Source organism: Microcoleus sp. K4-B3, from assembly GCF_036704615.1.
Taxonomy (GTDB): domain Bacteria; phylum Cyanobacteriota; class Cyanobacteriia; order Cyanobacteriales; family Microcoleaceae; genus Microcoleus.
Genome location: NZ_JAUBSF010000023.1, coordinates 1 through 57,671 on the forward strand (window position 1 = coordinate 1; position 57,671 = coordinate 57,671).

General features: G+C 45.8%; 55 protein-coding genes and 1 tRNA gene (1 of these 56 running past the window's edge). 39 read left to right on the forward strand and 17 right to left on the reverse strand.

Annotated elements, in window-relative coordinates; all coding sequences use genetic code 11:
- Positions 1–726: 726 nt before the first annotated feature.
- From QUA78_RS12840 to QUA78_RS12855, 4 genes are all read left to right on the forward strand, one after another.
- A complete protein-coding gene (locus QUA78_RS12840; protein WP_333303723.1) occupies positions 727–861 on the forward strand; it encodes a hypothetical protein in 135 nt (44 codons plus the stop codon).
- Between the two features lie 30 nt (positions 862–891).
- Complete coding sequence (locus QUA78_RS12845) at positions 892–1,446, forward strand: Uma2 family endonuclease (RefSeq protein WP_333303722.1); 555 nt, start codon at positions 892–894, stop codon at positions 1,444–1,446.
- Positions 1,447–1,878: 432 nt separating this feature from the next.
- Positions 1,879–2,301 carry an element excision factor XisH family protein gene (locus tag QUA78_RS12850; RefSeq protein WP_333303721.1) on the forward strand — a complete coding sequence of 141 codons (423 nt, stop codon included), beginning with the start codon at positions 1,879–1,881 and terminating at the stop codon, positions 2,299–2,301.
- Complete coding sequence (locus tag QUA78_RS12855) at positions 2,289–2,618, forward strand: XisI protein (protein WP_333303720.1); 330 nt, start codon at positions 2,289–2,291, stop codon at positions 2,616–2,618. The genes QUA78_RS12850 and QUA78_RS12855 overlap by 13 nt, the downstream gene beginning before the upstream one ends.
- Positions 2,619–2,762: 144 nt before the next feature.
- Here QUA78_RS12855 and QUA78_RS12860 read toward each other — a convergent pair whose 3' ends face one another.
- Positions 2,763–5,321, reverse strand: a complete 2,559-nt coding sequence (locus QUA78_RS12860) for a PhoD-like phosphatase (RefSeq protein WP_333303719.1) — start codon at positions 5,319–5,321, stop codon at positions 2,763–2,765.
- A gap of 149 nt (positions 5,322–5,470) precedes the next feature.
- Between QUA78_RS12860 and QUA78_RS12865 the strand changes: the two genes are divergently transcribed.
- The 21 genes from QUA78_RS12865 to QUA78_RS12965 all read left to right on the forward strand — a co-directional run bounded on the left by QUA78_RS12865 (position 5,471) and on the right by QUA78_RS12965 (position 27,995).
- Positions 5,471–7,633 (forward strand): CBS domain-containing protein, encoded by a 2,163-nt coding sequence (locus tag QUA78_RS12865; RefSeq protein ID WP_333303718.1) that lies wholly within the window; start codon positions 5,471–5,473, stop codon positions 7,631–7,633.
- Positions 7,634–8,565: 932 nt separating this feature from the next.
- Positions 8,566–9,432 (forward strand): ferredoxin:protochlorophyllide reductase (ATP-dependent) iron-sulfur ATP-binding protein, encoded by an 867-nt coding sequence (gene bchL / locus QUA78_RS12870; protein ID WP_172189973.1) that lies wholly within the window; start codon positions 8,566–8,568, stop codon positions 9,430–9,432.
- A gap of 34 nt (positions 9,433–9,466) precedes the next feature.
- Positions 9,467–10,954, forward strand: a complete 1,488-nt coding sequence (locus QUA78_RS12875) for a DUF5331 domain-containing protein (protein WP_333398840.1) — start codon at positions 9,467–9,469, stop codon at positions 10,952–10,954.
- 480 nt (positions 10,955–11,434) lie between these two features.
- Positions 11,435–12,844 (forward strand): ferredoxin:protochlorophyllide reductase (ATP-dependent) subunit N, encoded by a 1,410-nt coding sequence (locus QUA78_RS12880; protein ID WP_199292772.1) that lies wholly within the window; start codon positions 11,435–11,437, stop codon positions 12,842–12,844.
- Between the two features lie 366 nt (positions 12,845–13,210).
- Positions 13,211–13,840 (forward strand): hypothetical protein, encoded by a 630-nt coding sequence (locus QUA78_RS12885; protein ID WP_333303716.1) that lies wholly within the window; start codon positions 13,211–13,213, stop codon positions 13,838–13,840.
- Positions 13,837–15,288, forward strand: a complete 1,452-nt coding sequence (locus QUA78_RS12890; RefSeq protein ID WP_333303715.1) for a 7-cyano-7-deazaguanine synthase — start codon at positions 13,837–13,839, stop codon at positions 15,286–15,288. Before QUA78_RS12885 ends, QUA78_RS12890 begins: the two co-directional genes overlap by 4 nt.
- A 16-nt stretch (positions 15,289–15,304) precedes the next feature.
- The gene (locus QUA78_RS12895) at positions 15,305–16,504 is read left to right on the forward strand and encodes an XRE family transcriptional regulator (RefSeq protein ID WP_333398843.1); all 1,200 of its coding nucleotides are present in this window, start codon (positions 15,305–15,307) and stop codon (positions 16,502–16,504) included.
- A gap of 15 nt (positions 16,505–16,519) precedes the next feature.
- Complete coding sequence (locus tag QUA78_RS12900; protein WP_333303713.1) at positions 16,520–17,068, forward strand: hypothetical protein; 549 nt, start codon at positions 16,520–16,522, stop codon at positions 17,066–17,068.
- A gap of 220 nt (positions 17,069–17,288) precedes the next feature.
- Positions 17,289–18,344 carry a hypothetical protein gene (locus QUA78_RS12905; protein WP_333303712.1) on the forward strand — a complete coding sequence of 352 codons (1,056 nt, stop codon included), beginning with the start codon at positions 17,289–17,291 and terminating at the stop codon, positions 18,342–18,344.
- 43 nt (positions 18,345–18,387) lie between these two features.
- A complete protein-coding gene (locus tag QUA78_RS12910; RefSeq protein WP_333303710.1) occupies positions 18,388–18,600 on the forward strand; it encodes a hypothetical protein in 213 nt (70 codons plus the stop codon).
- Between the two features lie 617 nt (positions 18,601–19,217).
- Positions 19,218–19,388 (forward strand): hypothetical protein, encoded by a 171-nt coding sequence (locus QUA78_RS12915; protein ID WP_333398845.1) that lies wholly within the window; start codon positions 19,218–19,220, stop codon positions 19,386–19,388.
- 279 nt (positions 19,389–19,667) lie between these two features.
- A complete protein-coding gene (locus QUA78_RS12920) occupies positions 19,668–20,336 on the forward strand; it encodes a DUF3318 domain-containing protein (RefSeq protein WP_333303708.1) in 669 nt (222 codons plus the stop codon).
- Positions 20,337–20,755: 419 nt separating this feature from the next.
- A complete protein-coding gene (locus tag QUA78_RS12925; protein WP_333303707.1) occupies positions 20,756–21,754 on the forward strand; it encodes a sugar transferase in 999 nt (332 codons plus the stop codon).
- A 547-nt stretch (positions 21,755–22,301) separates the two neighbouring features.
- On the forward strand, positions 22,302–22,739 hold the full coding sequence (locus QUA78_RS12930) for an ATP-binding protein (protein ID WP_333303706.1): 438 nt from the start codon (positions 22,302–22,304) through the stop codon (positions 22,737–22,739).
- A 162-nt stretch (positions 22,740–22,901) separates the two neighbouring features.
- Positions 22,902–24,170 (forward strand): WcaI family glycosyltransferase, encoded by a 1,269-nt coding sequence (locus QUA78_RS12935; RefSeq protein ID WP_333398846.1) that lies wholly within the window; start codon positions 22,902–22,904, stop codon positions 24,168–24,170.
- Between the two features lie 548 nt (positions 24,171–24,718).
- Positions 24,719–24,931, forward strand: coding sequence for a hypothetical protein (locus tag QUA78_RS12940; RefSeq protein WP_333398848.1), 213 nt, complete (start codon positions 24,719–24,721; stop codon positions 24,929–24,931).
- Between the two features lie 32 nt (positions 24,932–24,963).
- Positions 24,964–25,596, forward strand: a complete 633-nt coding sequence (gene yqeK, locus QUA78_RS12945) for a bis(5'-nucleosyl)-tetraphosphatase (symmetrical) YqeK (protein ID WP_333398849.1) — start codon at positions 24,964–24,966, stop codon at positions 25,594–25,596.
- 138 nt (positions 25,597–25,734) lie between these two features.
- Positions 25,735–26,154: a ribosome silencing factor gene (gene rsfS / locus QUA78_RS12950; RefSeq protein ID WP_333398850.1), complete on the forward strand. Its 420-nt coding sequence runs from the start codon at positions 25,735–25,737 to the stop codon at positions 26,152–26,154.
- A 2-nt stretch (positions 26,155–26,156) separates the two neighbouring features.
- Complete coding sequence (locus QUA78_RS12955) at positions 26,157–26,666, forward strand: CGLD27 family protein (protein ID WP_333040353.1); 510 nt, start codon at positions 26,157–26,159, stop codon at positions 26,664–26,666.
- Positions 26,667–26,846: 180 nt separating this feature from the next.
- The gene (locus tag QUA78_RS12960; RefSeq protein WP_333398851.1) at positions 26,847–27,800 is read left to right on the forward strand and encodes an asparaginase; all 954 of its coding nucleotides are present in this window, start codon (positions 26,847–26,849) and stop codon (positions 27,798–27,800) included.
- 118 nt (positions 27,801–27,918) lie between these two features.
- Positions 27,919–27,995: transfer RNA gene (locus QUA78_RS12965), tRNA-Met, on the forward strand.
- Positions 27,996–28,262: 267 nt separating this feature from the next.
- Here the strand turns inward: QUA78_RS12965 and QUA78_RS12970 are convergent.
- Positions 28,263–28,451 carry a DUF2949 domain-containing protein gene (locus QUA78_RS12970; RefSeq protein ID WP_333190865.1) on the reverse strand — a complete coding sequence of 63 codons (189 nt, stop codon included), beginning with the start codon at positions 28,449–28,451 and terminating at the stop codon, positions 28,263–28,265.
- 230 nt (positions 28,452–28,681) lie between these two features.
- A complete protein-coding gene (locus tag QUA78_RS12975) occupies positions 28,682–29,065 on the reverse strand; it encodes a hypothetical protein (RefSeq protein ID WP_333398852.1) in 384 nt (127 codons plus the stop codon).
- Between the two features lie 683 nt (positions 29,066–29,748).
- Between QUA78_RS12975 and QUA78_RS12980 the strand changes: the two genes are divergently transcribed.
- Positions 29,749–32,637, forward strand: coding sequence for a PAS domain S-box protein (locus QUA78_RS12980; protein WP_333305506.1), 2,889 nt, complete (start codon positions 29,749–29,751; stop codon positions 32,635–32,637).
- A 123-nt stretch (positions 32,638–32,760) separates the two neighbouring features.
- Here the strand turns inward: QUA78_RS12980 and QUA78_RS12985 are convergent, their stop codons facing one another.
- A complete protein-coding gene (locus QUA78_RS12985; protein ID WP_333305508.1) occupies positions 32,761–33,351 on the reverse strand; it encodes a rhomboid family intramembrane serine protease in 591 nt (196 codons plus the stop codon).
- 470 nt (positions 33,352–33,821) lie between these two features.
- Between QUA78_RS12985 and QUA78_RS12990 the strand changes: the two genes are divergently transcribed.
- Positions 33,822–34,199, forward strand: coding sequence for a Mo-dependent nitrogenase C-terminal domain-containing protein (locus QUA78_RS12990; RefSeq protein ID WP_333305510.1), 378 nt, complete (start codon positions 33,822–33,824; stop codon positions 34,197–34,199).
- A 165-nt stretch (positions 34,200–34,364) separates the two neighbouring features.
- Here QUA78_RS12990 and QUA78_RS12995 read toward each other — a convergent pair whose 3' ends face one another.
- Both QUA78_RS12995 and QUA78_RS13000 read right to left on the reverse strand, forming a co-directional pair.
- Positions 34,365–34,541, reverse strand: coding sequence for a hypothetical protein (locus tag QUA78_RS12995; RefSeq protein WP_333305512.1), 177 nt, complete (start codon positions 34,539–34,541; stop codon positions 34,365–34,367).
- Positions 34,542–34,593: 52 nt separating this feature from the next.
- The gene (locus QUA78_RS13000) at positions 34,594–34,776 is read right to left on the reverse strand and encodes a ribbon-helix-helix domain-containing protein (protein ID WP_333305513.1); all 183 of its coding nucleotides are present in this window, start codon (positions 34,774–34,776) and stop codon (positions 34,594–34,596) included.
- A gap of 182 nt (positions 34,777–34,958) precedes the next feature.
- Here QUA78_RS13000 and QUA78_RS13005 point away from each other — a divergent pair, with 182 nt between their 5' ends.
- Complete coding sequence (locus tag QUA78_RS13005; RefSeq protein ID WP_333305527.1) at positions 34,959–35,165, forward strand: hypothetical protein; 207 nt, start codon at positions 34,959–34,961, stop codon at positions 35,163–35,165.
- Between the two features lie 124 nt (positions 35,166–35,289).
- On the opposite strand, the gene QUA78_RS13010 is transcribed toward QUA78_RS13005, so the two are convergent.
- Positions 35,290–35,511 carry a helix-turn-helix transcriptional regulator gene (locus tag QUA78_RS13010; protein WP_333305515.1) on the reverse strand — a complete coding sequence of 74 codons (222 nt, stop codon included), beginning with the start codon at positions 35,509–35,511 and terminating at the stop codon, positions 35,290–35,292.
- A 503-nt stretch (positions 35,512–36,014) separates the two neighbouring features.
- On the opposite strand from QUA78_RS13010, the gene QUA78_RS13015 reads away from it, so the two are divergent.
- From QUA78_RS13015 to QUA78_RS13035, 5 genes are all read left to right on the forward strand, one after another.
- Entirely contained in the window at positions 36,015–36,644 is a 630-nt protein-coding gene (locus QUA78_RS13015; RefSeq protein WP_333305517.1) for a Uma2 family endonuclease, read from the forward strand.
- 96 nt (positions 36,645–36,740) lie between these two features.
- On the forward strand, positions 36,741–37,358 hold the full coding sequence (locus QUA78_RS13020) for a Uma2 family endonuclease (RefSeq protein ID WP_333305519.1): 618 nt from the start codon (positions 36,741–36,743) through the stop codon (positions 37,356–37,358).
- Positions 37,348–37,782 carry a hypothetical protein gene (locus tag QUA78_RS13025; protein WP_333305521.1) on the forward strand — a complete coding sequence of 145 codons (435 nt, stop codon included), beginning with the start codon at positions 37,348–37,350 and terminating at the stop codon, positions 37,780–37,782. The genes QUA78_RS13020 and QUA78_RS13025 overlap by 11 nt, the downstream gene beginning before the upstream one ends.
- Complete coding sequence (locus QUA78_RS13030) at positions 37,779–38,039, forward strand: DUF433 domain-containing protein (RefSeq protein WP_242723171.1); 261 nt, start codon at positions 37,779–37,781, stop codon at positions 38,037–38,039. The genes QUA78_RS13025 and QUA78_RS13030 overlap by 4 nt, the downstream gene beginning before the upstream one ends.
- Entirely contained in the window at positions 38,036–38,419 is a 384-nt protein-coding gene (locus QUA78_RS13035; RefSeq protein ID WP_333305523.1) for a DUF5615 family PIN-like protein, read from the forward strand. The genes QUA78_RS13030 and QUA78_RS13035 overlap by 4 nt, the downstream gene beginning before the upstream one ends.
- A 75-nt stretch (positions 38,420–38,494) precedes the next feature.
- Here the strand turns inward: QUA78_RS13035 and QUA78_RS13040 are convergent, their stop codons facing one another.
- Together QUA78_RS13040 and bchB are read right to left on the reverse strand one after the other, a co-directional pair.
- A complete protein-coding gene (locus QUA78_RS13040; RefSeq protein ID WP_333398854.1) occupies positions 38,495–39,193 on the reverse strand; it encodes a hypothetical protein in 699 nt (232 codons plus the stop codon).
- A 30-nt stretch (positions 39,194–39,223) separates the two neighbouring features.
- Positions 39,224–40,750: a ferredoxin:protochlorophyllide reductase (ATP-dependent) subunit B gene (gene bchB, locus QUA78_RS13045; protein WP_190659189.1), complete on the reverse strand. Its 1,527-nt coding sequence runs from the start codon at positions 40,748–40,750 to the stop codon at positions 39,224–39,226.
- A 305-nt stretch (positions 40,751–41,055) separates the two neighbouring features.
- Between bchB and QUA78_RS13050 the strand changes: the two genes are divergently transcribed.
- Both QUA78_RS13050 and QUA78_RS13055 read left to right on the forward strand, forming a co-directional pair.
- On the forward strand, positions 41,056–41,328 hold the full coding sequence (locus QUA78_RS13050; protein WP_333303000.1) for a hypothetical protein: 273 nt from the start codon (positions 41,056–41,058) through the stop codon (positions 41,326–41,328).
- 475 nt (positions 41,329–41,803) lie between these two features.
- On the forward strand, positions 41,804–47,314 hold the full coding sequence (locus tag QUA78_RS13055; RefSeq protein WP_333302998.1) for an AAA family ATPase: 5,511 nt from the start codon (positions 41,804–41,806) through the stop codon (positions 47,312–47,314).
- Between the two features lie 62 nt (positions 47,315–47,376).
- On the opposite strand, the gene QUA78_RS13060 is transcribed toward QUA78_RS13055, so the two are convergent.
- On the reverse strand, positions 47,377–47,940 hold the full coding sequence (locus QUA78_RS13060) for a Uma2 family endonuclease (protein ID WP_333302996.1): 564 nt from the start codon (positions 47,938–47,940) through the stop codon (positions 47,377–47,379).
- Between the two features lie 115 nt (positions 47,941–48,055).
- Between QUA78_RS13060 and QUA78_RS13065 the strand changes: the two genes are divergently transcribed.
- Complete coding sequence (locus QUA78_RS13065) at positions 48,056–48,700, forward strand: Uma2 family endonuclease (protein ID WP_333302994.1); 645 nt, start codon at positions 48,056–48,058, stop codon at positions 48,698–48,700.
- Positions 48,701–48,824: 124 nt separating this feature from the next.
- On the opposite strand, the gene QUA78_RS13070 is transcribed toward QUA78_RS13065, so the two are convergent.
- Positions 48,825–49,163 carry a type II toxin-antitoxin system PemK/MazF family toxin gene (locus QUA78_RS13070; protein ID WP_333302993.1) on the reverse strand — a complete coding sequence of 113 codons (339 nt, stop codon included), beginning with the start codon at positions 49,161–49,163 and terminating at the stop codon, positions 48,825–48,827.
- Positions 49,150–49,374 (reverse strand): CopG family transcriptional regulator, encoded by a 225-nt coding sequence (locus QUA78_RS13075; protein ID WP_333302991.1) that lies wholly within the window; start codon positions 49,372–49,374, stop codon positions 49,150–49,152. Before QUA78_RS13075 ends, QUA78_RS13070 begins: the two co-directional genes overlap by 14 nt.
- Before the next feature lie 640 nt (positions 49,375–50,014).
- Between QUA78_RS13075 and QUA78_RS13080 the strand changes: the two genes are divergently transcribed.
- Positions 50,015–50,410, forward strand: a complete 396-nt coding sequence (locus tag QUA78_RS13080) for a hypothetical protein (RefSeq protein ID WP_333302990.1) — start codon at positions 50,015–50,017, stop codon at positions 50,408–50,410.
- Between the two features lie 305 nt (positions 50,411–50,715).
- Here the strand turns inward: QUA78_RS13080 and QUA78_RS13085 are convergent, their stop codons facing one another.
- Positions 50,716–51,174: a hypothetical protein gene (locus QUA78_RS13085; protein ID WP_333264014.1), complete on the reverse strand. Its 459-nt coding sequence runs from the start codon at positions 51,172–51,174 to the stop codon at positions 50,716–50,718.
- A 264-nt stretch (positions 51,175–51,438) separates the two neighbouring features.
- Here QUA78_RS13085 and QUA78_RS13090 point away from each other — a divergent pair, with 264 nt between their 5' ends.
- Positions 51,439–53,838 (forward strand): tetratricopeptide repeat protein, encoded by a 2,400-nt coding sequence (locus tag QUA78_RS13090; protein ID WP_333302989.1) that lies wholly within the window; start codon positions 51,439–51,441, stop codon positions 53,836–53,838.
- A gap of 78 nt (positions 53,839–53,916) precedes the next feature.
- Here the strand turns inward: QUA78_RS13090 and rph are convergent, their stop codons facing one another.
- The gene (gene rph / locus QUA78_RS13095) at positions 53,917–54,633 is read right to left on the reverse strand and encodes a ribonuclease PH (RefSeq protein WP_333302987.1); all 717 of its coding nucleotides are present in this window, start codon (positions 54,631–54,633) and stop codon (positions 53,917–53,919) included.
- 126 nt (positions 54,634–54,759) lie between these two features.
- A complete protein-coding gene (locus QUA78_RS13100; protein WP_333302985.1) occupies positions 54,760–55,317 on the reverse strand; it encodes a nucleoside monophosphate kinase in 558 nt (185 codons plus the stop codon).
- 355 nt (positions 55,318–55,672) lie between these two features.
- Here QUA78_RS13100 and QUA78_RS13105 point away from each other — a divergent pair, with 355 nt between their 5' ends.
- Positions 55,673–56,200 carry a P-loop NTPase family protein gene (locus QUA78_RS13105; protein WP_333302983.1) on the forward strand — a complete coding sequence of 176 codons (528 nt, stop codon included), beginning with the start codon at positions 55,673–55,675 and terminating at the stop codon, positions 56,198–56,200.
- A 112-nt stretch (positions 56,201–56,312) separates the two neighbouring features.
- On the opposite strand, the gene QUA78_RS13110 is transcribed toward QUA78_RS13105, so the two are convergent.
- Both QUA78_RS13110 and QUA78_RS13115 read right to left on the reverse strand, forming a co-directional pair.
- Positions 56,313–56,492, reverse strand: coding sequence for a hypothetical protein (locus QUA78_RS13110; RefSeq protein ID WP_333302982.1), 180 nt, complete (start codon positions 56,490–56,492; stop codon positions 56,313–56,315).
- 306 nt (positions 56,493–56,798) lie between these two features.
- A protein-coding gene (locus QUA78_RS13115; protein ID WP_333302980.1) for a GUN4 domain-containing protein crosses the window boundary here: on the reverse strand, positions 56,799–57,671 show its 3' portion. 627 nt of this gene lie beyond the right edge of the window; the window shows 873 of its 1,500 coding nt (coding positions 628–1,500); its start codon lies beyond the right edge, outside the window; the stop codon is at positions 56,799–56,801.

Here is a 57,671-nt window from a genome sequence, read left to right on the forward strand (position 1 = left end):
TACTTGAACGGGTTAATTGGAAATCAGAGACAAGCTGCCTGAGTATAATTACTCACTACAAAAGTGACATACTCCCATCCCCTATGGACAAACGGCACAATACACACTGACATACTGCGATCCCATAAACGACATAGACAATTTTCTCGTAGAACTTAATACAAGAAGTGGAAAACAAACTAAAATCATTCCCGTTTCCTCTTCCAGTGGCACGATAAGTTTTGGGATACGAAACAAACCAAACGCTTTTGGGGACTGTATTACATCAAGTCAATTTGTGAGTGTTACAGCTAGAAGTGGTAGTCGTCAGGTAAACTCCATTGGAAATTTCACAAATTTTGGTCTTGATGGTGGATTACGTGATGGGCCCATTTCCAGTTACTGTGATGTAGAGTTGGTTTAAGGGCGATCGGGTTTTTTGTGGATGGGCGATCGAATTTGATTTGTTAGTCCGTTAGTTAGTCCGCGCCAGGGGCTAGTTGGTTCGTCGCCGAGTCCGCCAGGGGTTGAAACCCCTGTCTCATAGCGAAAGTCCTCTGAAAGAGGACTGAAGAGTTAGTTGATGTGTATCGGTTTCATGCAAATTTTCAGTCGGTTTCAACCGACTTTAGCTATGAGACGGGGGTTTCAACCCCCGGCGGGCTATGTCACAAAGCAGACAAATTTTCAGTCGGTTTCAGGGCGATCGAATTTGAGAGAAATGTGCGATCTGGTTTTTGAGTTTATGTGCGATCGAGTTTTTGGTGGATGGGCGATCGGGTTTTTGTGTTGATTGGGGCGATCGGATTTTTGGGTTTATGGGTTGATTGGGCGATCGACTTTTCGGGAAACGGGCGATCGCAAACGGCAAAAGCAGTCTAAAATGAGAATAAAATAATAGGAATAATCACCGTGAGCGTCACGACTGTAAAATGGACAGTTGAAGACTACCACCAGATGATTGCCGCCCGTATTTTGGAAGGGCGAAACGTTGAATTAATCGGTGGAGAAATCATCGAAATGGCTCCCGAAGGAGAATCCCATGCTTACTCTAGCGATGAGGGTGGAGAGTACCTGATTTACTTGCTGGGCGATCGGGCAAAAGTCCGCCAAGGTAAGCCAATTACCTTATCGTCGAGCAACTCTGAGCCACAACCCGATATCGCTGTCGTTCAACGTCTGGGACGAGATTACCGAGAACATCACCCCTATCCAGAAAACATTTTTTGGCTGATTGAATACTCAAACTCTACTCTCAGTAAAGACTTGGAAATTAAAACCAAAATTTACGCCCAAGCGGGCATTTCTGAGTATTGGGTCATCAATTTGCGAACAATGGAATTGATAGTATTTCGCTCGCCTACAAATGACGGCTATCAATTCAGAGAAACTCTAACTCAGGGTAATATCAATCCGCTAGCATTTCCCGATGTTGCAGTTTCGATCGATCGATTATTAGAGGATTAGGCCTTCAACCCGCGCACCATCCGGGTAAAATCTCGTGTAGACGCGGTTTCAACCGCCGTATCTTCGCCGTATCTTCTCCGTGCGATCGACTTTTTGGGAAATCGGCGATCGGATTTTTGGGTTGATGGGCGATCGGGTTTTTTGTGGATGTGCGATCTAATTTGAAATCCTCGGCGGTTGGAAACCGCGTCTATACAAACGATGTCCGCCTCCGCGGACTAAGAAATAACCCAATCTTCAACCCGCGAAGGCGGGTTTTGTTTTTGTAGCCGCGGTTTCAACCGCCGGGGTTTTTTGGGTTTCAACCGCCGGGTTTTTGGGTGGATGGGCGATCGGGTTTTTTGGGTTTCAACCGCCGGATTTTTGGGTTGATGGGCGATCGAATTTGAATAATTGGTATACAATAAAGAGTTAGAGCAACGGAGTTTCTAAATGCCTGCTAAAGATGTTTTTCACGATACTGTCAAAGCTGCCTTACAAAAAGACGGATGGATAGTTATCCGTGAAAACTTTCGGGTGCAAGTCGATGACGAAGGTTTAGCAATGTTTATCGATTTGACCGCCGAAAAGTTAATCAGTGCAGAAAAAGCAGGTCGCAAAATAGCTGTGGAAGTCAAGAGCTTTCGAGAGCAATCGGATTTCTACCAGTTTCATGCAGCCCTCGGTCAATTTCTCAACTGTCGATCGGCATTGAGAGATATTATGCCAGATTTTATCGTGTATTTAGCAGTTCCTTTAGAAACCTACGATGAATTATTTAGATTAAAATTCATTCAAGGACGTGTGGAAGAATACGATATCAAGCTAATTATTTTTCGTCCCGACTCGGAGGAAATTGTCTTGTGGAGAAATTAAACTATACTGAAGCGATCGAGAAAATTCTCAACAACTTCTCAGACATGGTTGTACGAGAAGGAACAGAAGTTAAAATTATTCGCGATCGTGAAAGCGGTAATTACCTGGTTATTCTCGCAGGCTGGAACGACCAATTAAGAGTCTACGGCGTTTCAGTTCACATTGAAATCAAAGATGATACAATCTGGATTCAGCAGGATAGGACAGATACAGGAATAGCTGAAGAATTAGTGGAACTCGGAGTGCCAAAAACTGATATCGTACTTGCTTTTAAGTCGGCTTTTACGAGAAAGTTTACAGAATACGCTGTTAGTTAAAATTCTTCCACCCTTGCCTTGCGGCTTTTGTTTGTGTAGACGCGGTTTCTAACCGCCGGGTTTCAACCGCCCGATTCGATGAATTCTTCAACCCGCTTTCGTCGGGTTTTGTCTGTGTAGACTCCATTTCTAACCGCCGGGAATCTAATCATCCTCATTCAATCCCAGCGGCACGAAATATTGACTGTAAACCACACTATCCGATGCCCAAAGCGGCCGCCAATAAACATTTTGCATCACCGCCTTCTCCCCATCACCCTCAGCGGGCCACTGAAAACTGACGATCGCAATATTGCTATATCCCACAATCTCATCACCCTCTTGCAGCCAGCGATTGCGCCACAACAGCGATATAAAATTCCACAACCTACGCAGCAGTGACAATCGTTTATCTGTATGCGATCTATTTGACGCAGTTCCCTTTTCTAGCTGCAAAAACATCCGAGCTTTTTGTCGTTTAATCCAGTCAATCCGATAGCCCCAATCAGGCAGAGATTGTCTATTCCTGACAGCAGCCGCCACAGCCTTCTTTCTGCCACCCATCGGAATTTTTATTAGTTCCAGCGGCTCATTCCATCCCAAACATTCGTGCGATCGCTCAGGAAACAGCGACTTAATCTTAGTATGAATTAAATGCGTTTTCCACTCCTCATTGATAAAAGCACTAGCAGTCAACTGCGCCAACACAGAATATTGACAATTTGATTGATAATTCGCCCCCTTTAAAGGCTCAATATTCGATCGAGAATCGCCAAAATGACAATCAGACCAATAACTCAGTCGCACAGCAGCAGCATAGTGAATATCCCCCGTCAACAGAATCACCCGATCGCGCTGTTTAAACAATTCCGACAACAGCTTCACAAAAGCCAACTCATGAAAATTCCACGCATCCCCCGCATCACTATTAAAAACCTTCCCCTGTTCCACATCCCACTTTTGCACCACATCAATAATCCACAAACCCACCAAATTTGTCGGCACCACTACCAGCGTCGCCTCAATCTCAAACTCCCCAGTTTTATTCAGCAACTCAGTCTCCTTCAAAGGTTTCTGAATTTGCTCCTCAAAACCTTTGTGAGTCAAAAGCATCGGCGGATCGATCGCGCTTTTCACCGGATACCCCCGCCAACTCCGCGTATCCAGCACAATCACCTCGTGCTTAAAACTTCTCACAGTAAAATGCCAATTCAAAACCTCACTTACACCCTCGCCATCCCGATCCAAAATAAAAACATCTTCATCTAATTTCAACTTAGGCAAATGAGTTTTTGGATCTAGCGCTGGAATTCCCAAATACGAAGCCGCTTCCTCCCAAGCAGAAACATCAGTCCCCCCCGAATTAGACCATTTTTCAGCAGTTGTTAATAATTTATCTCCCGGTTTTTCGCGATCGAACTGTGCGGGCGTATTCCCCCAAGCCTGAAACACAGCGTAAGCCAGCAAAGCATTCTGCACCACCCGCCGGCCGAGCGGCTTCCCCAGCACCCGGTAACACCATTCTCGATTCAAATACAAATCGTCACTAACATCATGGTCATCGCAAATCATATAACTAGGAATATTCGCTAGCGCCCTCCTCACCCTCCACAAATTGCGAGCAAAACCGTCAAGTTCAACAACTTCTCTATCCCAGACTTTTGCCTGCTTAGAATTTGGACAAATATCCTTACCCTTCGGAAAACGCTCGCACCAAAGTACCGGCGACCAAACTAACAAATACATCGCATAATATTCGCCCAAGCTAAACAAGTGACTTTTAGCATTGTTGGGTTTATTCACCAACATCGCCGTAAAGCCGCCAAAATCTCTGGCAATATCGCTGCGAGTCCCCGGCTGTAACTCAATTGGTTTTTTGGACTCATACTTAGCATCAGACGGTTTCTGAATAGGTGACTCTCTAAAAATTTCCCTCTCTTGACCAACTGCATTTTCGTTTTCCGCATTTTTAGGTATACTGATACACAAATTCTTTTTAATTTGGGCATCATCCATCAGGGGTAGACTCTCTTCCCAGCCCAACAGGGTATCGCCAGCATCAGTCAAGGCCCACAGCATCGCATCGGCAACGTCGTCGCCGTAAATTTGGTCGCCCGTTAAAAACAGTTGGTGGGGCCTGCTATTTGCCGTACTTGCAAACTGTTCGATCGAATTATCCAAGATTGGCAGCGCATCTCTGCCGTCTCCGTGGGGCTTGCGACAAGAACCGTGAACGATACGCAAATAGTTTAAATCCTTCGGCGGCAGGGCAAAAGTCGGCAACTGGTGAGCGAAATAACTGATCGTCTCCGGTCCCAAAGCCGACAAATCAGGGGACGCCGGCCACAGGCAAGAAATGAGATTTTCTTTCTCATTTTCTGGGACTGCAACCCCCGACGGCGACTCGCGACTCCCACCAAACTCGATGTCATAAGCATAAATTTGCCCAGATGTCAAGACGTTGCCGTCGATCGGTTTAGCAGTCACCGCCACTACGTGCAGGTATTTGCCGAGCTGCACGGTAGAGTTCGCACCTTGGAGCAATGGCCGATCGACTATTTCGCCGGTTCCGCCCTCTGTCGAATAAACCTTGAGTTCGACTTGGCGTGGTGCTTTCAGAGCCAGCCAAACTGTCACGGCCTGAGTTTCAGTCCGGCGCAAAATCGGGCCCGCAAGGATCGGCGGCAAGTGATGAATTCGATGACTTAAGGGAGTCCACGACATAGAATTTAAAAAATAAAAATTAAATAAGGGTGTTCTAGCAATCAGATTTTAGGCGATCGAGCATCTGTAATCCGCTTAATTAATGCTAAGTTTGCCAACCCCAGTCTGCAAAATTGTAACAATTCATTAAGTAAAATTAATAATCCACCATGCTACAAGAAGAACAATTACAGCATTTCCTAGATTCAGCCCCGCAGCCGCTAGCAATTAAATCATCAGAACCCGCCGGACGGCCCAACAGCCAGCCGCTCTACTCGTCACCTTTAGATCGGGCGATCGACCGCTACCCCCTCACGGTGCCTCCAGAAACCCCGATCGCCCAGGTGTTGGCTCTCATGAACCCGATGCGCGTCTCCTGTCAGCTTTGTGGCGAAAAACAAAACGCTGTTGCTGGCGCAGCCAAGCGCAGTTGCGTCTTAGTCGTCGAAGATAATCGACCGATCGGCATTTTTACAGAACGGGATATCGTCAAGCTAACTACCGTCGCAGCTTGTACAGTCGGACTGACAATTGCTGACGTAATGACTCGATCGCCTATTACCCTCAAACAATCCGAGTCTCAAGATATTTTCACAGCTATCTTCACGTTGCGCCAGCACCAGATCCGGCATTTGCCCGTAGTCGATGAGGACTCGCGACTTCTCGGCATCATCACCCGCGAAGCCATCCACGAAGCCCTGCAACCGGTTAACTTGCTAACCAATTTGCGCTGTGCGGCAGATGTCATGACACACCAAGTCATTTCGGCCCCAACAACTGCCTCAGCCCTCGATTTAGCCCAGCTAATGGTCAAGCATCGAGTTAGTTGCGTCGTCATTGTCCAAGAGCAAATTCAGCATCCCGAGCTGGCGATCGTACCAACACAAAATTACCAAATTCCGCTCGGCATTGTCACCGAGCGCGATATCGTGCAGTTTCACGCCCTGGAATTAAACCTCTCTCAAATATCGGCAACTGAGGCCATGAGTGCGCCTTTATTTTGCATATCTCCCGCCGATTCCCTCTGGAGTGCCCACCAGTCCATGCAGCGGCACTGCGTCCGCCGTTTGGTAGTAGTTGGCAGCCAGGGAGAACTTTTGGGCGTTGTTTCTCAGACAAGTTTGCCGCAAGTTTTTAACCAATCAGAAATGTACGGGACGATCGAGCTTTTGCAGCAAGCAGTGGACAATAGAGCCACCCAATTGCAGAAAGCCAACGAACTTTTGCAGCAAGAAATTTTAGAGCGGCAGCGGGCCCAAGAAGCCCTGCGCCAAGCTCACGACGACTTAAAAAAACAAGTTGAAGAACGCACCGCTCAACTTTTAGAATCGAATGAATTGTTGAGACGGGATATTATCAAGCGCCAGCGAGTAGAAGAAGTGCTGCGGCGAAAGCAAGCTTGCTTGAAAAATCAAGCGCAGCAATTAGAGCAAACTGTACGAAAGTTGCAGCAAACTCAAACTCAATTAGTGCAAACCGAAAAAATGTCTTCTTTGGGACAAATGATTGCCGGTATCGCTCACGAAATTAACAATCCTGTTAATTTTATCTACGGCAACCTTTCCCACGCCAGCCACTACATCAAAGAATTGTTCCAACTGTTGGAACTTTACCAGCAGCACTATCCCGAACCAGTCTCGGAAATTCGGGAAGCAGCAGCAAAGATGGAAGTCGATTTTTTGGTAGAAGACTTATCTAAGATTATGTCTTCTATGCAAGTAGGAACCGAGCGCATCCGCCAAATAGTTGTGTCAATGCGCAATTTTTCGCGATCGGATCAATCTAACATCAAGCTCGTTGACATTCACGAGGGAATCGACAGCACTTTGTTGATTTTGCAGCATCGGCTCAAAGCTCACGGCGCACATCCAGCTATTGACATTATTAAAGAATACGGTAATTTGCCCTTGATCGAGTGCTGTGGCGGTCAGATCAATCAGGTGTTCATGAATATTATCGGCAATGCTATTGATGTTTTGGATGAAGAAATCCAGAAAGCGGAATGGGCGAGGAGAGATGGGAAAAATTTACCCCCGTCAAATCCTAGTTCTCCAGTGATTTTTCCCACTATTACAATTCGCACTGAAGTTGTTGGCGGCGATTTTGTGGCGATCCGCATTTCCGACAACGGGCGGGGCATACCGGAGGAGATTCGTCGCCAATTATTTGACCCGTTTTTTACTACCAAACCAGTAGGCAAGGGCACTGGGTTGGGACTGTCGATTTCTTACCATTTAGTTGTGGAACAGCACGGGGGGCGGCTCGATTGCGTTTCGGAAGCTGGACGGGGCACTGAGTTTGCGATCGAGATTCCGATCGTCAGTTGTCATTAGTCATAGGATTGAAGAATTGAAGAATTGAAGAATTGGAAATGACTTATGAAGCTCGTGGTTTGGATCGCGGGCCTACAGTTGCATTCTTTTTTTAAACTGGTATCAGTAGTCATTGGGAAAAAATAATATTCTCCCACAGTCCCACAGTCCCACAGTCCCACTCTCCTCCTCTTCCCCTCCCCCAATCTCCCAATCTCCCGCCAATTCCTAAAAATTCACAATTTTTTACACAACACTCAAAACCCCAGCAAAATCACCCGCAACAGCCGAAAGCTAACATCACTTTGCCCTCTCCTGACCCAACTGGGCCCAACTCACTCTCCCGTTTACCTCATCCACTAGCGCCTTTGTGCCCGTTCAAGTTACCCGCACAAGCCATCAACTGCCTGTATCCTAGCCCCAAAGCCAAAAGCCCAGATTGTTTGAGAAGTTAATTTTTGTTTTATTTTTGTTTTATTTTTGTACCTCTTTATATTAAAAAAGTATCCTAAAATTAATTAAAAATCTAAAAAGATTATAAAAATAGATTTTTAGTTCAAAAAACCAGTTAAGATTCCCACAAGTGCAAAATAAACAAATTTACTAGCATTTTCATTTAGACGCCCCCTTTCTTTTCATCGCAAGTTAGCTAATAATGCTTTCAACGAGGTGACTTAGGGCAGGCTCCAAAATTGGCCTAACCCAAAGACGGATACAAGCCCCAAACAAAAGTCGTCGAGAGCGAAAAATTTTAGACATTAGGGAGAAAGCCCAGATTCATCTGTGGAGTCAATCTAAAATCTGAAATCTCAAATCGACTGACAGTAAGGGCATTGCAGTTGGGCTACTGCAACGCCGGCTAGTGCAATTGGGCAATTGCAGTTGGGCGATCTAAAAAAAGCATCAAACCCCAGCCCTCATAGTTTTGATAGAAACCTATAGGAGAACAAAGAGTGAAACTCGCAGTTTACGGAAAAGGTGGCATTGGCAAATCGACAACAAGCTGCAACATCTCCGTTGCCCTAGCCAAGCGCGGCAAAAAAGTTTTGCAAATCGGTTGCGATCCAAAGCACGACAGCACATTTACCCTCACTGGCTTCTTGATCCCGACAATTATTGACACCCTTCAGGAAAAGGACTATCACTACGAAGACGTTTGGCCCGAAGATGTCATTTACAAAGGCTATGGCGGCGTTGACTGCGTAGAAGCAGGCGGCCCTCCCGCAGGAGCTGGCTGCGGCGGCTATGTAGTCGGCGAAACAGTCAAACTGCTCAAAGAACTAAATGCCTTCGACGAATACGACATCATCCTGTTCGACGTACTCGGCGACGTAGTGTGCGGCGGTTTTGCAGCCCCATTGAACTACGCCGACTACTGCATGATTGTTACCGACAACGGGTTCGACGCTTTATTTGCAGCCAACCGCATCGCCGCCTCAGTCCGCGAAAAAGCCCGCACTCACCCGTTGCGGCTCGCCGGTTTAATTGGCAACCGCACCTCAAAGCGCGACTTGATCGACAAGTACATTGACTCTGTACCCATGCCGGTGCTGGAAGTGCTGCCCTTGATTGAAGACATCCGCGTTTCTCGCGTCAAAGGCAAAACCTTGTTTGAGATGGCCGAGAGCGATCCTTCCCTCAACTACGTCTGCGATTACTACCTCAACATCGCCGACCAAATTTTGGCAATGCCCGAAGGAGTAGTGCCCAACGACACGCCCGATCGCGAATTATTCTCGCTCCTATCAGATTTTTACCTAAATCCAGTGCAACCAGTGGTCAAGAAGGAGGAAGATGAGCTAGACCTGATGATGGTTTAATAGGTCTAGCGATCAGGATGAGGATAAAGAGGTTATGGCTTTTTTTGATACTTTTTCAGTTGCTCTCAAACAGAAGTGGTTGGACTACTACCAGGTTAATCGGGCTTGGCTGCTCCTGCACATGACGGCTGAGAACACGGTCGCCACACCCGACGGCGGGAAAAGGCCTGTTTCTTACCTCATCCTGGGAATTGCGGCTGCCCTGGAGCCGGAACTCCAGCAATTAATGCTGCCCTTCTCAAAACTGAAGGCGGATGCAGACAGCCTGATCGAAGTGTTGGGGCTAAATTTTGACCCGGACATCGCCCTGGGTATGCCCTCAAGTACGGCGCAACAAACGGCCAGCCAAACTCCAACAACTGCTGCACCCGCAGCGACTCAAACAGCAACTGCTGCACCCGCAGCGACTCAAACAACAACTGCTGCACCCGCAGCGCCTCAAACAACAACTGCTGCACCCGCAGCGCCTCAAACAACAACTGCTGCACCCGCAGCACCTCAAACAGCAACTGCTGCACCCGCAGCGACTCAAACAGCAACTGCTGCACCCGCAGCGCCTCAAACAGCAACTGCTGCACCCGCAGCGCCTCAAACAGCAACTTCTGCACCCGCAGCGGCTCAATCTAATAAATTAGGCGGTGCGGGCTTAGCAGCAGCCGGAGTAGTCGCTGGAGTCGCCGGAGCGGCCGGTCTGGCTGCTGCTGCGTCAGCACTGAGCTCCGACGAGGAATCCTTCGATGAGTTTGAGGAAGAAGCAGTCTCCGACTTCGACCTGGGCGATGACGAGGAAGAAGCAGTCTCCGACTTCGACATGGACGACGATGAGGAAGAAGCAGTCTCCGACTTCGACATGGACGACGATGAGGAAGAAGCCTCGGCTTTGGACGGTCTCGACCTCGGCGACGATGAGGAAGACGCGGTATCTGACTTCGATATGGGTGACGATGAGGAAGACGCGGTATCTGACTTCGACCTCGGCGACGACGAGGAAGATGTCGTATCTGACTTCGACCTCGGCGACGACGAGGAAGAAGAAGCCCTGGGTTTGGGCGGTCTCGACCTCGGCGATGACGATGAAGAAGAAGCCTCGGCTTTGGACGGTCTCGACCTCGGCGATGACGATGAAGAAGAAGCCTCGGCTTTGGGCGGTCTCGACCTCGGCGATGACGATGAAGAAGAATCCTCACAATTTGGGACTTTGACCTCTGGGGATTTCGAAGCGGGGATATCCGATCCGTTTGGGGAAGAAGATGAAGATTTTGTCGCGGAAGAAATACCCGATCCGTTTGGGACACCGACCTCAGATGACCTAGACATGGATCTGGGCGACTTGGACGAAGACGGTATTGACGATTTCTCTGTATCTGATGACGATGACCTCGACGATCTCGGACTTGACGATCTGGGGGAAGCAACTACCGGAGATCCTGACGAAGATGATTTAGATGCTTTAGGTCTCGGCGATTTGGATTCCGACGATGAGGATGAAGAAATTTCGGGCTTTTTGTCGGATTTTAAGTGAGGTTGTTGCGATCGCCCGCGTCTGTCCTAGTCTTGAAGTTTCCCGCTCTATTTGTGAGTTGTGAGTTGCGAGCTGTTAATTTTTTAATTAACTCAAACTCACAACTGCCAAAAGGCTTTTTGGCTTAGCGAGTTGAAGAACACTAAATCCCTGCTGTGAGGGATTATATGCCCTCGCGCAGAATTTTTTAGCAAAAATTTTGGATGCTGCGGCTGCTGCGGAAATATTGAGTGGGCTGCATCTATTTTTCAGCGGAATTACGCCAAAACCAGGTATTTCTATTATTGTTCGCTGCTTCAGCCCGATCGCACAAAACAGGTGTTTTCTCGTCGCTGCGCCTGTTCGCGTTAGATAGAAAAAACAACCTATTTCTCTCGTCCGCGAGAGCAGCGAGGCGATCGCAAAATACAGGTATTTCCTCGCTAGGCGAGCCTGTCCTGTTCGAGACTAAAAACAATTTAAAGGGAGAACATTTGAAATATGACTGCTATTACTACTAATGAACCGGAAGCTTTAAACTTTGAATGCGAAACAGGCAATTATCACACTTTTTGTCCGATTAGCTGCGTAGCTTGGCTTTATCAAAAAATTGAAGATAGCTTTTTCTTGGTCATCGGTACTAAGACTTGCGGCTATTTTTTGCAAAACGCAATGGGCGTGATGATTTTTGCTGAGCCTCGCTATGCGATGGCTGAGTTGGAAGAGGGCGATATTTCCGCTCAGTTAAACGATTATGATGAGTTGAAGCGGCTGTGCTTGCAAATTAAGCGCGATCGTAACCCCAGTGTAATTGTTTGGATCGGCACTTGCACCACCGAAATCATCAAAATGGACTTGGAAGGGTTAGCACCGAAGCTGGAAGCCGAAATTGGCATTCCCATCGTCACAGCCCGCGCTAACGGCTTGGATTACGCCTTTACTCAAGGAGAAGATACCGTTTTAGCAGCGATGGCTGCTAAGTGCCCTGAGAAAGCGCCGGTGATGGAATCTCAGAAACAAGAACGCAATGCTATCTCTCAACTGCTGAATTTCGGCAAGAAAAAAGAGGAAGTTGCAGCAGATGAATCCGAATATGTCAAGCACACACCGCTGGTACTTTTCGGTTCTTTGCCCGATCCGGTTGTCACTCAGCTAACTCTAGAATTGAAGAAGCAAGGAATCAAAGTTTCCGGTTGGCTTCCTTCCAAGCGCTACACTGAATTGCCAGTATTGGAAGAAGGCTATTATGTATCGGGCATGAATCCCTTCTTGTCGCGCACTGCTTCTACCTTGATGCGCCGTCGCAAGTGTAAGCTAATTGGTGCGCCATTCCCGATCGGCCCTGACGGAACTCGCGCTTGGATTGAGAAGATTTGCTCTGTTTTGGGCATTGAACCCAAAGGTTTGGACGAACGGGAAGCGCAAATTTGGGCTGGTTTGGAAGATTACCTGCAAATAATTCGCGGTAAATCTGTCTTCTTTATGGGCGACAATTTGCTAGAGATTTCTTTAGCACGTTTCTTGATTCGCTGCGGCATGACTTGCCCGGAAATTGGCATTCCTTACATGGACAAACGCTATCAGGCGGCCGAGTTGGCGTTGTTAGAAAAGACTTGTCACGAGATGGGAGTTCCTACTCCTCGGATTGTGGAAAAACCAGACAATTACAATCAGCTTCAACGGATTTACGAGCAGAATATTGATTTGGTGATTACTGGTATGGCTCACGCTAATCCTTTGGAAGCGCGCGGAATTAATACTAAGTGGTCTGTTGAGTTTACTTTTGCTCAGATTCACGGCTTTGGTAATGCGCGGGATATTTTGGAGTTGGTGACTCGTCCGCTGCGCCGGAATAATTCGCTGAAGGATTTGGGTTGGGGTAATTTGGTGAAGAATGAGGCGAAGGTTTAATCGTTTTTAGCGTTGAATAAAAAACCCGGTTTCTTGGAGAAACCGGGTTTTTTTAGTAGAAAATTACTGGACCTTTAATGCACAACAGCTAGTGCAACAGCCATAGGTCTTTTTTTTTAGTCACGCCAATTTTCTCGACTCGCTCGTTAAATAGTACGATCGTCCGTAAGTTGCTGCTAGGTAGGGGATGAGGTGTGCGATCGAATTCGCACTTATGCTCCTCCTCATCTCCAGGTATGGGCTACATCCAATTTGGCGAATCTAGATCCTGACATTTTTTTATTTTAGTCTCTTAACGCTTGACATTGTCAGAAAAATTATCTAGCTTGATCGTAGAAACAAACTCGGAGCCTTGGAGGTTCGACCATGCCCGACGGAGATCTCGTTCACAGTCAGCTTTCGAGAATATACCAGAAGCCTTATCAGATGCTGTGTGAAGGAAAGCTTGACCGCAAGGAATGCGCTTGGTTTGTGATGAAAGCGTTTTTGCAGGACATCAAGAACAACTACGGTGTTCTTTCTGTTAAGTTGGCCAAGCACATGGGGGAGATTTTGGACAAAGCCAGCGAAAATACTGGTGCAAATAGCTCTGTGGATTGGATGGCTTGGAACCTGAAGTTAGAGCGGGTCGCACGACAAGCCACTGTTCCGCATTATGTGAAGGAGCTAATCCTTCGTGCTAGCAAGGGCATACTACATGAGATTCGTTATAACCGGACAGTAGACGCTAGCAATTTGTCAGAAGCGGTTGTGGAGCGGTATTTTCAAGAAGTATACAAAGCGAAATTTGAGCAACGCATTCCGCTGAGTTCTAATCACCATGCTGATGTTGATAATGCGACCGTTACGGAGCGTGTTGAGGCGATCCGTCCCGATATCTTACCCGAAATGAGGAAATGGGCAAAGAAAGCTGTTGCGGATGAGGATGTGAAAAACTTGCGACGCTCTTCACGCAAGAAGGTAAAAAAAATAGACCTTGATGAGGATCTGCTATGAAATACAAACCTTCCATTGAGCAGAGCCTTTACGACAACGATCCCAGCGATTATACCCTGCATTTTGAACCTGTATCGAACAGTAATGGATCTGTGCGCTTCATAGATCGCTCTCAGGGCAAAGAGCTAACTGTTGGTATCAATGTGGATGATGAGGCATTCGGGTATCGGGTTCAGGCCGAGTTTCCAGCCATCATTGCTGACCTCGTTGACCTCGCTGTGGCAATCCATGCTTCCGATCGGCTTGCACCCCAACATCTGGGTGGAAAACCGCGTCGCCTTAAAGTGAGCCTCCCAGTACGTAATCCTGAATTGCTGAGTGACGAACCGTTTCGGACAAAGCTCAAAGACCTTCTTGACTGGGCAACAGGGAGCGAGTGGGTTTTTCACTTTCAGAAACGAATCGTAGCGGAACGCCTCGTTGAGCGCCAATCTCTTCCAATAGCACCTAAAGGATGTGAAGTGGCGCTGTGGAGTGGTGGACTTGATGCCCTTGCAGGTCTGTACACTCGTCTTCAGACGTATCCAGAAAAGTCTTTCGTGTTGTTCGGAACAGGGAGCAGCGATCAAGTCTATAACCGTCAGGGAAAAGTTGCACAGACAGTTCAGTCTATCTTCCCCAGCCGTTGCACCCTCTTTCGTGTGCCAATCCGCTTCCAGGATAGCGGTATGCAGCTTAAGAATAAGCGTTCGCGTGCGCGAGGTGTTGTATACACGCTCCTTGGTGCCGCGTGTGCATATCTCATGGGTCAGCGGGTTTTGTGTGTTTACGAGAATGGGATTGGGGCGATTAACCTTCCTTACCGCGCATCTGCTGTGGGACTGGATCACTCTCGCTCTGTTCACCCGCTGACTTTACTTATGGTGAGCGATGTCGTCTCAGAACTTTTAGGAGAAGAGTTCCGCGTAAAAAATCCATTTCTCTTCTGGACTAAAGCCAAAATGTGCAAAGCATTGGCTGAAGACGGGAGAAACGACTTGCCACCGCTAACTATGTCATGCGACAGCCCACATCGCCTGCAGCCGATTCATCAGTGTGGTTACTGTTCCTCTTGTCTTTTAAGACGACAAGCGCTTGCTGCTACCTATATAAAAGATCGAACGCGCTATGTAGTGCTTCACGGAAACCACCCGCCAAAGGAGTCCAGTTTGCATTTCGATCATATGCTTGTGCAGGTTAAGACCCTCCGAAATTTGCTTGATGTATCAGATGAAATGGATCTTCAGTGGGAAGCTTTGACACGAGAGTTTCCAGTGCTGGATGATATCGTCGATCGCAGCGCTGGGGCAGAAAGCCTACTGCCCATCGATATGCGCGGCCAGCTAATTCAGCTTTATCGAACCTATGTTTCTGAATGGGATACAGTAAAATCCCAAATTGCGGTTTGCCCATTAAATCAAGGTGGCAAACAGCAGGTATCAAATAGAAACGCAGTCAACGTTCAGTAAGGTTGAGGAAAAATGTATGAGTACGAACATCCTTGACAACATCGACCCGCAGACACTGGGGGAACTTCTTCAGCAGGCACGTAAAAAGTGCGGTATGAATCAGTCTGATGCAGCTAAAGTCATCGATGCTGCACGCACTACTATGGTGGCGATCGAAAAAGGAGAGCGCCGCCTTAAAGCAACTGAACTAATTAAGCTTGCCCGTGCGTATGGGCGCTCCGTTAGTGAATTCGTTCGAGCTCGTCCAGTGGTTCAACCTTTCGAGATGCAATTCCGGGCAGCCTATCAGCGCAGTGAGGGGGAAGAGGTACAGATTGAACCAGCAATTCTGCAGCTAGAGGAGTTGTGTCGGAATTACCTAGAGCTTGAAGAGATTATGTCCGCACCACTTCCCCAGAACTATCCTCCTGAGGAGGAGGTGACGAATATGCCACTCAAGGCTGTGGCGGAAAGCATAGCGATTGCGGAGCGTCAGCGGCTTGGGCTTGGAGATAGTCCTATTTCACGGCTGCGCGACATTCTAGAGCAGGATGTGGGACTTCGCATCTTTTATCTAAAGATGCCACCAAAATACTCAGGGATTTACACCTACGATGAACGACTTGGCGGTTGCATAGCAATCAATGCTAATCATCCAGAGGAGCGGCGGCGTTGGTCGCTGGCTCACGAATACCTTCACTTTCTCGTACATCGGCGAAAAGCTGTGTTGGAATTTGAAGGTCAGTATCAGCGAGTTCCAGAGAGCGAACGACTAGCCGAAACCTTTCCTAAATATTTCCTTATGCCCACTAGCGGCTTGCTCAAGCGGTTCAAAGATATGTCTGGCATACATAACAAGTTCACTCCAACTCATCTATTCACTCTGGCTCATTACTATGGTGTATCCGTAGAAGCGCTTGCTTATAGGTTAGAAGAAATGGAGCTTTTGCCGGCTGGAACTTGGGAGCGATTGCGCGATCGTGGGTTGAAAGTAAGAAAGGTACAACAGGACCTTGGCTTAGAGGACATCCCACAGCGCACTGATACTATCCCTCTCCACTATCAGCATCTGGCGATCGAGGCGTTGGATCAAGGACTGATTACAGAGAGTCGCTTTTCTGATTTCTTAAACGTCGATCGCCTGGAGGCGCGCCGCATTGCAGAAACATTGCGAGAACATTCAAGCGGAATGATGGAGGAAGCTTCTCATTTTGACCTGATTAATATGCAGGAGTAATGGGAGAGTCAATTTATGCACATTGTTCGCTCCCACCTTATTCTTGATGCCTGCTGCGTTCTAAACTTTTGTGCTTCGGGTCAATTACTGGGAATTTTGAAGTCTATTCCTGTTCGGGTTGCAGTTACTCAGGTTGTTCGAGAGCAGGAGTTAAAAACACTCCAGCGTCTTGAGGGCGAAGAAAATGATGGTGCGTCTCAATTCGAGGCAGCGATCGCACAAAATCTACTTATAACCGTGGATTTTGAGTCGGAAGAAGAGGCAGAATCATTTGTGAATTACGCCACTATTTTAGATGACGGCGAGTCAGCGACTGGCGCCATCGCAGTTCACCGACAATGGGCAATGGCGACCGATGATAAACGAGCGATATCGTTTTTTGGGAACGAGACACGAAAGCTTGAGGTTTTATCAACCCTAGAGATAGTTAAGCATTGGTCAGAGGAAGCAGGTGTAGATTCGCAAACACTACGCGATGTACTGAATTTAATTCGAGTTAAGGGGCGATATATGCCACCTCAAAGCCACCCTTTGCATAGTTGGTGGGAAACTGCGAGGCAGTGAGGCTGAAAGTTTAAGCTGAGCATTAGTTAAAGGGTCATAGGAAAGAATTAAGGTGAAGGCGATGGAGTTTTTGATTAACTGCAGATTAACCCAGATAAAGAGAGCGATCGCACTTTTCCCCAACCTTTCCAGAATCCCAGGCCACACGCCCGTAACACGATCGCAGGTACGATCGCCTATAATCGAAACTAGCCCAACTCTCATCAGTTGAGAAACCGCCATGAGTCAAGACAAGGAAGAAATTAGCTATTCAGAGAAAACAGAACGTCTCAGAGTAATCGGTCAGTTTATCAAAACTGTCACACCGATGATTTGGACGATCGTAATTCTAGTAGTCATCATTCCCCTATTAGGTAACTTTCTAATTTCCCAGTCACTAACAAATACCGGAACCACAGCAGTTGTAGTCTCGCCCCCACACGATTTTAGCAAAGTCAACCAAGACGTTAAAAACGCTATCCAACAATCCCATACAACAGCCGAAACTTTCGCATCTAAAGAGTTGGACAAATGGGAAACTGAAGTAATCGCGCGGGTTGACAACAGTTTCCTCGATTGGTACTTTGATTACTTCAATCAAAAAAAGATGGAGTTTACCGTACCTTTTAATTTTGTGAAATCTGCCGTACTCAACAGATTTGATATGACAGCAGCATCGCGTGCTGTTTCCGAAAAATTAACCGAGGACTTTCAAAGAGAATTTGCTAACCGCGTGCTGGTTCCCAAAAACGCTCAACTGCGATTTCAATTAATCACTCAAGATACTGCTAATTTGTACATATCAGAAGTTAGCAAGAACGTGAAAGTAGTTCAAAACAATTATAATATACCGCAAGTACAGTGGGACAAATATCTGAACGATATTGCCACCACAATTAGCGACAAAGGAAACGTCTCGAATTTATCATTAAAAGTATTAGTTGGCGGTAGCGGTTACTTGGTTGCTAAACCCTTAATTTTGGGAGTCGCAGCTAAAGTTGGTAGTAAAGTTACCGCCAAAGTTGCAAGCAAAGCCGCCGCCAAAGTTGCCACAAAAACAGGCGGTACAGTTGCTAGTCAGTTGGGAGTAAGTTTAATCGACCCTATTGTTGGCATCGGGATTATCATTTGGGATTTGTGGGATTACAATCACACAGTCAAAGTAGAAAGACCGATTTTGCGAGAACACATTGTAGAATACTTGAAAGATGTCAAAAAGTCCCTGCTTACAAATCCTGAAAGCGGAATCATGGCAGCAATTTATCAGTTAGAAAGTGGTCTTCTCAAGTCACTTTAATCATTTAAATCGCGTCTGAATGATGTGTGTAAATCCCCGAAAAGTGGTAAGAGCCACTGCAAGAAGGAAAGGGGATAGACCAGTAGTTAGTGCCAGCAGCGGGCGCTCCGACTCGCTACTGTGCGCGATCGAACACCCGACTGTGGGCGATCGCGCTCATGTAGCAAAAAAAGAGAAAAAAATGAATATTAAACGAGGCAAAAAAAGAGACGATGTTGGGATAAAAAGAAGAGTTGCACCACTTTATTTACCATAAAAAATAGATCCCGAATGGAACATAAAACAAGCTGTTAAACTCATATTACACGAATTTAATTTGCGCTACTTTTAAAAAAGATTAGACGTTGAAACAACTTTTATTGCACACAATCACAGAAAATACTTCGCCGGGAATCACGACTTTAAAATATCGTTAAAAACGAAGCTATTTAACTAAGAAACAGCTCTCCGCATCCAGTGGCTATCTCAACCAGAAAAGCGGAATATATCAAAACTAGAAAAACACTTGATGTTTAACAGAATCTTTCTTGATAGGGGATGGTGCTAGCTATCCTCAAGGTCAAAAAATGCAGCAGCTTGTCAAAAGTAAAACGACGGTAAATTACCGTCCAAATGCCCAATAAATTGTTGTTTATTCGCTTTTTATAGCTCAAAGTAAAATGCTGCATAAAGTAGGAGCATATAAGGTAAGAATCTTCTTATATGCTGTTATTTTATTTCCAGAACTTTAACCTACTTAAGAAATTATTTTAATTTTTACCTTTATAATATTCAAGTTTACTAAGGTGAACAAAATATGATTCTATTGTACAAATGATTTAGAGTGGCTAGAGTTTCTCAGCTTTTGACAGCCCGAAAATAATTTGTTTACAAGTGATGCAGTTTATAGAGAAAGACGAAAAAAGTGTTGCTGTCGATTCTGAGTTTCTGGACTTGTGGCATTTACAGCAGAATAATTTAAAAGCTCCGATTGACAGAGGTAAAGTTGGGAGGGTGCGTTTTACCGATGAATCTCTACGGCGAGGTGTGTACGGAATTGCTTAAGTATTGGACGGAGTTGTTTTAGTTCAACAAGGCATAACTTCTAAGCCGGAAGTTTTGTCGGCTTGGTCGAAATTGCGACAAGAAATCGAACCGTTGATGAAATAGTCGAAAGTCAATGATCGAGTCGGCAGTTGCGATCGCCCCCAGACACTAAAATCAAGTAAAATTGCAAGTATGTGGTCGATCGACCCCCGTTGCTAGACTATATTTGGATTCAAGGTTTGCTATACTCCAGAAATAGACACATATTAACCTTTGGAAAATCAATAGGCCGGAGCTATGACATCCTATGCAACCTCTACAGCAAGAGCCGAGATGAGTGAGATCCGGCGCTTGAAAAATATACTGCCCCCGGAACTCCAAAGTTGGGTAACAGTAGAAAAAACAATAGAAGTTAATCCTACCCTGATCCGGAGCGAAGAAATAGGCAAAGACCAGGTAGAAATCCAAATAGACCTGATCCGCTGGGAACAGCTAGCAATGGATCAGCGCAACCTCCTATTTTGGCACGAAGTCGCCAGAATCCAAAACGACACCATCCCCAGAGATGGTTGGGAAATGGCAGCCCTCGCCATTGGTTTAGGCGGCGCCGTCGGTGAACTTTGGGTGCAAGACGGCTTGCTGTTAATACTGGCCCTATCCCTGTGCGGCGTCTCCGGCTGGAGACTTTACCAAAAAAACAACGGAGAGAAAAGTTTAAAAGAAGCAGTAGACGCAGACGAAAAAGCCCTCGCCCTCGCCACCCGCTTCGGCTACACACTCCCAAACGCCTACAAAAGCCTCGGCAGTGCCTTAAAAACCTTAATCGAGCAAACCTCCAAAAAACAGCAGCGGGCTAAATACGAAGCTCGTCTCCAAGCCCTCAAACGCAACGCAGCGAAAGCCAAAGCCAAAGTCAAACCCATCACCCACGAAACTTCGCAGTCAGAAAACGTCTACAATTCTTAACCTCATCCCCCGACGCTTGGTACGGGGGTTTTCCAGTTAACGGTTAAAGGTTGACTTTCGTGTTAACTGTTAACCGTTAACTGCGGTCGCTATCCCCTGCAACACACGCAGGCGAATTCTTCTTAAGGACAAGATTAATTGGCGTGAATCCACAAAAATCTTGATTCCGATGTCAAAGTTTAGCAGCGGCTGCGTTCAAAAATCTTTCCGCCAAAACTTTGACTCGTAGGCTCAAGTCTATATTTGCCTGTGATATCACGCTCGGCGGCAGAGTTTTCAGGCATTTTTGTAAAGTTTGTATAAAGCTAGCCTTTTGTTAACAACGTTAACAACAATTTAACAACAAAATTTGGTAAAGGTGGAGCTGCTAGGACAGAATAGGCTAAAGACATCAGCTTGAAATTTGAAACTAGGACTTCATGGTCAGTCACACCCCAGAGGCAGATTTTCGGGTTACGTACTTGGACGAGATTCCCTCAGTTCACATACCCGTGCGCTTGAGCGTACTTGAAGCCGTAAACTTCAAGACAACCTGCCAGCAACTTTTCTCTGGAAACACCGTTCCCAGCAAAATTGTCCTAGACTTCAGTCATACGACATTCATCGACAGTAGCGGGATCGGTGCGTTAGTCAGCAATCTGAAATTTGCCAAACAGCGCGGCAGCGACTTGGTGCTCCGAAGCCTCAAGCCGCAGGTGATGGCAGTATTTGCTCTTACCAGCCTAGATCAAGTGCTGACGATCGAGCAGCCCTCTGCAACCTCAACTCCCAGAGAGACAAACCCCTCGGACAATCAGCTACCGATGACCCACCCCTCAGTGCAATCGTGGGTGAAGCGGCTGATAGACATCGTTGGGGCAATAGTCGGTTTGATGATTACAGGAATTTTGCTCGTACCCATAGCAGCAGCTATCACTATCAACGATCCCGGCCCGATATTTTTCGGTCAAACCCGCTGTGGGTGGATGGGCAGACAATTTCGGATTTGGAAATTTCGATCGATGTGTACCAACGCCGAAGCCATGAAAGCCCAAATCAAAAACCAGGCTTCTGGCGCATTTTTCAAAAATGACAACGACCCACGGATTACTAAAGTCGGGCGCATCTTACGCAAAACCAGCCTCGACGAACTGCCGCAGTTTTGGAACGTGCTCAAAGGCGAAATGAGTCTAGTCGGTACTAGACCGCCTACCCCAGACGAAGTTGAGCGTTATGAAGTCCCTCAGTGGCAGCGTTTGGATGTCAAACCTGGGATGACAGGGGAATGGCAAGTCAACGGTCGTTCTCAAGTCCGCGATTTTGAAGATGTCATCCGTTTAGATTTAAAATACCAACAAAACTGGAGCCTGATGTATGATTTGAAACTAATTGTTAAAACCGTAACAGTGCTGTTTAACAAAAATAGTGGCGCTGTGTAGGAACGGTCAAAAACCCACCGCTAAACTTTCAGGTTCTGTTGCCGACGGGTAGCGGGAACTCAAACTCGATACTTACTCAAGCAGACGATAGCTAGCGATACCTACGTTAGCATTAAGTGTTAAAATTCACACGCCCAGAAAATGCACAGCTAGTTGCCAGCTCTGCAATCAGAGCATTAATAATTAGCAATTAGCCAGTTCGAGGTCATACTCGAATGATCCCAGCATGATTTTCGAGGATGAGAAGAACTCACCTGTGTTTAGAAAAGTACCGACTGCTAACACGGTCGAAGCTTAAATCACTGCCTCGCAAGCTGACTCGGGAATTATCCCTATTTAAACGCCCTACCGAGGCGGGTTACAGTATCGGAAGTCTCTCATTTGCTGTGCGAGTAAATGGTGCGAAAGGAATGCTCACCTTGAGGCAAAACGGGCTTCTTCAACTCAAGCTTGACTTAACTAATATGTTGCCAAGACCTTGCCCTCCTTTTTCTCTCCCTCCGGCGCTGAGTACAGCGGTGGTGGGGGCCGACCAGGGGGAAGAAAGATGAAAGACAAGCAACCAAAGGCTGAGCAGCACCTTCAGGTTGAAACAGACCTGAATGCTTTAACATCCGTTTTGGAATGGTTGGAGAATATCGTTTTGCCCCTGCTGCCAGCGGATTTCTGGTGGCAGTGCCGGCTGATAATCAACGAAGGCTTTACAAACGCTGTCCGCCACGCTCACCAGAACTTGCCCCCCGCGACGCCCATAGACATTGAGGTAAAAGTGTTTGCCGATTACTTAGAAATTAGGATTTGGGACAGGGGTCAACCCTTCAACTTAGAAGCAAAGCTGCACTCGATCATGCAAGAGCAGCGCGATCCTTTGGACAGAGAAGGAGAAAGGGGACTGGTGTTCATGTACAAGCTCACAGACGAGCTTCGGTATATCCGTACCGACGATCGCCGAAACTGCCTGGTAATGCGAAAAAATATTACCTGAGGGCGCGATACCCGCCCGGTCAGGGCGGCTTCTTTCGCAAGGAGTGGAAGATCCCCTCGCTCCCCTATTGTCCTACCCGGAACCCAACCACATCCTCTGCAATTCTGCGGGTGCAGGCTCGATGCACGCGGCTGGAGGACAATTTGCTTCAAAATAAATATTATGCGTATTCTAATTTATTCATATAACTACTATCCAGAGCCGATCGGCATTGCCCCCCTGATGACAGAACTAGCGCAAGGCTTAGTCAAGCGGGGCCACCAAGTCCGAGTCGTCACAGGAATGCCCAACTATCCGCAGCGCCGAATTTATCCGCAATATGAGGGCAAATTTTACCTCACCGAACAACACAACGGCGTCACAATTCAGCGCAGCTATCTGCGCGTCAACGGCCCCCACCCCAGCCTCCTAGACCGACTTGTGCTAGACGGCAGTTTTGTCGTCTCCAGCGCCGTCCAAGCCTTCAGAGGCTGGCGTCCCGATGTGATTTTCTCGACAATGCCCCCTTTACCGATTTGCGTCCCAGTCGCCTTTTACGGCTGGATTCGCGCTTGCCCGATCGTCCTCAACGTTCAGGATATCGTCTCAGAAGCAGCCGTGCGCGTCGGCTTGGTCAAAAAAAACGGACTGCTAGTTCGCATTGCTGACGCTTTGGAAAAATTGGCCTACAGCACAGCCAGCCAAGTCAGCGTCATCGACAGCGGTTTTATCAAAAAATTGCACTCTCAGGGAGTACCCCCGGAAAAAATAGTTTGCGTTCCCAATTGGGTTGATGTCAATTTCATTCGGCCCTTACCCAAGGAAAGTAACTCATTTCGAGAAACTCACAAACTCAAGGGCAAATTTGTCGTTCTCTATGCTGGCAATATTGCCCTAACTCAAGGCTTGCAAACAGTTGTCCAAGCAGCGGCTCGTTTGAAACACATAACCGAAATCGCTTTTGTAATTGTGGGGGAATCAACAGCCTTGGCGCGCTTGCAACAAGATTGCGAAACTTACAAAGCTAATAATGTAATGCTGCTACCATTTGAACCGCGAGAAAAATTGCCCGAATTGTTAGCTGCTGCTGATGTTAGTTTAGTCGTACAAAAGCGCCGCGTTACTAACTTCAATATGCCTTCAAAAATTCAAGTAATTCTCGCCAGTGGCAGGGCAATTTTGGCGTCGGTTCCCGAAACTGGTACGGCCCAGAAAGCAGTGCAGCAAAGCGGTGGCGGGGTGGTGGTAGCGCCGGAAGATCCGCAGGCTTTGGCGGAGGCTGTTGAGGATTTGTACTTGCACCCTGCTAAGGTGGATGCGTTGGGCGAGCAAGGCAGAAATTATGCTGTGGAGAATTACGGATTTGAGGAAGCTTTGAATCATTATGAAGCTTTATTTGCGGCGGTGGCAGCGAGTCATGCTGAGAAAATATTGGCGCCTTTGCCAAAATAAGATAAGCGCTTGAAACCGTGCCTACTTAGATTGCCAAAAGATGTTCCTCGCAGTACAGAAATAACGTTGGTTAGTAAGGATTCAGGTATCTGAAACGTAGTCACAGAAGGACTTATAGAATTAAAGCCTTCGCTAAATCAACAGCTTAATTCTCATTCTTGTACGAAACTAAAAGCTTTCAGGGTTTCTTAATAAGAATGGATATTTGATGATTATTCGATCAAATGGTTACACCGTATAGGTTTTACTGCTTTTCACATGACCTGAATCCTTACGTTGGTTAAGATAAATGCAAAAAAAAAAAATACTGATGGTTGAGCCATTTAATTCCCCACTATACGAGAAATGGAACTGTCCCTACCGCCACCCAGAAAGCCCTGACTACCCCGATTAAAAGTAAAATACAGATTACTGAAAAAGACTTTTGACTTCCCGTTACAGCCATTTTGATTAAAAATTTGAGGAATATTTTTTTCTGTTTAATTAAGAAAATAATCATAAAAATTCCCAGAGAAGCTAGCAGCGACTCAACGACAAAATAACCTTTGATGGCACTGACTAAAAATAGAAAAAATGAGATAAGTACCAAAAATAGCAAGTCCATTAGACTAATTGTTCAGGTAGGGACTGTTTTGAATATTCCAGGAGTTACCAGAAACGTATCTCCCAAACAGCCGATCGCCCCCTTCGCCCTTTCCCATCCCAGATATGCCCACAACCCTGTGTGCCCGACACCGCAGCCGATCGAAACAAAACGCTAAAATAGTAGCTCATACAATTTTGGAGTTAATACTTGGCACTTGCACCCGCGCGCGAAAACGTCCTAGCTTGGCTCTGTGAGCGCGTTCCTGCTGCCCGCATCAAACATATCCTCGGAGTCGAACAGGTAGCAGGTGACTTGGCTCGCCATTACGGCCTCGACGAAGCAAAAGCCCGATCGGCAGGACTGTTGCACGATTTGGCAAAATACTTCAAACCTCAACTGCTGCTGCAAATAGCCCAGAAGGAAGGTTTAGAGTTAGACTCAGTGTTGGAAGCACACCCGCATTTGCTGCACGCAGACGCGAGCGCTATCGTCGCTAGAGACGAATTCGGGGTGGTCGATCGAGAAATTTTGGACGCCATCGCCAATCACACCCTCGGCAGACCAAACATGAGCCAGCTCAGTTGTACCGTTTTCATAGCAGATACTATAGAGCCAAGCCGGGGCAACACAGCCCAACTAGAAGCACTGCGCGAGGCAAGCTGGCAAAATCTTTATGCAGCCGTGTGGCAAACTAGCGATTATTCTCTGAAATATTTGCTAGAAACTCGCTGCTACATCCACCCCCGCACCGTACTGACGCGGAATTGGGCGCTGCAAATGGCTCGATCACCGGAAACAGGAAATTCGACGAAGAAGTCGATCAAACAAATCACAAGTTGAAAGTAAAATTCACCAGAAATTCTGTCCTTACTTTTGGCTTCAACCTAACTCCTATTTCCCGTCTCACACTGCCAACAATCGAAAGCGAATAGCGCACCGATTCCCCCTTACCGTATCAATTAGGAACTTAAACACTTAATGTCAGATCTAACCCAACTCGAATACTCCAGGGCCCAGTCTACAGCAACGGACGGCACCTCCTCAGACGAAGCCCGTGGCCTGATCATGACCGTTGCCCAAGCAGCCGATGACCGCAAAGCCGTTGATATTGTATTGCTCCGGGTGTCAGAAGTATGCTACTTGGCAGACTACTTTGCGATCGTCACCGGATTTTCCAACGTGCAGGTACGAGCCATATCCCAAGCAATAGCAGATCAAGTGGAGGAAGAGTGGCAACGCTTGCCACTGCGTACACAAGGCCTATCAGACGCTAGTTGGGTCGTCATGGACTACGGCGACGCGATCATTCACATCTTGAAGCCTCAAGAGCGGGAGTTCTACAATTTAGAAGCGTTCTGGGGACACGCCGAACGCATTGACTTTTCCCCCGCGCCGTGAGGATGGCTAATGTGAAAAACGTTTCTGCTTCTATTTGTCCCGTTCCGCAAGAACAGCGACCGATCAATGAATACCAAGAACTTAAAGAATCCTGGTTTTTTAGCTGGGTAACACTCAATTGGCCCGGATACCTGGCAAAACTAGCTTGGGTGTGGGCTTGGAGTTGCTTGGTATCGGGGCCGATAGCTGCTTCTAGCTTTGCTCCTGTCAAGTATCCAGCTCAGTTTGTCCTCAGCGGTGCCGCAGGTGCCAGTTTTATTCTAGGATTAGCTTTGCTGCGACTCTACTTGGGTTGGTTCTACGTGCGATCGCGCCTTTCAAATCCCACGGTCGTCTACGAAGAGTCTGGCTGGTACGATTGTCAATCTTGGCCTAAAACTCCCGAAGTTTTGCTTCAAGACCAGTTGATTGTCAACTACCAACTAGAACCAATTCTCAGGCGTCTGCGGCAGACATTTTATGGTTTGACAGTATTGCTGGTTGCCGGGGGACTAACTTGGAGTTGTTTGTAATCACCAATGGAAGGGAGTTTTGAGTTTTGAGATTGCCGCCCACAGCCAACAACGCACACGGAGTGCATGAGTGAGAAACGATCGCAGAAAGATTAACTTTATAACCCTTAACTGGCAGCTCGCAACTCATAACTTCCTGAACCCCAATCTAAAATCTAAAATCTAAAATCTAAAATTGATATGACAAGGGGAAAACGAACCCAAGCTCCCGAACTGGAAGTCACATTGCTGCGCGAAGGTATTGTGGAATCGAGGCACCGTGCCCAGGCCGCTGTCTGTGACAACCGCGGCCGCGTTTTGTCGGTTGCTGGTAACTCGGAAACGGCCTCATTTGTCCGTTCTTCACTCAAGCCTTTTCAAGCTTTGGCGGTGACGGCGACTGGGACTTTAGAACGCTACGAATTGACCGATCGAGATTTAGCGATTATTTGCAGTTCCCATCAAGGTACGATCGAGCAATCGCGCCAGGTATTTAACGTCCTGTGGCGCTGCGACATTGACCCCTCTAAACTTCAATGCCCCATTCCCGAAGGCAAAAAGAGCGCCCTCCAATACAACTGTTCCGGCAAACACGCCGGAATGCTGGCTGTCTGCCAGCAACTGCACTGGCCTCTGGACACTTATTTACGCCGCAAACATCCTGTCCAGCAGCTTATTTTGGGCAAAGTGGCTGACTTGCTGGCAATGCCTGCCGAAGAGTTTATCAGTGCTCGTGACGACTGCGGCGCTCCTACCTATCTGTTGCAGTTGGGGCAAATGGCGTCTTTGTACGCTCAGTTAGCCTCCGGCAACAATGTGGATATGGAACGGATTGTCCGCGCTATGACTCATCACCCGATAATGGTTGCTGGTGAGGGCAAATTTGACACAGAACTGATGCGCTTGACTCAAGGGGAATTGGTGAGCAAGTCCGGCGCCGAAGGGGTGCAGTGCATTGGCCGCGTTGGCGAAGGCATGGGCTTGGCAATTAAGGTTACGGATGGAGGAAAGCGCGCTCAATTTGCTGTGGCGATTCACTTGCTCAAGCAGTTGGGGTGGATTACTCCGACGATCGCCGAAACTCTTTCGGAGACTTACCTGACACTCAGCGAGTTCAAGCGCTTGGAGGTAATCGGGGAAGTTTCGATGCTTTAGGGCGATCGAGACTCTGAGCCGATTTCAGCAACCCCTCCCACAATCTCAAAAGTTTTTTTGATTGTGGGGTTGCTATTTTCAGAAAGATATGTTTATATTAGAAAGACAGACAAAGCGACGCGGGATAGAGCAGCCTGGTAGCTCGTCGGGCTCATAACCCGAAGGTCAGTGGTTCAAATCCACTTCCCGCCACCAAATTAAATAAGACAAGCCCCGGCAGCCTAAAAGTTGCTGGGGTTTGTTTTATACCGTCCCTGACCTCTATCTGTAAGAAAAATTAGGACACAGCACTGCTGTGTCCCTACTGGATATTTGTGTTTTATCCAAAGCGAAAAGATCGGACCAATCCTCAACTTCCAGACTTAACCCCATACTTTTCGACGATCGATCGTTTGTGCAAGCTTTATTTGTCAAAAATCTGCAATCCGATATCCATATTTTTCAACTCAGGATTTTAAATTGCTAAATCGGCTGAGCTTCCAGCCAATCAAAAATCAGGTTTAACTGTTCCAGTGTAACTAATCCGTACTGCCACAGAACCATCGGCAGTTGGCTGGCGTCTTGTTCACCGTGTCGGAGAGCAACGGCGATCGCAGAATTCGATATCGCCAACTCCCCCCGCAAATAATCGAGCAGTAGAGCCTTTCCCATCACCTTCACCGCCAGTTTTATACGATATTGTAAAGATATGTAGCTTAGCGGGCTGAATCAGAAGTTTAATATTCCTAATTTTCTGTTGAGAATCGGCGATGTGGTGTGATGGAAACGGGACAAAACTTGTGATAAAACTCATAAAAAAAGGCGATCGCAGTCACAAGAGTTCCGACCATCAAAAATTGGGTTCCGCGATCGCTTGCTTCAAATGAATTAATTTAAAATTGCTAAAGTCCTAGCTGAAGCTGAACTCCCGCTTCTGTGCCACTGTCGGTTTGTTTGGGAGGTAAAGGATTTCCTTGACGCTGGGCGTCCGAAGGAGTAGTGATAAATTCCAATGGCCCATCGATTTTGAGGCGAAATGTGTCGCCCAAGCTTCTTTCCCTTCTAGCAGAATTAGCCGCCGTTTCTGGTTCACCAATCAAGTTTTGGTAGTCCGAGTCTACGGTTCTGTCCTCCACAGTCCTCAACGAGTCCCCAGATAAAGTCGTTTCCGAATTTTGGGGCGCTGGTTGCAGTCTTTGTTGGGCGAGAACCGCCGGGGTCAAACCGATAAAAATTGAACTCAGTCCAAGAGCAGTGCCAAGAGTAGCAATAACTGCGTTCATCATCCATGCCTCCGCTAGTTGCATCCTACTATGCTTATTGTACTCAGCCGGAATTAAGTTGCACTCTATCAAAAGTAGCTGCTTGTGGAGATATCAATTAAAGTTCCGGTAAAACTTATAACTTTGGATAGCGTTATCGGAAAAATACAACTGACGCAGCAATCGGGTTGAAACGCCAAAATACGTCATTTCAGGAATGAGTCAACCAAAAACTCGGTTTGTTTGATTAGCGCACGTCCGGAGTGGAAAAATAGTTAGTGCTGGAGGCACGGGCCGGTATCCACCAGTTTTTTTTTCATGAAAATAGTTCGTTGCAGCAGGCCGAAACGCTAAAAAAAACCCGTTTCAGATACCAGTTTAAAAAAGAATGCAAAAGCAGGCAAATTCTAAACCCTTACAGAATCAGTCTTTCCCAATTGTTTAATTCTTTCATCTCAAATCTATAATAGTATGAGCGTGTAGGGCGATCCCAGGATTAATAGTGCATTCATCTCGATCGCCCCTGTTCTTAAAGGGGACGATCGCGCTAAGATGGCGGTGGCAGTCGTTAAAAATTAAATTACCAGCGACAAATTCCGAACTCTTAACAGCACTTTGCCTACTAAAACCATCTCAACTTCAAAATTTGCCCTCGTCAGGCTTTACTTTACTGAAATGTTGTGGGTTCGTAATATTTCTGCTTCATCATGCCAATCAGATATTTGACCGACCAAATTTTAAAAATGTCAGGCAAAGTGCCAATTCGCATCGTCCTTGTTGTGCCTTTTGCCCTCCAGACTTTCGCTGCTGTAGGGTTGACGGGGTGGCTGTCTCTGCGGAACGGGCGCATAGCAGTCAATGATGTTGCCACACAACTGCGGACAGAAGTCACATCGCGTATCCAACAACATATTTATACTTATATCAAAACACCCCACCAAATCAATCAGCTCAATCTCGATGCCATCCGTCTCGGCATTTTGAACGTGCAGGATGCTGAGAATTTGCAACGCTACTTCTCCAAACAAATCAAAACCTTTGATAAAATTAGCTACATTCAATTCGCCTCCCAACAAAAAGATTTTATTGGAGTTGAACGCCTCGACGACGGCAAGTTGCAAGTTCAGATTTCCAATCAATCTACGGGCTATAACTTTTACAGCTACGCGCCGTCAGAGTTCGGAGAACCAACCCAGCTATTAAAAACTACTCTCAACTACGACCCCCGCGTCCGACCTTGGTACATAGCTCCGGTGCGGGCAGGCAAAGCAACTTGGAGTAAAATTTATACTTATTTTGACGCTCCCAAACTAGCGATTACGGCTGCTCAGCCAGTTTACGGCGAGGATGGGAAACTGATAGGAATCCTGGGTGCTGACTTGACACTTTCCAAGATAAGTCAATTCTTGAAAACTCTAAAAATTGGCAAATCAGGACAGACTTTTATTGTAGAAAGGTCTGGGCAATTGGTAGCCAATTCTACTCTGGAACCGCCATTTATTGTTAGCAACGGCGTTCCGAAACGGATTGTGGCAGCCAGCAGCAAGAATTTTCTGATTCGATCGACCGCCCGCTATTTGACAGAACGCTTCGGGGATTTGCGCAAAATTGACAGATCTCGTCAGTTAGATTTTACGATCGACGGTCAACGACAATTTCTACAGGTGACGCCGCTCTCAGACAGCAGGGGCCTCGATTGGTTGATTGTGGTGGCTGTTCCTGAAGCCGATTTTATGGAAAGGATTAATGCCAACACTCGCTACACAGTGTTGCTGTGTTTCGGTGCTTTGGTGGTGGCAACGGCGATTGGCGCTCTGACTTCTAGGTGGATTGTTGTACCGATTCAGCGTCTGAGCAAGGCTGCGGAGGCTTTGTCGCGGGGAGAATGGGACGGGATGGCGGTAGATCCCCGCTTGATGGCGTCTGTAGAGCGGGAGGATGAGGTGGGTGTCCTGGCTCGCTCTTTTAATACGATGGCCGGTCAATTAGAAGAGTCGTTTACTACTCTCGAAGATCGGGTGGAATCTGCGATCGCCGACAAAAATGAATTAATTATTTCTCTGAAGAAATCGCAGCAAAAACTGGCTCTCCATCTTCACCAAACTCCTTTGGGGGCGATTGAATGGGATCTAAACTTTGAAGTAGCGGAATGGAATTTGTCAGCGGAAAGAATTTTTGGATACAACCGCTTGGAAGCAATGGGACGCCACGGAGTCGATCTAATAGTTCCTGAAAGTGCTAAGGAGTATGTCACGCAACTATCTATCACTTTGCTAACTAATCAAGGAGGAATTAGTAGCATTAACGAGAACATCAGAAAGGACGGCAAAATTATTCTTTGCGAGTGGTACAATACCACTTTAGTTGATGCTGACGGCAGCATTATCGGGGTAGCATCGCTGATTCAGGACGTGACCGAATTTCACAGTGCTGTGGGGCAGTTGCGGGCCAGCGAGGAGCGGTTTCGTCAGTTGGCAGAAAATATTCATGAGGTATTTTGGATTAGAGAACCCAATCAAAAGCAGCTAGTTTATGTGAGCCCTGCTTGCGAGAAAATATGGAATTTGAGCTGTCAGAGTTTGCACTCAGAACCGGAGGCTTTTTGGGATGTTATTCACCCGGAGGATCTCGATCGCGTCAAGGCTGCTTTTGAGAAACAGGTGCTGGGCGATTATGATGAGGAGTATCGGGTAGTGCGATCGGACGGTTCAGTTTGCTGGGTGCGCGATCGGGCTTTTCCAGTCCGCAGCCAAACCGGAGAAATTTACCGCATCGTCGGTATTGCTGAAGATATTACTCAGCGCAAATTAGCAGAAGAATTCCAAAAAGTAGCGCAAGTAGCTCAAGCGGCAAGCCAAGCCAAAAGCGCCTTTTTAGCGAATATGAGCCACGAATTGCGAACTCCCCTCAATGCGATTATTGGTTACAGCGATATGCTCAAAGAAGACGCCGAGGATTTAGGCTGCGAAGATTTTATCCCCGACTTGCACAAAATTCAAATGGCGGGCAAACACTTGCTGTCTTTAATTAGCGACATTCTAGATATTTCAAAAATTGAAGCCGGGCGAATGGAACTTTACTTAGAAACTTTCAACCCGGTTAATTTAATTGACGAGGTAGTTTCTACTGTCAAACCCTTGGTAGATAAAAATTATAATAAGTTTGAAGTTGATTGTGGTAGCGATTTGGGAGTGATGTATGCTGACATTACCAAAACTCGTCAAATATTGCTCAACCTGCTGAGCAATGCAGCTAAATTTACGGAACACGGCACTATTACCCTCTGCATTGAAAGAGTTAAACATCAAAGCTTAACAACTCAAGAAATAGCAGAACCTTCCGACTTAATAATTTTTCGCGTAGCTGATACGGGCATTGGGATTTCCTCCGAACAAATGCAGCATTTATTTCAAGCTTTTATGCAGGGCGACGCCTCAACTACGCGCAAGTACGGCGGCACTGGTTTGGGATTGACTATTAGCCGTCACTTTTGCGTGATGATGGGCGGCGATATGCACGTTCAAAGCGAGTTAGGTTGCGGTTCGGTTTTTACAGTGTGCTTGCCGACCCGCGTTGAATTATTGGTCAGCAGTTAGTCTTGCTGTCGAAGACGCAATTATTAGAAAATCAACCTGGTTTCTTGACAAAAAACCTATCATTTTACACAACTTCGGGGCAATAAACCAAGGTGATGATACCGTGCACCATAAGTCCTAATCCTAGCTAATTTCCCGTTTCTGCCGTCCCAAAAGTTGAGCTGTTAATACGCCGCCGACAAAGCCAAAGAAATGCGCTTGCCAGGAAACTCCCGGCTGCGATGGCAAAACTCCCCAAATTAAACTGCCGTAGAAGAAACCGACAACTAAAGATACTAAAATAGAGGTAAAGCTGCGTTCAAAATAGCCCCGCAGCAGCAAGAAGCCGAAGTAACCAAAGATTAATCCGCTGGCACCAATGTGAACGGAATAGGGCGCGCCAGTCAGCCAAACTCCGAATCCGCTGACTAGCACGGTTACGGCACTCACGATAAAAAAGTCGCTAATTTCTCGCAGCATGATCAACCAACCCAATGTCACTAAAGGGAGGGTATTGGCGGCTAAGTGAGCAAAACTGCCGTGCAGAAAAGGCATCAACAGGATGCCTTGAAGTCCGTCGATGCTGCGGGGGCGGACTCCGTAGGCATTCAGCCTGCCTCGGAACAGGAAGACATCGACAATTTCGATAATCCAGAGAAGGGAGACGAAGCCGCCGAGAATGGCGGCGTGGCTTTGCAATTCGCGGGTGATAGCTTTGGTTTCTGGGTTGCTCATGGGTGGTGAGGGCGGTGATACCGATTATTTCTCATTGTAGAAGTTTCTGAGCGATCGCGAGCAAAGATAGTTGGGGCGGGGTTTCAGGGTTGTTTGCAGCAGAGCTTATTTAGAAATATGATAAGTTTTATTAAAAGTTCCGCATTTTCACGTATAGGATAATTCACCTCGATGCGTCACAATTGTAATTGAACTACAAAAGGAGAGTCAACCGAAGGTTGAAGCTAAAAAGTAGAAGACAGAATTTTTACCCTATCAATCAATTGTTGGGCTTGAAATGAGGACACTTTTTCGATCGCACACCGTCTATAAAAAAAATCAGGAACTACTTCGATCGCATAAAGTCATTAATTTAAGAAGTTCAATCCGGTAAAGCCAAACGAGATGCTGTAGATACTGATTGTAGATAATATCGCACAAGCTCTACAAAGAGTTCTTGGCACCTCGTTATAAAAGAGGAACAGAGCAAAATGAACGTATTTGAGCATACAGTCTCCTACCGAACTCTGCCACATTGGGTAGGGTTTAGCAAACAAGAAACCGCAGTTAATGTCGCTACAAATTCTCAACCTTACGGTCAAAAGCCACACTTTGACCCCTTGCATCCGCTAAAACAATGGCTTGATAACACTGCTATTAAAAGTCAAAAGTTGGCTCGGTTGCTGTGTAAATTTATTCCCAGCCAGTGTCCGTTTGAGCGAGAAGTCAAAATTGGCGCTCGCACTTTATTTTCCATTCCCCCTATGTGCAAGTTAAATCCGCTTTACGAACAAGTCGTTGGGATTCGCTTTCGTGCTTTGTGTTATTTGGCTGACGAGTGCGGCGAGGATGTGACTCCTTATTGTTAATTCTGCAAAAACTTAAATTTCTACCTGTATTTTCACCCTCCCTTCTCCTTGTTGGGGAGGGTTTTTTTATTTTTAGATTATTTGGCGGTTGAAACTGCTAGCAACGCGATCGCACAAACTAAGTCTGCCTCCGCAGACAAGCGAGATCGAGTCGATCGCGAAGTCCTACAATTTCGATTGAGGCAAATATTCCCGTGCAAATACCTCGATCGCCTCTGCAAAATCACCTGCTGTGGGGTCTAGCAGAGCCTTGGCGCGCAGTTCAGTACCCAATTCAAGTTGTATCGCATCAATGCCAGTTCCTGCTTTGCCACCGTAATTGCGGATGCTAGTTTTTATCAATTTCGATAAGTGCGATCGCGCGACACGCACCCGCAACCCACGAGGGAAGTCTTTACGTGTCGCTTTTGGGCTTTTCAGACCCAGAAGGTATATCTCCCTTTTTTTTGGCTTCTAACACCGCTGTTTCAACGATAAAAGCTATCAAGCTAGCTGTGGGTCTACCTTGCCGATCGGCCCACAGTTCTAAGGATTCATAGATGTAGTCGGGGAGTGTGATGTGAACGCGCTTGCTCACTGTCAATATTTACTGTTTGCGAACGCTCCCAATCATACAAGTTTACGCCGATCGCGGTGTTATAACGCTATTTTAGTAATTTTCTGCTACCAATGAGGGCCTTTTCTGCAATAATTTGTACAGCACACCACAGGTGCAAAGTCAAAAGCCAGTCCCCCGCCGTGGAAAAGCAAGGACTGGCTATGGCTCCCATCAACAAAGGAGATACGTCTATTATGCGGTATGAAAAACGTCTCAAGCCGTGGATCGTTGTTCGTTTGCTTCCGAATCTACAAAGGGTCGTTGTCGGTCGCTTTCGCAGTTGGTCTGATGCAGAGGGTCATTTGCGAGTTCTCCAACAACTGCTTCCGGCGGCTCGATTGACCTTAGTTTTCGATCCGATCGATTAATTTTGGTTGCGAGTTATTGAAGTGCGTGAAGCGAAGCTATCCCGAAGGGAATCGCCCGCTTGTTTGAGGGAGGGCGATCGTACAAATCACCTCAAAACAGTGCGATCGCTTGTGCCCTCAAATTTCAGGCTCGATCGGGATTGTCCTCTTCGTAATCCATTAAGTCTCCCGGCTTGCAATTCAGTGATTTGCAGAGAACGTTCAACGTTGCTGCGTCTATTCTGGTCAGGTAACGGCGAGTTTTGAGCCGAGAAATAGACCTGGGATTCATGCCGGTTAGGACAGCCAGTTCCTTATTACTGATATTCCGATCGGCCATGACAACTGCTAATCTCCACCGGATCACTGTTTAACTGCTCACAACCTTTGCAAGGCAGATGCTAGCACCTTGTAGGTCAATTTTTGGGCTGTATAGACTGTAACAGTTGCACAATAGACCGCTGCGGTTGTCAAACCGCTTTATTTGAATTAAACTTAAGTATGCAAAAGTCAAAAGCCAGTCCGATGCTTTCCGAGGGCTCAGGACTGGCTATGGCTCCAATTAACAAGGAGATACACCTATTATGCCGTATGAGAAACGTCTCAGACCGTGGATCGTGGTTCGTTTGCTTCCAAATCTACAAAGGGTCGTTGTCGGTCGGTTTCGCAGTTGGTCTGATGCAGAGGGTCATTTGCGAGTTCTCAAACAACTGCTTCCGGCTGCTCGATTGACCTTAGTTTTCGATCCGATCGATTAATTTTGGTTGCGAGTTGATAAGCGTGCGATCGTCCTTGGTTTCAGAAGGGCGATCGCAATTTCGGGCAATGTTAAACTAGACGCAAAATATCAATTGAGTTGGGGAAAAAACCGTGACAGCTATTCTACAAGTAACAGAACAGCCAACAGCACAGCGCGACTTCACTCCAGAAGAATATTTAGCCCTGGAAGAAGCAGCAGAGTACAAAAGTGAATATCGCGACGGAGTAATTATTCCAATGACAGGTGGAACTACAAATCACAATCGCATTGCCCTGAATATGAGCATAGCATTACGTCTTGCTCTTAAGGGACTTGACTATGATGTTTTCATGGGCGACGTGCGTCTGTGGCTGCCGAAAAAGCGAACTTATACTTATCCCGATGTGATGGTAATTCCGGGGAAACCTGAGTATTTCAATAATCGCCAGGATACGGTGATGAATCCTCAAGTGATTGTGGAAGTTTTATCGAAATCTACGAAAGCTTACGATCGCAGTGATAAGTTTAAGTTTTATCAAACGCTGCCGACATTTCAAGAGTATATTCTGATTGACCAATCTCAGGTTTATATAGAACAGTATTGTAAGTTGGCCAACAAGCGGTGGTCGTATCGTCAGTACGATGAGGAGGATGCGGCGCTAGTTTTTAATTTCTTTCAAGTTGAAGTGCCGCTGGCAGATGTTTATGAGAAGGTGGATTTTGAGGCGGAAAATGAGCCAGAAGAAAGCGGCGAGGAATAAGGGCGATCGCTTTTTTGGAAATGCAGGTTATCATTTAAGTGAGCGATCGCACTTAAAAGAAATATTTGTTCAACATCCTTGCGGGAGAACATCAAGATGACAGGCACTTTGCAAACAACCGAGCAACGTTACTGCACAGAAGAGCAATATTTAGCACTGGAAGAAACAGCAGAGTACAAAAGCGAATATCTCGACGGGGAAATTATTCCTATGACAGGCGGATCTACGAATCACAATCGGATCGCAGGAAACGTTTACATTGCTTTAAATGTCGCTCTTCCAGAACAAGAGTATGATGTCTTCATCGGTGACGTGCGTCTGTGGATACCAAAAGTGCGACTGTACACTTATCCAGACGTAATGGTAATTTTTGGGCTACCTGAGTACCGCAATAATCGCACTGACACGATTACCAATCCTCAAGTTATTGTGGAAGTTTTATCAAAGTCTACTAAAAATTACGATCGAGTTGACAAGTTTGCATTTTACAAAACTATTCCTTCTTTTCGAGAATACATTCTGATTGACCAAACAAAAATCAAAATCGAGCAGTATTCTAAAACCGAGAATAAAAGATGGTTGTATAGCGAGTATGACGAGGAAGATACGGCTTTAGTGTTTAATTCCTTCCAGTTAGAAGTTCCTCTATCTGCTATTTATAAGAAAGTGAATTTTGAGCAAGTTGAGCAAGAAGATAGTCAAAATGAGGAGTGAGGGCGATTCCCTTCGGGATACCTTCGCTTCACGTACTTGGTGGGAAAAGGGCGAAGGGATCTCGCTCCTGCCTCATGTTAAACTGAATCTAGCGGTCGTGTTAAGCAAGGAAAAAATAGCCGTGCTACCTCTGCAAGAACAAATTGTTGACAAACTGAAAAATTTCTCTGAAATCGAACTGCAAGAAATCCTCAACTTTGCTGATTTCCTGTTATGGCAGCGGAGAAAGCAGGAAGTAGCTTCGCCGCCAGAGGAAACTGGCAACAGCCAACCAGCAAATATGGATGAAGAGTGCGAGGTTCATTATGTTGGTGGAGTCTTAGTCGTCAAAGCATCATTAATAAAAAATCAAGAACTGATTAATTGCGATACAATTATTCCCGATATGCCCGAAGATGGAAAATATCTAATTGAAAAAACATGACTCAAAATAATTTACTGTCTCGCATCTCAATCGACTCGAATATCTGCTTTGGCAAACCCTGTATTCGCGGCCATCGCATCTGGGTTTCTCTGATTCTTGACTTTCTAGCTAGCGGCATGACTTTGGAAGAATTGCTTGAGGAATATCCGGGAATTGAACGAGAAGACGTTTTGGCTTGTATTGCTTATGGGGCTGAGTTGGCAAGAGATTATTATGTCGAAATTCCTCTGGGTGAAAAAAAGGTAGTTTTAAAGTGAAGTTAAAACTTGATGAAAATTTGGGCAGCATCCGCGTTGTTTCGATGTTACGTTTGGCTGGCCATGATGTTGCGACTGTACGGGAACAAAATTTGAGTTCCACACCGGATGAATTATTAATTGATATATGTCGGAGGGAAGATAGATGTTTGGTGACTTTGGATAGGGGGTTTGGCAATCGCCTCCGCTACAATCCTTCTGATTATTCTGGGATTGTGTTACTGCGTCTGCCTTCTCAATCGAAACCGCAAGATTTGCCAGCGGCAGTAGAAATATTAATTCGCGGATTGGATGCCGCAGAAGTTGCGGGTAAATTGTGGATTATCCGAGGAGAACAGCTTTTGGAATATCAAGCAATATCGGAAGATGAATCTGACTAAATGCGGGCAGAAATAATGGAGAAATTTATTCAAGAATAAACTTTTTATTGGATACATCCGTACAGCTAAACCTTTTTACCGACGCTGTTTAGGTAGCACTGCCTTTGCCAACATTTCTGCGAAATATGCAATTAATGGGTTTCCAAGTCCGAAAGGTAAGACTGCGATAATATCTCGGTCAATGCGATAAACTCTAGAACCAAGTCGGAGAATGAAATCTCCATCTTCACGAGCTTTTATACGTTCCCTTAAACGTCGAATTTCCTCACTTATAGCACTTTCGCCAACCTGCTCATCTATTAAAATTAGTTCTCTATCAAGATTTTCGAGTTCAGCTAAAATCCTCACAGCATCACCCTCCAAGCTATTTATCCTATCCAACGCTGCTTGTCGCCGCGACTCAATTTTTACAATTTCTGCAAGTCGTGAACGTTCTGCTTCGAGAACTTGGATCTTTTCCTCCTGAGTTTTAGCCTGCTCTATTAACCTTTCGATCTCTGGAACTTTAGCAAGCTGCTGTATGATTTCCCTATCAGAACTGCTAATTGCGTAACTAAATAAGTTTATACCAACGGGGGCGACAATAGCACAGGCAAGACCGAACCAAATTACAAAACGATTATCTTTTACCGACTGAAAGCCAAGATAAACGGTTCCGCCAATAAGAGCAATTGCAATTAATGCTGAAATCTTTCTTCTCAACATCACTGAAGTAATTCCAAAATTAAGGGTTGAAAGATATCTGTCCAAGATTTTATAGATCGGCAAGGGCATCCACAAGAGATGCCCTTACCGCAATCCAAACTACGCGCCGACAGATTCCTTCGCTGCGTAAAGCACCTCAACGGTAATCTTATCAATCCCCCGATCGCGCGCGAACTTCTCAGTATTCCGCTTCACCTTACCCCGCACAAAACCGGGGATTTTATTCAATTCTGCCTGTCCATCCTTCGTCCAACCCATATCAGAATCAGCCGAAATTCCCTTCGTAATCACTTCCTTAGTATCGTGGCCGCCGAAGATTTCCAGCAAGTGGTCTTCCATTCCCAAAGTGAAGGAATTGTAGACCAAATCTACGCACTGATTAGTGCCTTCATAACCCAAAAATGGCTTGTAGCCGATCGGGAAATTTTGGACGTGAATCGGTGCAGCAATTACGCCGCATGGAATATCCAACCGCTTACCTACGTGGCGTTCCATTTGCGTGCCGAAAATTGCCGAAGGTTCCGCTTTGGCGATCGCATCTCCGATCGCCCCGTGATCGTCCGTCACCAGCACTTCATCGCAATACTCGCTAACCTGTTCCCGGAACCAGTCAGCGTCGTGTTTGCAGTAGGTTCCTGCCCACACAACGTGGATTCCCATCTCGCGAGCCAAAATCTTCGTCATCGCCGCAGCGTGCGTATTATCGCCAAATACGACGGCTTTTTTCCCGGTTAAATTTTGGCAGTCGATCGATCGCGAAAACCAAGCAGCCTGCGACACAAACCGCGTTTGTTGGTCGATGAAATTTTCGTAATCAACATCCGCACCTTGAGCATTCAAAACTTGCTGAATCTTGCGGATACAGCGCGCAGTTTCCACCACACCCATCGGCGTAATATCCACCATCGGCGTGCCGAATTCTTTTTGCAAATACTCCCCGGCCATCATCCCCAATTCCCGATAAGGAACCAAGTTAAACCAAGCGCGCGGCAGTCTTTTTAAGTTGTGAACCGAAGCACCTTCGGGAATAACTTCGTTGACTTCAATGCCCAAATCTGCCATCAAACGCTTCAACTCGGTGCAGTCGTGCTGGTTGTGGAAACCCAGCGTAGACATACCGATAATGTTGACAGATGGTTTTTCGCTTTTGGCTTCTACTAAATCGCCTTTTTTGCGGGCTTTGTTAATGTAAAATTGGACGATTTGATCTAAGGTGCGATCGGCAGCTTGCAGTTCGTTGACGCGGTAATGGTTGACATCGGCAAGCAATACATCGCCTTTGGCATCCAATTGAGCTCGCTCCACGAAGTTTTCCAAGTCTTCTTGCAGAATGCTGGAGGTGCAAGTCGGAGTCAACACGATTAAATCCGGGTGCTCTTCTCTGTCTTTGCGGGTGATGTTGTCCACCACTCGTTCCTGGGAACCGCGCGCGAGTACGTGTCTGTCAACGACGCTGGTAGTCACCGGGGTGAAGTCCCGTTCCCTCTCCAGCATGGAACGCATGACGTTGAAATAGTCGTCTCCAATCGGTGCGTGCATGATCGCATGGACGTTTTTGAAGGAAGTGGCAACGCGCAAAGTGCCGATGTGGGCTGGCCCTGCGTACATCCAATAAGCCAATTTCATAGGTATTTTCCTGGTGCTGGTTGAGAATTGCCCGATCGGGCCATCACTGCTAAATTTTAAGGTTGTTTCTGATTTTCTCACCGGATGAATCCTTGAGAAATAGTAACTTTCTGAGGATTTACAGATTTGGGAAATGGTCAAACGCTTTACCTGGTTGGGATTTGGCTCGTAATTCCAACAAATTGACCTTAGTTTTATGGCAATAATTCTTAATCTTTCCTCAAATTTTCTTCAGACCTAGGTAAATCCTATCGCCCTAGGGTTCGCTGCCGCGCACCAGACAAGGTGCAATAATTCTGCATTTTTTGTCAAATTTACTCTGCTCAAACGGTCAGTTAGACTTGTTAATCGATCGGCCAGAACAGATAGAATGGAGGGAAATTACGGCTGCCGAAGCAACACTGCACGATCGGCAAAACGCCATTACACCAGTTTTAAAAAAAAGAATGCAACGGCAGGCTCGTGCTCCAAAGCCTGATACTCATCAGTCATTCCCCATTATTCAATTCTTTAACCTAAAATCTCAAATCTCAAAGGGTATTACTTCCCTCAGCGCCTCGGTCGCGAATTGCAGTTAAAACTTGCACCGCCCAGTTTTTTTAGCACCAGCAATTTGCGCATTTTCACCGAAAAAAATAAATCTTTCAGCACTTGCGTATTTTCACCGGATGTGGTGGTCAGCGGCTAAGATCAAGCAATTCCTTGGAAGCTGAGATGATTTAGTTGTCAGGGTGGCGATCGAGCGTCAGAGTAAATCCTGGCACAAATCCTGTATTTGCCCTCTTGTTAACCTAACTGCTGAGGTGATGAAAGCCCCAGCGCGCTTTTGTCAGCAGCAGCTCTTTGCTGTCAAGGCCTGCCTTCCCACACATCCCAAAAGATAGCTCTTGAGTGATAATGAAGAATAGCATAGGATTTACGAAAAGAAACCCGGCTTATACGAGAAAATCTTGGGTTCGTCAACGACTAGCGACGAAGAAACTGGGTTTCTAGCCCGCCGCGCGTAAGTCCTGTAACATTGACCAAGCACACCTAATTTGAGAGAACCCAACTATGATGGCAATTCCCGGCGTTGCAGTTCTCGCTCTCATTTATGAAAGCAGCACTTCCCTGGTTTACCGCGGCCACAACGAGCAGGACAACCAACCTGTTATTATCAAACTTATCAAAGAAGACTATCCGACTCCTGAAGAACTGAATAGATACAAGCGCGAATATGAGATTACTGCCAACTTAAACCTGCTGGACGGAGTTGTTAAAGTTTACAAGTTGCAACAGGTTAGAAATAGTCTGGCAATGATATTAGAAGATTTTGGGGGCGAATCTTTAAAAATCTTTATGGCTTCCCAAAAATTTACAGTTTTAGGATTTCTGACTACTGCCATCAAAGTTGCTGAAACTTTGGGAGAAATTCATGGTAAAAATGTAATTCATAAAGATATAAACCCCTCTAATATAGTTTTTAATCCAGCTACTGGACAAGTTAAACTCATAGATTTTAGCATCTCAACTGCATCAAACCTGGAAAACGTTCCGAATAAAAATCCTAATTTTTTAGAAGGCACTTTAGCCTATATGTCGCCCGAACAAACCGGCAGAATGAACCGGGTAATCGATTACCGCACCGACTTTTATTCCCTCGGCGTCACCTTTTATGAAATCCTGGCAGGACAGCTCCCTTTTCCCACTACAGATCCTATGGAGTTAGTACACTGTCACATCGCCAAACAGCCAGTACCTATCGCTGAAATTGCCCCAGAAATTCCTCAAGCTGTTTCAGATATTGTGATGAAATTGTTAGCAAAAACTGCTGAGGAGCGCTATCAAAGTGCTTGGGGACTAAAAGCCGATTTGGAATCCTGCCTGTTTCAGTGGCAAACATCTGGAGTTGTTTCCGAGTTTCCTCTCGGCAGCCAAGATATTTCCGACAAATTTCAAATCCCTCAAAAACTTTACGGCAGACAGCGAGAAGTTGAAACTCTTTTAGCAGCATTTGAACGGGTAGCAGCAACAAATAATCGAACCCGCACCGAACAATCCCAAATTTCTGTCATCAAGAAAGAGAGCAAATCCAGGAAAGAAATTCCCCTGTCACTGTTAGCGAGAGGACAGCATAAATCTCGCAGCGAGATGATGCTGATTGCTGGTTATTCCGGCATTGGCAAATCTGCAATGGTGAAGATTTTAGACAAACCTATTACCCGCAGGCGTGGCTATTTTATTTGGGGAAAGTTTGACCAGTACAAGCGAACTATTCCTTACTCTGCAGTTGTCAGCGCTTTTTCGGAATTGGTGCGACAACTTTTAACTGAAAGCGAGGCTCAATTAGCAGTTTGGCGCGAAAAACTTCGCAGTTCCTTCGGTCAAAACGGGCAAATTATTATTGATGTCCTTCCCGAAGTTGAACTTATTGTCGGAGCTCAGTCTCCTGTAGCTGAATTGGGGCCGACGGAATCTCTGAACCGCTTTAATTTAGTATTTCAAAATTTCATTCGCGTATTTTGCCAGCCAGAACATCCGCTGGTCATTTTTCTCGACGATTTGCAGTGGGCTGATTCTGCTACTCTCAAGCTGATCGAATTGATGATGACAGATGAAGCTACGCAATATCTGTTTTTAATTGGCGCTTATCGGGATAATGAAGTTAGTCCTACTCATCCTTTAATGATGACTGTGGAGACGCTGCGAAATCAGGAAGCTATCATTAATCAGATTGCTTTGTCGCCGCTGGGGGTGGAAAACATAACTCATTTGATTGCCGAGACTTTGCACAGCGATCGAGAATCTGTGAAACCCTTAGCTGAATTGGTAATCAGCAAAACCGACGGCAATCCTTTTTTTGTCAATCAATTCCTGCAAACATTGTATCAGGAAAACTTGCTAGTTTTTCACCCGCCACAGTCGGGTAGCAAGGGCGGCTGGCATTGGAATATGACGCAAATTGAGCAGTGCGCTATCACTGACAATGTAGTAGATTTGATGGTACAAAAATTGAGAAAACTGCCAAGTTCAACGCAGCAAGTTTTGCGTTTGGTAGCTTGTTTGGGCAATGAATTTGACTTGAATACTCTTTCTTTAATTAATGAGAAAGAAGCGTCGGAAACTTTTTCTCACCTGTTGCCAGCGATTAAGTCGGGACTGATCCTGCCAACTTCGGAATTGGAAAGCAAGTCATTAGATTACGTGCTGTTTCCGCTTTTAATTCTGAATTATAAATTTTTGCACGATCGGGTACAGCAAGCAGCTTACGCTCTGATCGACGACTCGCAAAAAAAGGCAGTTCACCTGAAAATAGGCAGGCAAATCCTAGAAAACACTCCGGCTGAATATCGCGCTGACAGAATCTTTGAATTAGTCGATCACTTGAATGTAGCTCGATCGCTAATTAAAGACGATCGAGAATTAATTGAACTGGCAACGCTGAATTTAGACGCGGCCCGCAGAGCCAAAGATGCCACTGCTTATGTTGCTGCCTTGCAGTATTTGACAGCAGGCATGGACGGTTTGAGCGCCGATATTTGGGAGGCCCACTACGATTTAGCCTTTGCCTTGCACATGGAGCGGGCAAATGTTGAGTATTTAAACGGTTTTTTTGAGAAGTCTGAAGAATTTATTAATATAACTTTGGAAAAAGCGCGATCGGCCTTAGAAAAGGTAGAAATTTACAACCTGCTGATCGTGCAGTACACCCTGCGGGCGAAGTACGAAGAAGCCGTTAAAGCCGGAATCCAAGCTTTGGACTTGCTCGGAATTGACTTGCCGCTAGACGGGCTACAAAAAGTCATATCCGAAGAATTTGCAGCAGCCACGAATATTTTAGCTGGTAGAGAAATAGCTTCCCTGATTGACGCCCCGGAAATGACTGTACCAGACAAAAAAGTTGCAGTCAAATTAATTACAAACTTGCTCACATCGGCGTACCTCAAAAATCCAGACTTGTGGAAAGTCAGCGTTTTAAAAGGAGTCAATCTTTCTCTACAATACGGTTTAGTACCCGAAGCCTCTCTTTGCTATGCTGGCTACGGTATGTTCTTAAACGCAGTTTCGGGAGATTACAAAGCTGCGTATCAATTCGGCTTACTCTCGCTGAATCTCAGCGAAAAATCTGGCAATATCGGCTTGAAGTGCAGAGCTTGTTCATCCCTGGTTAGTATTTTTTATTACTGGTTCAACCACATCAAAGATTCCCACGCGATCAGCAATGAAGGATATCAAGCAGCTTTAGAATCAGGAGATTTAGAGTATGCGGGTTATATCCTGTCCAACCGCATAGCTAACTCATTTTTTCAAGGTAAAGAAATCTCGCAAATTCTGGCCGACACGAGCAGGTATTTGCAGTTCAGCCAAAAAACCAAAAATCAGCTCGTAACCGATATATTATTAGGGGTAGAGTTAATCCTGCGCAACTTGAGCAAACTCACTCCTGAAAAGTTTGTATTTGAAAGCGAAGATATCAGCGAAGCTGAATACGTAAATAACTGTCAAGCTCATCAAAATTTGTACTCGCTCTGCCTTTATCAGATTCGCAAATGCCAGGTAATGTACTGGTACGGCAACTTCAATGAAGCGCTACAACTAGCTTTGGAAGTAGAAAAACAGCTATCTTTTATTACCGGAGCCATACCAGCTACAGAATGGAATTTTTTCTTTTCTCTAGTTTTAGCCGCCGTTTTCCCAAATGTTTCCGAAGACAAGCAAAAGCAATACTTGGAAAAGTTAGAAGCCAACCAAAAACAGATGAAAATTTGGGCAGACAACTGTGCCGAAAATTTTCTGCACAAGTACCTTTTAGTACAAGCAGAAATAGCCAGAATTTCTAAGAAAGATTCAGAAGCTGTAGAGCTGTACGATTTCTCTATAAGTTTAGCCCAAGACAATGAGTTTGTCCAAAATGAAGCGCTGGCTAATGAACTAGCAGCTAAGTTTTGGTTGAGTAAAGGCAAGTATCAATATGCCAAAATCCACTTGCGCGAAGCTCACTCGTGCTACTTGCGCTGGGGTGCAGTCCGCAAAGTAGAAGATTTAGAACAGAAGTATCCGCAGTTGCGGGAAATGACGCCGCTCAACGGAAGTTTTAACAACAATCAAACTACAACAACTATTCATACTTCTACTGGCAGCGATGCGAGAGTGCTGGATTTAGCAACGGTAATGAAAGCATCTCTGGCAATTTCTAGCGAAATTGTACTCGATAAGTTGCTGGCTTCTTTGATGAGAATATCCTTAGAAAATGCGGGTGCTCAATTAGGTTTTCTGATCTTAGTAAGAGATGGTCAACTGTTGATTTCAGCTAAAGCGTCAGTATTTTCTGAAGATGTAGCTGTGCTGCAATTTACGCCTGTTGGAGACTATCAGGATTTACCTGTGACGGTGATTAATTATGTGGAAAGGACTCGCTCGGATTTGGTGTTGAGCAATGCGGCGGCTGAGGGACTATTTACAGCCGATCCTTACGTCGCCAAACACCACCTCCAATCTATTTTGTGTACTCCTATTATCAATCAAGGCAAACTGATCGGCATTCTTTATTTAGAAAACAATTTAACTGTCGGGGCATTTACTCCCCACAGATTGGAAGTTTTAAGGTTGCTTTCTTCGCAAGTTGCTATTTCTTTAGAAAATGCTCTGCTTTACAATTCGGTGGAACAGAAAGTGCAAGAGCGGACGCAGGAGTTAAATGAAAAGAACGAGCGTTTAGAACAAACTTTGCGCGAGCTGAAACTAACTCAAGCTCAATTAATCCAAACGGAAAAAATGTCGAGTTTGGGGCAAATGGTGGCTGGTGTAGCTCACGAAATTAATAATCCTGTAAGTTTCATCTACGGCAATCTCAATCCTGCTAGCGAATACGTTAAAGACTTGCTAAAATTGATTGAGCTTTACCAGCAGCACTATCCCGAACCGGCTGATGAAATCCTAGAGGAAATAGAAACAATTGAGCTGGAATTTTTGAGCGAAGATTTGCAGAAGCTGCTGGATTCTATGAAAGTAGGAGCGGAAAGAATCCGCGATATTGTGCTCAGCTTGCGGAATTTCTCGCGCCTCGACGAAGCGCAAATGAAGTCGGTAGATATCCATCAAGGCATCGACAGTACGGTGATGTTGCTGCAACCGCGCCTGAGAAAAGAGGGCGGGCGTTTGGGAATTGAGGTGATTAAAAATTACAGCACGCTACCACTAATTACTTGTTATGCGTCTCAGTTGAATCAGGTATTTATGAATATTTTGACAAATGCGATCGATGCTCTCCTCATAGCAAGAGATTGCCCGGAAGACTCTCAGAAACAGCCTGCTATTACAATTTCTACAGAGGTGACAGACAGGAATTCTGCTATAATTAGAATTGCTGACAACGGCCCTGGGATGAGCACTGAGGTGCTGCACAAGATATTCGATCCGTTTTTTACAACTAAGCCGGTGGGTTCGGGAACTGGTTTGGGATTATCTATTTCGCACTCGATTGTTGTCAGTTCTCACGGCGGAAAATTGACTTGCGTTTCTGCACCGGGAGAGGGGAGCGAGTTTATTATTGAAATTCCGATCGCCCCACGGCAAGTTTTGTAAGGAAATAAAGAAAAATGGCGAATGGAATTGGCTTCTTGTCAAACCAAGTCCGCCTTTGCGGACTAAGAAAATTGTACTTGGCGGTATAAATCTGCGATCGCAATTTCCACACCAACCGATTCAAGTAGCAAAGAATCGCCCAAACCATACTCCGACAGCACCCATTGCCCCTGTTGAGCGCGCCGAAACATCTCTACTCCTGGCTGTTCAACTTGCACCAAGACATACTCTTGTAAGCTTAAAAATTGGCGGTATTTAGCAAATTTGGTGCCGCGATCCACTGCTTCGGTGGAAGGTGATAAAACTTCGACAATCAAGCAAGGAAATTGCACCAATTGCGGATCGTTATCGCGATCGTCGCAAGTTACCATAACATCAGGATAAAAATATTTTTGCCCTCGTTCTACTTGGACTTTGATATCTCCGATGTAAGGTTCGCAAGGGCGATCGACAAGGGCATCATCTAGGATTCTGAAGAAATTTCCTGCAATCCGATTATGATTGCGGGTTGTGCCGGTCATGGCGACGACTTCGCCGTCCCAATACTCGTAACGTTCCTCTTGGGTGGGTTCCCAAGCCAGGTATTCTTCTGCGCTCATCAATGTGCGATCGGGTAAAGCAACCATAATGCGATCGGGAATGAAGTCTGTTTTTATAATAGCTCGAAGATGGCGATCGCCCTTTAATTAAACCCAGTTTTGGTAAGATGTAATAAATAAGCTAAAAAGCAAGCAGGTAGCCATGACAGCCACCCTGATTCAAACCCCACAACCGGGAGTTGTGCTGAAAAATATTAGTTGGCAGACTTACGAATCTCTGGTAAACGAGCTAGCCCAACAGCGGGGAATTCGTTTAACTTACGATCGAGGTACTTTAGAAATTATGACTCCATCAGATCCACATGAAGGTAACAAACAAATCTTAGGACGTTTTGTAGAAACAGTAACCGAAGAATTAAATGTAGAAATTCGCAGCTTGGGTTCGAGAACTTGCAAGCGGGAGGATTTGGCTCGCGGATTAGAACCGAATCAGTGCTACTATATCGAGAATGAGCGACTTATTCGAGCTGTAAATCAAATTGACTTAAATGAATATCCGCCACCTGATTTAGTAATCGAGATTGACATCAGTAGCAGTTCTATCAATCGCCTGGAATTGTATGCGAGTTTGGGCGTGCCAGAGGTTTGGCGTTATGAGGGTTCGCGTTTAATATTCTATCAGTTGGAAGGTCAGGAATATGTAGAACGGGAGGTTTCTTCTCACTTTCCTTTTTTGTCGCCCTCTGAGATTATGGGATTTTTGAAAACGCAAGAAAATGTGGGTGAAACGTCGATGATTCGAGGGTTTAGGCAGTGGGTGAGGAGTCAAATTCAGTCAGGGGAATGATATCAATTCCAGTATAACCGGAATGATAGAAACGGAGGATACGGCAGTGCCGTTTCCCTACCCCGATTAATTGTAGGGACACGGCACTGCCGTGTCCTGAGGGTGGGTAATATTAATTACGCAGTTAATTGACATCTAAATGCAGTTTGAGATCAACATTTACCAACTGCATGATTTCCTCACTCAAACTTCCCACTGCATCGCTGGTGATTCGCTGTTTAGAAATTGTCCGTACTTGCTGTGCTTGTACTTTAGAAGGTTTGGATAAACCGCTATCCTCTGGATTTAGCAACACCTCGAAAGGGTAGACGCGGGTTACATTAGAGGTAATTGGTAGAATTGTAACTGTATTGGCGGCACGGTTATTAGCGTCATTGCTCACCACCAATACGGGACGGCGTTTATCTATCTCAGAACCAACCGTAGGACTTAGATTAGCGTAGTAAATTTCACCACGTTTCATCTGTCAATCCATCGGCAACTGTTAGATCCCAAGCGGGGTCTATTTCACTGGATGCTTGTCGGTAAGCAGATTCTAGTTCTTGATTCCGCAGCAATTCTAAAGCTACTTCTATTACTTGGGATGGCGAGTTGCATCCTTTAGCAATTTTGTAGCTTTCAATAAACTGTAGTAGCGATTGTGATAGGGAAATTGATATTTTTTCAGCTTGCATTATCTTAGCAATTGGTAATTACAAAGATTTTTACTCAATTATAGCACAAGTAGTAAATTGCAGAATTGTAAATTAGCAAAACCCATAAACAGTTTATCGGCGATCGCAGAAACCCGGTTTCTTGTATTGGGGGCGGGGTTCAGAAACCGGGTTTCTTCGGAAAATCTGGTGAGGATGCGTAAATTATCGCAGAAACCCGGTTTCTTGGATGGTTGGGCGATCATCGCCTGTGGGATTAATTCACTCAGAATCGCAAAAAATATCGCATTGATTTCGTCTCAAATTCTGTAATCAGAAAAAAGGGTGTAAGCATTTAGCGCTACACCCTGTCACAGGTTTCTACAAAATCAATAATAATGTAGGGTATTCTTCAATTTGCACTTTAGAATATCTGATACCCCCAACCCCCCTTAATAATGGGGGCTTTTTAATAGGTTTTATCCCAGAATAAGGGGGGCGGTAAAATCGCTTTTTCCCAGAATAAGGGGGGATTGTTTTGTCTTGAAATGCTGCATTTAGGATATCTGGATGGAACTGGCTTCACACTTTTAAAAGTTGTTGATGATCACGGGTGGGCTTGACTTGGCAGGCGGAGACATGGGCAAGATGATTGGGGAAGGTTGCGGATAAGCCTGCGGGTATGCAGGAGCATAGGCGGGTTGCGGATAAGCCTGGGGATAGGCTGGTTGTGGATATGCGGGATATCCGGGCTGATATCCCTGCTGTGGATAGGCTGGTTGTGGATATGCGGGATATCCCTGCTGTGGATATGCCTGCTGTGGATATGCCTGCTGTGGATATCCCTGCTGTGGATATCCCTGCTGTGGATATCCCTGCTGTGGATATCCCTGCTGTGGATATCCCTGTTGTGGATATGCCTGCTGTGGATATCCCTGCTGTGGATATCCCTGCTGTGGATATGCCTGCTGTGGATATCCCTGTTGTGGATATGCCTGCTGTGGATATCCCTGCTGTGGATATCCCTGTTGTGGAGTCGGATATGTTTCTGGGAATCCTGTTCCTTGAGTACCCGTAAATTGTTGATAATTGGGTGGTATTTGAGGGTTATATCCATTACCAAATAAGCCTTGTACCATACCCCGCCCTATCTGATCAAGGATAGGTTTGAGAGGAATAGCTACAGCCTCTTGGGTATGAAATGCGACCATTGGAATGGACAATACTATGAGGGCCACGAGTTGACTGCATCCCTTCTGAAACTGAGTATTTTGGGCAATCATTTTCGACTCCTTTCTTCGTGATGGTTTTGAGGTTGGGAGTGGCGATCAGACTTCACAGGGGAAGCGCGATCGCCAAGCTTAGTTAACTATTAGCTGCTACCTACCATCCACGCGCCCGCATAAAAGCATCTGCATATTGATTTGGCATTCGCTGGTAGCAATTGGCTTGACCATTTTCAACTCGCATAGCAATAGTCCATCGCATGGCAGTTTTGGTAGCACCGTTTCGCCAACCTGTGTAGTAAGTGTCTGCGACTTTGTTAACACATCGGTCAGATAACACCCCGTCGGCACGACTACGGTATTGATTTTGAACAGCTTGTGTTTCCTGTGGACTCAGGTTAGTCATAAACACTTGTTTGTTCCAAGGAGACCAAAGATTACTGACTATTGCGTCCCAGTTGTTGCCAAGAAAATTGACTGCTTCGCTCATGGAAGCTGCTTGAGCAGGTTTCGCAGTCAAAGCTGTGACAACGGAAGTAGCAGTCAGAATGCTGGCAGCCGAGAGGGAACCTAACATCAGTAAAGAAACTGCTGATTTAGAGCGAAGTAAGTTCATAATGGAATCTGTGAATAAAGTTAACTGTGGAGAAGCAATCGCTTAACGTTGCTTCCCACATTCCTGCTGCTACTAGAGATAACTGAGCGTGTTACCTCAGCACCATAACCATATTTTTATTGGAATTTTGCAGAATCACAATACCAAAAGTTCATTCATTTTGTTTGGCAGTTCACCATCAATTCACTCATAAAGTTCATAAAGTTCATAAAGTTCATAAAGTTTGTGGTAGAGTCTATATAAAATGTGGGCTAGGGCTAAATCATGGAGCTTGAAGATGCGTTAAGCTGGTTGAATCAGCGGGTAAAGGATCACACAGGAGAGATTTTAAACGAGCTGGAAAAGGAAATTATCCGCAAATCCTCGGAGGGTCTGACATACGATAAGATGAAGATTCCTGGTTATAAGGTAGAATCTATCAAACAAAATATCGCTCCGCAGTTGTGGAAACTACTGTCAAAGGCGACAGGAAAAAATGTAACTAAAAAGACCCTGCCGATAGTTCTGGAAGCATTGGAGAAGGAGCGATCGCGCCCCTCACTCCCAGCCCCACCACCATCACAAGAAGGTGAAGGGCCGATCGCACATCCCTCAATACCAAACCTGAATTTTGTGGGACGCGAAGGGGCGATCGCCTCCCTCAACACCCATATCAACCAAGGCGCAAAAATTATCGTTATCCAAGCTGCGGGCGGTGTCGGCAAAACGACTTTGGCCGAGGAATATCTCATCTCTCAGGGTTTTGAGTTAGTGCTACACCTCCCGATGGCAAAGGAAAAAGAGAACATCCAACTTGTAGAGAGTGTAATTGAAGGATGGCTGAAACAAGACTTCGAGGAAGAACCAGGGCGAGAGTTTTGGGAGATGTTGCGGCGGCTAAAGCGGCAACTTCAAACTCGCAAAATAGGCGTGTTAATTGATAACTTAGAACCGGCACTAGATGGACAAGGCAGATTTATTGAACCCCATCGCCGCTATGTTGAATTGTTGCGAGTTTTGGCTGATGCAAATGTGCTGTCTGTGACGCTGATAACCAGCCGCGATCGCCTGTGCGAACCTGATGTAAATGTTGCTCACTATTCATTGCCCGGATTGGATGAACCGGCATGGCAACAGTTTTTCGACAGCCGCAATATTGATATTGATATTCCGACTCTCAATGCAATGCAAAACACCTATGGGGGTAATGCAAAAGCAATGGGTATTTTGTGCGGTGCAATTCGAGAAGACTTTGATGGAAATATGGTGAGTTATTGGCGGGAAAATAGCGCCGATCCGTTGGTTAAGACAGATTTAAACAATTTAGTTACCAGTCAGTTTAACCGTCTCCAAGAACTCGACCCCGCAGCCTATAAACTCCTCTGCCGTTTGGGATGCTATCGCTATCAGGATGTGCCGACTGTCCCCACTGAGGGACTATTGTGCTTACTGTGGGATGTGCCAGAAGGACAGAAGCGACGGGTGTTGAATCGCTGCGAAAATCGCTCTTTGGTAGAGTTTAATAAGGGAAAATATTGGCTGCATCCGATGATTCGGGCTGAGGCGATCGCGCTTTTGAGAGCAAGTGAAGATTGGGAAGAGGCAAATCGCAAAGCAGCAGAGTTTTGGATGGATAGTGTTCAGACGGTGGAAACTGTAGAAGATGCACTGATGGCTTTTGAGGCTTACTATCACTATGTACAGATTAATGACTTTGAACAAGCTGGCCATGTAATTGTCAGAAGGAGAGATACCAGTTGGATAAAGGGAGAACATCTGGGGAAGTCATTTTACAGGTTGGGTTTGTTACAACCAATGATTTACTCCATTAACTCAATTATTAGCCAAGTGAAAAATGATTATCTACTGAGTGGACTCTATATTTGTTTAGGGGATTTATACTGGACAACTGGAGGTATGAACGCAGCAATAGAATGTCACAAGTTATCATTTAAAGCTGCCGAAAAAACCCTGTTGTTTATTAATTTAAGCCCTTTAACATATTTTTATGCAAAAAGGTGGAAAACTTGGTCTTTATTGAATATAGGGCTGTGTCAAATTGACTTATGGGAACTTGAAGAAGCTGTCAATTATTTTCAAAAAATAGAATTTACTTGTAATAACCACAGCGATTCAGAAACTGGTTTATATAAGAATGAGAAAGACTATTTATATTGTTTAGCATTTTTGAAATCATGTTTAGGCTTTCAAGATATAGCTCTGAGTTATACAAAACAAGCCGAAGTAGTGATTGATAAAATGGATTATACTTCTTGGAGTCGAGGATATAGCTTATTGTTTATGGGTCTAACCTATAAAAATTTAGAAGAATTTGACAAATCTTTTGAAATGTTCCGCCAAGCGATCGCATTTGCCGAAAAAAGTCACTACACTCAGGTTAAGGCTAAAGCTTTAAGTGGTATGGCAGAGCTTTATCGAGAACAGGGAGAATTTGCAACAGCGCTTTCCCATCATTCAGAATCAATCGAATTGCTAGACAAAATCGGCGCAAAATGTGACTTAGCTGAAGCTTACTATCAGCTTGCCTTAACTTATCAACAAATGGGTGATGCCGAGAAGAGTCAGACTGCGTTTCAAGAGGCGATTCGACTCTTCAATAAAATGGAAGCACCTAACCAAGTTGAGAAAGTGCAAAAGGCAAGAGGTAAGAGCGACGAAGTTTAGTTTTGGATATATAAATACCCTCTTAGTCTGCGAAGGCGGACTTCGTTTGTGTAGACGCGGTTTCAACCGCCGAATTATCTAAACCAAAGCTTGCCGCTGAGCCTCCAACAATTCTTGAATCCCAGTTTCTGCCAAATCCAAAATTTGATTTAACTGACTCCGGCTGAAACTTCCTGCTTCCGCAGTTCCCTGAATTTCGATGATGTTCAAATCTCCATTCATTACCACATTACAATCAATTTCCGCCGCCACATCTTCAAGATAATTCAAATCTAAAAATGGCTCGCCTTCCAAAAGCCCCACAGACACGGCCGCCACTTGACGAATAATGGGCGATCGCACCAAATCACCTTTTTGCACCAACTTGTTCAAAGCGTCAGCCACAGCCACAAATCCGCCATTAATTGAAGTCGTGCGAGTCCCCGCATCCGCTTGCAAAACATCCGCATCCACAAGTATGGTGCGATCGCCCAATAGTTGCATATCCAAGCACGATCGCAAACTCCGCCCAATCAACCGCTGAATCTCTTGAGTGCGTCCCGATAATTTCATAAATTCCCGCTCTTGTCGCTGCGGCGTAGAGCCTGGCAACATTCGGTATTCCGCTGTTAGCCAACCTTGTCCGGTATTCTCCAAAAATCTCGGCACTCCAGGCTTGATTGTAACGCTGCAAAGTACCTGAGTATCGCCACTTTTTGCTAGCACCGATCCGCTGGCAAATTTGGTAAACTCTCGAGCGAAACTAATCGGACGAAGTTGATTTGGTTGTCGGCCGTCGGGACGCTGGAAAGACATAATATTTAGGTGATTGGTAATGGGTAATGGGGAATTAAAAATTTGGAATTGGGGATTAATATGCCGGATTTTTTGGATTAGTTAAATATGCAGTCATTCAATCTAAAATATAAAATGCTATGACTATTAGCTCTTAGCCTCGAGCAATTTGAGAATATCCTGCTGGACTTGTTCAGGGGATTGGTCGCCATTGACAGTTAACAGCTTGTTGCGATACTCATAATAATCTAAAATCGGAATAGTTTGCTCGTGGAATAAATCGAGCCTGCGCTGTAAAATTTCTGGACTATCGTCCGATCGATCCCGTTCGATCGATCGGCTTAGCAAAACCTCGATCGGCACTTTCAACCAAATCGCCCAATCTAGCTGCTGAGCCAAATCGTCCAGCAAAAAATCCAACTCCTCAGCTTGAAAAGCCGTTCGCGGATATCCCTCCAACACCCAGCCATTAAAGACATCCCACAGCAGCAGCCGGCGACCGATAAATTTAATCAAAATTTCATCGGGAACTAGCTCCCCTTTTTCCACATAAGGCACCGCCAACTTGCCCAAGTCTGTTTCACCTGCGATTTCCGCGCGGAGAATATCCCCTACTGCAAGCAAAGGAATGCTCACATTGCTGCACAGTTTTTCAGCCTGCGTTCCCTTCCCCGCTCCAGGCCCTCCCAGAATCACCAATCTCACAGTGCTTGCTCCTAGTGCCGCGACATTCAAATTCTACGCGATGTGTACCTTTTCTTAACAGTCCTGGACTTCCCAAGACTCTCATCGCCTTGCTTTTTCACCCTCTAACTATCTAACTAGGGCGCTCCCCGCCGTATTTTGGTAAAAAAAATAGGTTTTTGCGTAAGTGCTAATTGAGTTCAAAAATCGAACAAACGACTGCGAATGCCACTGCCGCTAGCTTTTGACAACTTGTATATCTAGTGTTCGATCGGATATGCACTCGGCCCAGTACACTATATATTGTCAAGCAGGCTTCAGCCGCGCCAAGGTGGAAGCTGCACTCAAGACTTAGTTGCTGATTAAATATTGCCCTATGGTTGCTCAGTTACAAACCCCTAAACTCAATTTAACCCACAGCTTGCCCTACACAGTTCAAGGGCTGGTGCAAGTTTTTACAGGCCCGCACCGCTGCTTTTTTACCAGTGTCATGGCTCAAGCCCTCAGAATTGCAGGACAGGGAGCTCCGGTGCTGGCGGTGCAGTTTCTCAAAGGGGGAATTAATCAAGGGCATCAGCATCCGGTGCGGCTGGGGCAAAATTTAGATTGGGTGCGGTGCGATTTGCCACGCTGCATTGACAAAGCCGATTTAGATGAGCTTGAGACGCGATCGATCGAACAATTGTGGCAGTACGTTCAAAATGCGGTGCGCGAAGGCCGTTATGCGCTAGTTATTCTCGATGAATTGAGTTTAGCGGTTAATTTGGGCTTGATTCCCGAAGCAGAAGTGGTGGCATTGATTGACAACAAGCCGCATCATTTGGATATGATTTTTACCGGGCCATCCATGCCCCAAACAATTTTGGATGTTGCCGACCAAATTACTGAAATTCGCCGCAGTTAAGGACAATAATTTAAGTTGCGATCGCCTTTTTAGCGGTCGCATTTTTTATGTAAAAAAAAGGCGATCGCTTAGCTCAAAGAGCGATCGCACGCTTATCAATTTAGCAACAACATTACGCTGGAACTACCGGATCGAACACAACACTCAATCGATCCGCCGGAACCATCCGCTTGAGAATTTTCAAATGACCGTCTGCATCAGACCAACTGCGAAACTGACCCACAACCACCTTTTCCACATTCGGAAGCGAGCGAACTACAGTCCACGGCTTGAGACGTCTTTCTTGCAACATAATTATATCTCCTTGGTAAATTGGAGCCAAAGCCAATCAACCCTTCTTTTCCAGGGCCTAGGGCTGGCTTTTGACTTTGTAAACTTGCCCTTCTCTCAAAACATAGCACAAAAAAAATGGTTTGTGATTATATGTTATATTCCGCTTTTTTTATACCTAATTTCTACATAACATACGATTAAACTCAAAACTTGTTAACTCTTTAATTCGCAACTCAAAACTATTTAATTACTAACACTTCCACTTTGCCAGCGTGCAGCGTGACTAATAACTTCTGCCTTCTGGCTTCTGCTTTCTACCTTCCTTCTACAAATCCCGCCGCGACAGCAGAAACCAGATCCCGCCCAAACCCAAAACACCGCACAAAACCCCGCCTTCCCACCCAAAAACAGTCCCCCCCGGCAAATGTCCAGGCTTTGCCTTAGAAGTAAAATTCAGCTCCGAATAGTATACCCACTGGCTGTTAACCCGCCAGCCCACTCGATCGCCAAACTTCTCCCAAACTGTAGCATCATAAACACCAGCCTTTCCCCCTGACTTTACCCACAAAGCCTTTTGCACAGAAAAACCGAATCTGCGGTGACTGTGCCGCACCCAAAGTCGATCGATAGTCTGCAAATCCTTAGCTGGAAACTTCCTAATATCTTCCTCGCTCAAATAACCCCGTGAAACTTGCTCCATCACCTCCAGCATTTTCACAGAAGTTTCCTCATCAGCACCCCGCCAATTTTTAGCAGCCAGCAGCCTTGCCAAGTGAGAATAATCAATACCTTTTTCCGACTCTAAATTCTCAGAAACTACCGGAGACTCAGCAACAGGTTGAGTCGGTACAGAAGGACTAAGAACAGTTGCCTGCTGCAACTTTTCCAGCGCTGGCACAACAATAACAGGAGGTTTTAAAGCCTCCAAAACTTCCACAGCAGACTTGTAGCGGTCTTTAACATATTCCTGAATCAACTTATCCAAAACCTGACCTAAATCCTGGCTAATTTTTGTTCCTTTTGGTAAAGCCTCTCTCCAAAGCCAGCGGCCTTCAAGCGGGTCGTAAAGGTTATCGTGAATGTCCCCGTAGATATCCAGATAAGGCATAACGGAAGTCAGCAATCGAATGCAAGTCACGCCCAAACTGTAAAGGTCGCTAGCAGGAACAGCCCTACCGTGACGCTGTTCTAGAGCCGC

Coding starts and splice junctions, on each gene's coding strand:
- QUA78_RS12850 (WP_333303721.1), top strand. CDS start 1,879: ATGCCTGCTAAAGATGTTTTTCACGATACTGTCAAAGCTGCCTTACAA.
- QUA78_RS12860 (WP_333303719.1), bottom strand. CDS start 5,321: ATGTCGTGGACTCCCTTAAGTCATCGAATTCATCACTTGCCGCCGATC.
- QUA78_RS12865 (WP_333303718.1), top strand. CDS start 5,471: ATGCTACAAGAAGAACAATTACAGCATTTCCTAGATTCAGCCCCGCAG.
- QUA78_RS12875 (WP_333398840.1), top strand. CDS start 9,467: ATGGCTTTTTTTGATACTTTTTCAGTTGCTCTCAAACAGAAGTGGTTG.
- QUA78_RS12880 (WP_199292772.1), top strand. CDS start 11,435: ATGACTGCTATTACTACTAATGAACCGGAAGCTTTAAACTTTGAATGC.
- QUA78_RS12885 (WP_333303716.1), top strand. CDS start 13,211: ATGCCCGACGGAGATCTCGTTCACAGTCAGCTTTCGAGAATATACCAG.
- QUA78_RS12890 (WP_333303715.1), top strand. CDS start 13,837: ATGAAATACAAACCTTCCATTGAGCAGAGCCTTTACGACAACGATCCC.
- QUA78_RS12895 (WP_333398843.1), top strand. CDS start 15,305: ATGAGTACGAACATCCTTGACAACATCGACCCGCAGACACTGGGGGAA.
- QUA78_RS12900 (WP_333303713.1), top strand. CDS start 16,520: ATGCACATTGTTCGCTCCCACCTTATTCTTGATGCCTGCTGCGTTCTA.
- QUA78_RS12905 (WP_333303712.1), top strand. CDS start 17,289: ATGAGTCAAGACAAGGAAGAAATTAGCTATTCAGAGAAAACAGAACGT.
- QUA78_RS12920 (WP_333303708.1), top strand. CDS start 19,668: ATGACATCCTATGCAACCTCTACAGCAAGAGCCGAGATGAGTGAGATC.
- QUA78_RS12925 (WP_333303707.1), top strand. CDS start 20,756: ATGGTCAGTCACACCCCAGAGGCAGATTTTCGGGTTACGTACTTGGAC.
- QUA78_RS12930 (WP_333303706.1), top strand. CDS start 22,302: ATGAAAGACAAGCAACCAAAGGCTGAGCAGCACCTTCAGGTTGAAACA.
- QUA78_RS12935 (WP_333398846.1), top strand. CDS start 22,902: ATGCGTATTCTAATTTATTCATATAACTACTATCCAGAGCCGATCGGC.
- QUA78_RS12940 (WP_333398848.1), top strand. CDS start 24,719: ATGGCACTGACTAAAAATAGAAAAAATGAGATAAGTACCAAAAATAGC.
- rsfS (WP_333398850.1), top strand. CDS start 25,735: ATGTCAGATCTAACCCAACTCGAATACTCCAGGGCCCAGTCTACAGCA.
- QUA78_RS12955 (WP_333040353.1), top strand. CDS start 26,157: ATGGCTAATGTGAAAAACGTTTCTGCTTCTATTTGTCCCGTTCCGCAA.
- QUA78_RS12960 (WP_333398851.1), top strand. CDS start 26,847: ATGACAAGGGGAAAACGAACCCAAGCTCCCGAACTGGAAGTCACATTG.
- QUA78_RS12970 (WP_333190865.1), bottom strand. CDS start 28,451: ATGGGAAAGGCTCTACTGCTCGATTATTTGCGGGGGGAGTTGGCGATA.
- QUA78_RS12975 (WP_333398852.1), bottom strand. CDS start 29,065: ATGATGAACGCAGTTATTGCTACTCTTGGCACTGCTCTTGGACTGAGT.
- QUA78_RS12980 (WP_333305506.1), top strand. CDS start 29,749: ATGCCAATCAGATATTTGACCGACCAAATTTTAAAAATGTCAGGCAAA.
- QUA78_RS12985 (WP_333305508.1), bottom strand. CDS start 33,351: ATGAGCAACCCAGAAACCAAAGCTATCACCCGCGAATTGCAAAGCCAC.
- QUA78_RS12990 (WP_333305510.1), top strand. CDS start 33,822: ATGAACGTATTTGAGCATACAGTCTCCTACCGAACTCTGCCACATTGG.
- QUA78_RS13005 (WP_333305527.1), top strand. CDS start 34,959: ATGGCTCCCATCAACAAAGGAGATACGTCTATTATGCGGTATGAAAAA.
- QUA78_RS13020 (WP_333305519.1), top strand. CDS start 36,741: ATGACAGGCACTTTGCAAACAACCGAGCAACGTTACTGCACAGAAGAG.
- QUA78_RS13025 (WP_333305521.1), top strand. CDS start 37,348: ATGAGGAGTGAGGGCGATTCCCTTCGGGATACCTTCGCTTCACGTACT.
- QUA78_RS13030 (WP_242723171.1), top strand. CDS start 37,779: ATGACTCAAAATAATTTACTGTCTCGCATCTCAATCGACTCGAATATC.
- QUA78_RS13040 (WP_333398854.1), bottom strand. CDS start 39,193: ATGCCCTTGCCGATCTATAAAATCTTGGACAGATATCTTTCAACCCTT.
- bchB (WP_190659189.1), bottom strand. CDS start 40,750: ATGAAATTGGCTTATTGGATGTACGCAGGGCCAGCCCACATCGGCACT.
- QUA78_RS13055 (WP_333302998.1), top strand. CDS start 41,804: ATGATGGCAATTCCCGGCGTTGCAGTTCTCGCTCTCATTTATGAAAGC.
- QUA78_RS13060 (WP_333302996.1), bottom strand. CDS start 47,940: ATGGTTGCTTTACCCGATCGCACATTGATGAGCGCAGAAGAATACCTG.
- QUA78_RS13065 (WP_333302994.1), top strand. CDS start 48,056: ATGACAGCCACCCTGATTCAAACCCCACAACCGGGAGTTGTGCTGAAA.
- QUA78_RS13070 (WP_333302993.1), bottom strand. CDS start 49,163: ATGAAACGTGGTGAAATTTACTACGCTAATCTAAGTCCTACGGTTGGT.
- QUA78_RS13075 (WP_333302991.1), bottom strand. CDS start 49,374: ATGCAAGCTGAAAAAATATCAATTTCCCTATCACAATCGCTACTACAG.
- QUA78_RS13080 (WP_333302990.1), top strand. CDS start 50,015: ATGCAGGAGCATAGGCGGGTTGCGGATAAGCCTGGGGATAGGCTGGTT.
- QUA78_RS13085 (WP_333264014.1), bottom strand. CDS start 51,174: ATGAACTTACTTCGCTCTAAATCAGCAGTTTCTTTACTGATGTTAGGT.
- QUA78_RS13090 (WP_333302989.1), top strand. CDS start 51,439: ATGGAGCTTGAAGATGCGTTAAGCTGGTTGAATCAGCGGGTAAAGGAT.
- rph (WP_333302987.1), bottom strand. CDS start 54,633: ATGTCTTTCCAGCGTCCCGACGGCCGACAACCAAATCAACTTCGTCCG.
- QUA78_RS13105 (WP_333302983.1), top strand. CDS start 55,673: ATGGTTGCTCAGTTACAAACCCCTAAACTCAATTTAACCCACAGCTTG.
- QUA78_RS13110 (WP_333302982.1), bottom strand. CDS start 56,492: ATGTTGCAAGAAAGACGTCTCAAGCCGTGGACTGTAGTTCGCTCGCTT.